The following is a 57206-nucleotide window of genomic DNA, read 5'->3' as shown; positions in this document are numbered from 1 at the left end:
AGCGCAGCTACCCACCCTGACCTACGCCGGCCGGCAGCTTAGCACCGAGAATTCTTACCAGTACGGCCCCGTCTGCCTCGACAAAGCGTACCGGGGTAGCGGCCTGCTGGAACGGATTTTTGATTTCTCGCGGGAGCAGATGGCGGCCCGCTACCCGGTGCTGGTCACCTTTATCAACCGCATCAACACCCGTTCCTACGCCGCCCACACCCAGAAGCTCGGCCTGGAAGTTATCCGGGAGTTTGCGTTCAACGGCAACCACTACTTGGAGCTAGCCTGCCCTACGGCAAAGCAGGTAGCGCCTCCATTAAAGTAGGGCGCAGGGCCGGCATTTTCCGTCCCTATCTTTGAAGCCACGGCCGGGTTTCTGCTCGGCGGCTTCCCCTACCCCGCTTTTTTCGCCCACCCATGAGTTTAGTAACCGTTGCCGGAATAAGCCTCCAGGAAAAAGACGCCGTGGTGCTCCACGACATCAGCTTCACCCAGGAGCCGCACCAGAAAGTGGCCATTGCGGGCGAAACCGGCGCGGGCAAGAGCAGCTTGCTGCAGAGTATAGCCGGGCTGGTGCAGCCCACCGGCGGCACGGTGCACGTGGACGGGCGGCGGGTTAAGGGGCCGTTTGAGCAGCTGGTGCCGGGCCACCCGGGCGTGGCCTACCTTTCGCAGCAGTTTGAACTGCCCAAGTTTCTGCGCGTGGAGCAGGTGCTGCGCTACGCCAGCAAGCGGCCGGCCGCCGAAGCCCAGCACCTCTACGAGGTGTGCCGGATCAGCCACCTGCTAGAGCGCCCCACCAACCAGCTCTCGGGCGGGGAGCGGCAGCGCATTGCCCTGGCCCGCCTGCTGCTGTCCTCGCCCCGGCTGCTGCTGCTCGATGAGCCCTATTCCAACCTCGATAGGGGGCACAAGCAGCTACTCAAAGTTGTGCTTCAGGACGTGAGCGAGCAGCTGGGCGTGACGTGCACCCTAATTTCCCATGACCCGCAGGATACGCTTTCCTGGGCCGATACCATCCTGGTGCTGCAGCAGGGCCGACTGGTGCAGCAGGGCCCGCCCCGCCAGATTTACCAGCAGCCCAGTTCCGAGTACGTGGCCGGCCTGTTCGGCGACTACCTCCTGCTCCGGGGGCAGCTGGCCGCCGCCCTGGCTACGCTGGCCGGCGTAAAGCCCCGCCGCAAGCCCCTGCTATTGCGCCCCGAGCAGCTTACCCTGCTCCCCCCCGGGGCCGGCGGCTTGCCCGGCACCGTAACGGACGTGCGGTTTTTCGGGAGCTACTCGGAGGTGGACGTGGCCCTGGCCGGCGGCCGCGTAACGGTAAAAGCTACCGCTCCGCCCGTGGCCCGGGGCGAGGCCGTGGCGGTGGCGGCCCTCTGGTATCTGTAAAGCCCAGCTATTTCCTACCCCACCCGTCCCGTCTAACCCTTCATGTCCCGCATTTTACCCACCATCGTGGGGGCGCAGTTTTTCTGCACCTCGCTGTGGTTTGCCGGCAATGCCGTAGCTCCGGATATAGCCGCGCAGCTCCACCTGCCGCCGGGCTTCGTGGCTACCCTCACCAGCGCCGTGCAGCTGGGTTTCATCACCGGCACGCTCACCTTCGCCCTGCTGGCCCTGGCCGACCGTTTCTCCCCTTCGCGGGTGTTTTTTGTCAGTGCCCTGCTGGCCGCTACCTGCAACCTGGGCGTCAACCTCGGTGGCCTTGGGGCTCCGCAGCTACTGACCCTGCGGTTTCTGACGGGGTTTTTCCTGGCAGGCATCTACCCGGTAGGCATGAAAATAGCCGCCGACTACTTTGAGGCCGGACTGGGCCGGTCACTGGGATTTCTAGTGGGGGCGCTGGTGCTGGGCACGGCCTTTCCGCACCTGCTCCGGGCTGCTGCCGCCCGGCTGCCGTGGCAGTACGTGACGCTGGCCACCTCGGGGTTGGCGGTGCTGGGTGGGGTAGGGCTGGTGCTGCTGGTGCCCGATGGCCCCTACCGCCGCGCCGGGCAGCAGCTACGGCTCACGGCGTTTCTGACGGGTTTCCGGGAGCCCGAGTTTCGGGCGGCGGCGTTTGGCTACTTCGGGCACATGTGGGAGCTGTACACCTTCTGGGCCTTCGTGCCGGTGCTGCTGGCAGCCTACAACCACCGCCACCCCGGCGCGGAGCTGGCGGTGCCGCTGCTGTCCTTTCTCATTATCGGGGTAGGTAGCCTGGCTTGTGTGGGCAGTGGGCTGCTTTCCCAGCGGCTGGGGCCGCGCCCGGTAGCTACGGCGGCGCTGGCCTTATCGGGGCTGTGCTGCGTGGTGTCGCCGTTGGTGCTGGGGAGCGGCTCGGTGGCGATGTTGCTAGGGTTTCTGGTGTTTTGGGGGGTAGTGGTGGTAGCCGATTCGCCGCTGTTTTCTACGCTGGTAGCGCAAAATGCACCGGCGGCCTCGCGGGGCACGGCTCTTACCATCGTCAATTGCCTGGGTTTTGCCCTGACCGTTGGCAGCATTCAGCTCACCGGCCTGCTGGCCCGCCACCTGGAACCGCCGTTTCTGCTGCTGCCCCTGGCCATTGGGCCGGCGCTGGGGTTGGTGGCTCTGCTTAGGGGCAGGGATACGGGAGAGAATGGTAGTAGCTAGCCAGGGCATCTAGCGGAGTAAGAAAATCCGGTTTGTCATTCCGAGCGGCGCGAGGAATCTGATTTCCGATAAAGAGGTTACTCCAGATTCCTCGCGCCGCTCGGAATGACGGGTGAAAATGGCTTCTTTGCACGGCGTATCATACGCCACTAGCACGTCATGCTGAGCTTGTCGAAGCATCTCTCCCGCTTCGGCCTCACGATTAAGTTAGTCAGAGGTAGAGATGCTTCGACAAGCTCAGCATGACACGTTTTTGTTGGTTTCCATGCTGTTCTTACAGGCTGAGCCAACTACGTGCCGCATAATCGCCTCTCTACCCTATACTTCCTATCCTATTCCTGATGAAACACTATCTCGCTATCCTATTCCTCTGCCTGCCGCTGCTGGCCCTACCCGGACGTGCCCAAACCGTTGACACGCTGGTAGATGTGGGTGGCTACCGGCTGCACTTCCACATCATCAAAGGCAAAGGCACCCCGATTCTGCTGGAAGCCGGGGGCGGCGACGATGCCCGGGTGTGGGAGCCCCTGCTCAGGCCCCTGGCCCAAGCCACCGGCACCACCCTAATAACCTACGACCGGGCCGGGTTCGGGAAAAGCGAGGTTTCCCGGGAAGCCGACGACACCCAGCACGGCATCCTGAGCGGCATGCAGGGCCTGGAAACGGGCCTTAAAAAGCTCGGCTACGGCAAGGAGCTGCTGCTGGTGGCCCACTCCTACGGCGGCTTCTACAGCTCCCTCTACGCCGCCCGCCACCCCAAGCAGGTGAAAGCCGTGGTGCTCCTAGATGCCATGCTACCCTCTTTCGCTACTGATGACTTTCTCGCGGGCATGATGCGCGACATGCAGACCGACATTGCCAAAAATAAAACCGAGCACCGGGGCCGCTACTTCCAAACCCTCAACTACCCTGCCACGGTACAGGCCGTGCGCAACGCCCCGTTTCCGGCCAGCATTCCGGTTATTGACGTGGTAGCGGAGCAGTTCTTTATGCCCAATCCCGCCGAAGCCGCCCGCTGGAAAGCCTGCCACCAACAGTTCGTGGCGGCCCAGCCCAACCGGGAAAGCCTCACGGCCTATGGCTGCGGCCACTACCTCTTCCACGAGAACCCCGCCTTGGCGGTCAGTGCCATTGCCAAAGCCCACGCCGCCACCCGCGGCCCCCAGCAAAGCGCCGACTTACTCCAGCGCAGCCTCCGCTACTCCGTGGAGGCCACCAACGAACTAAAAAAGCGCGAAACCGACTACCGCCACTCCGAAAGCGACCTGAACAGCTGGGGCTACACTCTGCTGCGCCAGGGCGAAACCCAGAAAGCCCTGGAAATCTTCAAGCTCAACACCGTGCTCCATCCCCAAAGCGGCAACGCCTTCGACAGCCTCGCCGAAGCCTACCTCACCTCCGGCAACAAAGAGCTAGCAAAAGCCAACTACAAAAGGTCCGTAGAGCTTAACCCGAAGAATACGAATGCGGTGGAGGTGCTAAAGACATTGTAGCTATATTTATTAATCTACTTTAGACAGGGCGTTATACCATGGTGCTTAAGAATGACACAATATGAAAGAAATTGACACTCACAAAGTACTTGCCATATTAGAGGAATTAGAGACTTCCAATAAGCTAATACGATTAGGCTTTGGAGAACTACAGAATATAGGCCAAGGAAATGATTTTTACTTTCTTCCGTTTCAGCTTCTTTCACAAGGCATTGAGAGATTCATGAAATCATACATATGCTTAGCGTATTCTAACAAAAACAAAAAATTGCCGGATGCTAGGTATTTAAAAAAATTTGGCCATGATTTAGAATTACTACTAAATGAAATAAATCAATTTTATTACTTAGACTATAATAGACCTCAGTTTAATATTGACAGAACTTTCATTCTTAGTAATGAAGACTTAAAAGAATTGTTACATATAATTTCTGAATTTGGAAAATTTGCTAGATACTATAATTTTGACGTTATAACAGACAGCGACAAAAAAAGCATAGACGCTATATCTAGTTGGCAGGAATTTGAGAATAAAATTCTATCCACTAATAAAGCTAATTATGCAAAGCTAATTGACTATGATTCTAGCTATGAAGTAGGACAAAGCATAACAAATTATATTATAGTTGTTTTTGAAAAATTCATATCTAGCCTATCAAGGCAATTTATTTTTGACCAAGTAGGTGAGCTAGGTAAACAACTTACAGTCAATTCATACCTCGACTTTGGCATGTTATATGGGAATGATTACGGAAAGACTGACTATAGAAAATCTACAACTAAATATATTGAAACACCTAAAAGAGTGCACAAGAGAAACTTTATAGATGAAGTGGAGAGAAAGTGTAATCCCAACTATAAGCATCTTAAAATTTCTAAAAGCGAATATAATAAAGAGTGGCCATTCTATTCTGATAATGTAATCGTTGAGTGTAGGTACAACCATTGGTGTATTGTAACAATAGATGGACACGACTATTCTTTAAATGGAGCAGCAAAAGGAAAATACAAGTTGGAGAATCCACATGACGCTGGAATGGCTATCTTAGGAAAAAGCCTCAATGATTTCATCAATATTGCTCGAAACCTATGATTCTTGTGGTTCAGTAGAAATAACCCACCAAAAAAGCCCCGGCACCTTACGGCACCGGGGCTTTTCTGTGTTACGGCAAGCCAGATTACAGCAGCTTGTCCAGGTAAATGGGCAGGTCGCGGACGCGCTTGCCGGTGGCGTGGTACACGGCGTTGGTGATGGCGGCGGCTACGCCCAGCAGGCCGATTTCGCCCACTCCCTTCACCCCGAGCGGGTTTACTACGTCGTCTTCCTCCTCCACGAACAGCACCTCGATATCGTTGATATCGGCCTGCACGGGGATGTGGTACTCCGAGTAGTTGTGGTTCATGTAGCGCCCAAACTGGTGGTCCATGATGGTTTCCTCCATCAGAGCCATGCTGATGCCCCACACAATGGAGCCCAGCACCTGCGAGCGGGCGGTTTTGGGGTTGAGGATGCGGCCGGCGGCCACGGCGTTGAGCACGCGCGTAACGTGCACGGTGCCAAACTCCTCATCTACCTCCACCTCCACAAACACGGCGTTGTGCGAGTGCATGGAGTGGGTGGCCTGCTTGAGCAAGTTGGGGGTAGCCGAGGTGTCGGTTTCCAGCCTGGTTTCGCCGCTGGCCTGCAGCACGTCGCGGATGACAACCGCCTCGTTCGGGTTGTTGCTCAGCCGAATCTGGCCGTTCACGAACTCCACCTCGTCCGGGCTGGCGCCTTTCAGGGGCGAGCCTTCCATCTTCTGGGCCAGCTTGAGCAGCTTCTCGCCGATGGCTTCGCAGACGCTCTTCACGGCCGAGCCCACCGAGGCGGCCGTCCAGGAGCCGCCCTGCACGGGGGCTTCGGGCATGTCGGTGTCGCCGAGCTTGAAGGTTACGGCCTCCAGGGGCAAGCCCAGGGTTTCGGCCGCAATCTGGGTCATGATGGTGTAGGTACCCGTCCCGATGTCGGCGGTGGCGCTGCTTACTTGCAGTTTGCCGTCGGCGGTGAGGGTAGCCTTGGCGGCGGCTTTCTTCTGGGTGGCATCCCACACGCCGCCGGCCATGCCATAGCCCACCAGACGGTTGCCCTTGCGCATGGAGCGGGGCTGAGGATTACGTTTCTCCCACCCGAACTTGGCCGCGCCCTGGTGGTAACAGTCGCGCAGGCGCTTGCTGGAGAAGGGCTTGCCAGCGTTCTGGTCTTCTTCGGCGTAGTTGCGGATGCGGAAGTCGATGGGGTCAATTCCGGCAGCAGCGGCCATTTCGTCCATGGCTACTTCCAGGGCGAAAGAGCCGGTAGCGGCGCCGGGCGCGCGCATGTCCTGGGGCGTAAACACATCCAGCTTGGCCAGCTGGTAGCCCAGCTTCACGTTTTCGCACTGGTAGAGCATGCCGCTCCAGTTCACCACGTTTTCAGTATACTCCTCAAACTGCGAGGTTTCGTGGAGGGCGTGGTGCTGAATAGCGGCCAGGGTGCCATCGGGATTGGTACCCAGCTTCACGTATTGCAGCGTGTGCGGGCGGTGGCCAAAGCTGAACATCTGCTGGCGCGTGAGCGTGACGCGCACCGAACGCTTCAGCTCCAGGGAAGCCAGCACAGCCAGAAACACCGAGTACTGCGGCCGCAGCCCCGAGCCGAATCCGCCGCCCATGTACTGGTTAATTACCCGGCAGTCGTCCTTGCTCAGCCCGAAGATTTTGGTGAGGTAGTTCTGCACGTTTACTACCCCCTGGGTCTTGTCATAGACCGTCAGCTTCTTGTCGCCGCGCCACTCTACGGTGGCCCCGTACATTTCCATGGGGTTGTGGTGCTGAGCGCCGTGCACGTACTCGTGCTCGATGTGGTGCTCGGCCTCTTCCCAGGCTTTGTCGGGGTTGCCGCGGGGCGGGGGTGGCGGCATCCAGCCCGATTTGCCGCGGCCTGGCTCAAAGCCTTCGTCGCGCTTGGCTTCGATGTCGGTTTCGTGGGCTTCTTCCTCGTAGTCGATGCGCAGCACCGAGGAAGCGTAGCGGGCCAGTTCCAGCGTTTCGGCCACTACCAGGGCAATGGGCTGCTGGTTGAACTTGATTTTGTCTTCGTGCAGGGGCCGGAAGGGCGAGCCGCCAGGAGCTACGTCGTCCTTGTAGTTACGGTCGAACCAGGCCAGGCCGGGCACGTTTTCGTGCGAAAACACCTCCAGCACGCCCGGAATAGCCAGCACTTCATCAGCGTGAACTTTGGTAATGCGGCCTTTGGCAATGGGGCTGCTCACCACCCAGCCGTACGCCATATTAGGCACATGGAACTCGGCGGCGTAGGTAGCGGCGCCCGTTACCTTGGCCGGGCCGTCAACCCGACTCGTGGGCTTGCCGATATAGTTGGTCGTGCTCATGGATTCGAGTTTAAAAAGACGTCGGATGCGTGCTGGCTGCCTTCGGCGGCTTGCTTGAGGGCGCGCACAATGGCGCGGCGGGCCAGCTCAATCTTGAAGTTGTTGGAGCCGTAGCCTTTGGCGCTTTCTACCACTTTGGCGGCAGCACGGGCAAAGGTTTCGGGGGTAGCGGGCTGGCCTTTCAGCAGGTTTTCGGCTTCCTGGTCGCGCCAGGGCTTGTGGGCTACGCCGCCCAGGGCCAGGCGGGCATCTTTGATGGTGTCGCCGTCCAGCTCCAGGGCCGCCGCCACCGATACCAGGGCGAAGGCGTAGGAGTTCCGGTCGCGCAGCTTGAGGTAGCTGAAGTTTTTCTCGAAGCCTTTGGCGGGCAAATCGAGGCCGGTAATCAGCTCGCCGGGCTCCAGGTTGTTGTCGCGCTCCGGGGTGTTGCCGGGCAGGCGGTGGAAGTCCTCAAACGGAATAGTCCGCTCGCCGTTCGGCCCGCTCACGCGCACCGTAGCGGCCAGGGCGGCCAGGGCAATACACATATCGGAGGGGTGCGTGGCAATGCACTGCTCACTGGCCCCCAGAATGGCATGAATGCGGTTGAAACCCCCAATGGCCCCGCAGCCCGAACCCGGTTCGCGCTTGTTGCAGGGGGTAGCCGTGTCGTAGAAATAGTAGCAGCGGGTGCGCTGCATGAGGTTGCCGCCGTTGGTGGCCATATTGCGCAGTTGCGGCGAGGCCCCGGCCAAAATGGCCTGGTTCAGCAGCGGGTAGCGGCGCTTTACTTCCTCGTTCCAGGCCGTATCGGCGTTGGTAGCCAGGGCGCCCAGGCGCAGGCCACCCTCGGGGGTAGGCTCAATGGCAGTAAGTGGCAGCTTGTTCAGCCCCACCAGGTGGGTAGGGCGCGCCACATTTTCCTTCATCAGGTCGAGGATGTTGGTGCCACCCCCGATGTAAGCCGCGCCCTCGTGGCTGGCATTGTCGCGCACGGCGTCCTCGACGGCCGTAGCGCTGGAGTAAGTGAATGGATTCATGGTTGAGAGCTTAGAACTGAGAGGTGAGAACTTAGAATTAGGCGAGACGCAGATGGCAGGGCCATCTACGCTCTATCTTCTAGGCTCTGAGCTCTTGGCATCCACTACCTCCTTTACCGCATTCAGAATGCCAGCGTAGGCACCGCAGCGGCAGAGGTTCCCGCTCATATGCTCCTTGATTTCTTCCTCGGTGTGGGCCCGGCCTTCGTTGATGAGGCCCTGAGCCGAGCAGATTTGGCCCGGCGTGCAGTAGCCGCACTGGAAAGCGTCGTGGTCGATGAAGGCCTGCTGCAGGGGGTGCAGATTTTCCTGGCTGCCCAGCCCTTCAATGGTGGTAATGTCGTGGTCTTCGTGCATCACGGCCAGCGAGAGGCAGCTGTTGATGCGCTTGCCGTTTACCAGCACGGTGCAGGCCCCGCACTGGCCATGGTCGCAGCCTTTTTTGGTGCCCGTGAGGTGGACGTATTCGCGCAGGGCGTCGAGCAGGGTCGTCCAGGGCGCAATCTGCAGCGTGTGCTGCTGGCCGTTGATGGTGAGACGCACCGTGCCCGTGGGCGGCGGAGCAGCCACCCCACCCGCTTGGGCTGCGGAGGTTGAGGACTGTTGTATCATGAGAGAAAGAATAGTTAGGTGAGGGTGCGAGCGGAAAGCAGCTACCCGGCCTACTGCACCCAGAGGGAGCGAACCGGACAGTGCGTTTCCTTTACGCCGGACTTCGGCCCCACGTTATTCTTTTGCTCGTATTTCCTCTCTTTAAAATCCTATATACCAGAAAACCCAGCAGTGAGCTATTAATCCTCAGGCAGTTAATCGGTTATGCATACAGATTCTAAATATTCACCTACTATCTATTCCTCAAGTCTACACCTCTGATATTGCCTACGTTATATACTAGAGAACATAACGGAAGGCACCTGTTTACGTCCTCCCCACGCGCTCCGCTTAGCCGGCCTGATGCAGCACTTGTACCCTACCCATTCCGGGTCAGTTCGCCCCGAATGCGACTTAGAGACTCAGGCGTGATGCCGAGGTAGGCGGCAATGTGGCGCTGGGGTAGCCGCCGGGCCAGCGTGGGATAGAGCTGCAGAAACTCCTGGTAGCGCACCTCCGCCGGGGCGCTGAGCACGCCAATCAAGCGACGCTGCAGGGCCACCAGGCTGTTTTGCAGCAACTGATAAAACAACATCTGAAACTCTGGCCCGAAGGACTGTAGCCGGGCGTAGAACTCGGCTCCGAACACCAGCACCTCGGAGTCTTCCAGGGCATCGATGGAGAACAGGGCCGGCTGTTGCCGCGCCAGGCTGTGCTGATCAGAAATCCACCAGTTTTCAGGCGCGAACTGCAGGATGTGCTCCTTCTGCCGCTCGTCGGTCACGAAGCTGCGCAGGCAGCCCCGCACCACAAAGGCCCCGTAACGCCCTACCTCCCCCTGGCGCACCAACACTTCGTGCCGAGCCAGCTGGCGCGGCGTGAGCAAGCTTTCCAGCTCGGTGAGTTGGGCTTCGGAAAGTGGGAGCCTATCAGAGAAGTAAGTGCGCAGGGCGTCGAGCATAACAAGCTGAAGAGGTGGCAGTCAAAAATCAGAAGGAATACGGTAGTATTACGCCAACTCTATACTCCTGCTCACTTATTCTATTGTTGCTATGCGCAACTCACTGCTATTGTTGCTATGCGCAACTCACTGCATTTTCTTCGCTTCATTCTGGTTTGGCTCCTGTTGCTTGGAGGGTCTAACCTAACTTACGCTACTACCTGGAATGAACCTTGGCATGACCGGGTGGTAAAGGAAGCGGATTATTTTGTGCTGGCCACCGTCGCGGCGGCGGCTGAGAACAGCGCTACGCTTACTGTACTTGCTACCCTGGGAGCGGTAGGCAGTCCTCTTACCGGCACCGTTAAACTCACCAATTTCTACTCACTTGATTTGTGTAGTACTTCGGGCGGGCACGGACCAGAGTTTCACCTCAGTCCCCGGGATACAGCTTACTTTTTCCTCAAGAAAAATCAGGCCGATACCTATAGTCTCGCTACTCCTACCACTGGCTTTGCTTTAGTGAAGGGCCAGCGTGTTTCCGCTACCTACCGCCATAGTTATCATCAAGCTTTACTGGAGCGACCAGCCTACGAGCTAACCATGACGGCTATTTTTCAACACTACCATCAGCAGCCTTACGCGGCCGAAGCAGTGCGTACCTTTATTGGGCAACAGCTGGCCCAAAAGCCCGCTGCGCTGAATGAGGAAGAACTACCCATCTTTTTTAGGCAGCACGCCGCCCTCGAAACTATCTATCATCTGGGGCTAACTGAGTTTTACGCCGCTACCCTACCCTTCCTGCGCGACAATCGAAACTTCCACTCCCAAATATCTGCTGCTCGGGCGCTGACAGCCGTTAACACCCCGGAAGCAAATCAGCAGTTACTCGCTCTGCTGGCAGACGCCAAGACGCCAGATTTCCCCAAAATAGTTGCCATTTGGACTCTGGGTGCCCATCAGCCTAAAGCATTAAAGGCAAACCTGCAAAGGTTGACCAGTAAAGTGTCCGAAGATAGAGCAGGTTTCGGAGGTAATTTGATGGACCCGAGAATCTGTACTCATCTGCCCACAGTAAAAGCGGCTCTGACTGATTTGATTGCCAGCCTGTAAAGTAAAAAGGCTATTCTCCTACTGGCTAGGGCTAAGCGGCTTTAGGCAGGTGGCCGATGCTGAACAGGCTTTCACCTTTGCTGATGGGCGGCGCAGCCGTCGTGTAAACTACTACCCCATCCACGGGTGACAGCACATCGGCGGAGTGGTTTCGCACTTTTTCGAGTCAGGTTGCCGTAGCTGGGTTTTATATATTCACGCCTCTATTCGTTAGCTACCTGTATGCCCAAATCCTTATTGCCGCTTTGTGCCCTGGTGGGCCTGCTCGCGGCTTGCCAGACCCAACCCAACGAAACACCAGCCGCTGCCTCCACTCCCGCAACAGGCGCAACCCAAACTCCTGATCAACCTACAGCACCCGAGGCTGCCGCTGATGATGTAGCTGGCGCCCGGCAATGGTTGATGAGCAGCGTGGAAGACTACTACCATACGGACAGCCCCGGAGCCGATGCCAAGGCCGATACTGATACTACTGCTGGTATTTATACCCGGCGCTACAAAGCCTACAAGCTCGAATCCATCAACCTGGAATTCGCGGAGGATCAGGATAAGGCCGTGGCGGATTTCGAGAAGAAATGGGCGGGCCAGTACAACCCCAAGTACGTGGGCACGGGTGGCTTCCTGTTCACCGCTCAGGATTATGGCAACCTGAAAGTCACGCGCTGCACGTTCAAAGAGCGCACCCAGGACAATGGGTACCTCTTCAACGTCACCATCCGGGACCTGACCTACAAAATGGATAACCAGGGCGACATCAAGGTGCTCCAAACGGACCAGGGCTATAAGATTGACGACGTGCTAGAGTACTAGCCTTACTATAGCCGCCATGCCCCCACGCTCCTACGGGTTGCCATTAGCCGAGCAGGTAGCCGATGCCTTAGCCGCAGGCCGGACGCTGGTGCCCTACCACCGCGACTATTGTGGCCTCGGGCTGGCCTGCGTAGAGGGCACATTTATCTACGCCGAGGTCTGGGATGGGCAGCTGCAGGGCTTGAACACTATCGATGAGCGCCCACCCTACGCCCTACCCTTTCCCGACCGGGCCGCCTTCGTCAGTTGGCTCAGCCAACAGTCAGATGCCACGCTGAGCCGAAGGGAAATGGCCGATTCATTCTACTGGAACAACCAGACCATCACCCGTCGGCGCCTGCGTCAATTCGTAGAGGAAGGCCATTAGCTGCTGTGGCTGTGTCCTTCTGCTCCCGCGGCCAAGCCCTAGCGCGGATTGATGGGCCGCGCCCGGAGCAGCAGTAGTCCGGCCGCAAACACTACCCCCACGCTCAATAGTAACTTGACCAGGCCGCGCAGAGCGGTGCTCAGCTCGGGTTGGCTGGTGAAGGTGTGGGTCGGCTCCTGGGCGTAGTCTTTGTGGGTGAATTCGACTTTGCGGAACAGGAAGGGGTAGTAAAAGGCCCGGAGCGCATCGTGGTAGGCGGTGGCGCTACGCTGAAACTTCAGGTGAGTTGGCAAATCGGTGCCGGCCAGGGCGTTGAGGCTGCCTTGGGCGTTGATGGCCGGGGAGAGTAGGTTCAGCTTCTCCACCAAGTCATAGCGCTGCTGGAGGCCGTTGGCGTAGGCGGCGGCTTGCTTGGCCACGGCCAGGTCGCCGAGGTGCTGGAAGGCGTAATACCAGCGCCATACAAACCGCTCCCGGATGGTGGCCGTGTCGCGCCACTGCGGATACAGGGCAAAGAACCGGTTCATGGTCTGGGTCTTCGGCCGGTCCCAGCCGGCATGGATTTCCTCGCGCTGCTTGATGGTCAGTTCGATGCCCTGCGGCACGGGGTGCGCCGCCGCCACGCCCAGGTTCAGCAGGCTGGGCACCAGCACTACCAGCAGCAGCCACACGCCCAGCAGGGTTACGGCATTAAAGGCCGAGGTGCGCTGCAAGGCCGTGATGATCAGTGCTACCCCAAACCAGAATAGGCAGTACAGCGTGCTCAGCCCCAACCACGTAAGTACGCGGCCATCCAGCGGCACCTGGGCCCAAAGCATGCCCACGGCGGAGAGCAGCCAGGCCAGCCCTAGCACCACGGCCAGACGGAAAGCCAGCTTGGCGCCTACTACCACGCCGGGGCTCACGGGCTGGGCCAGCAGCAAGGTCAGGATGCCTTCTTCCCGCTCACTGGACAGCAGGTTGAAGCTCAGGGCAATGATGAGCAACGGAAACAGGTACACCAGCACAAACGCCAGGTCGAAGTTGCCGCTGAGCACCTTCATGGGGTTGGTATTGTCGGTGGCGTAGAGCTGGTTTTGCAGGCCCAGCAGGCGCAGCTTCACGTAGTAGGGGTTTATATCACGCTGGCCCAGGGAGAGGGCGGCCCAGGCGTCGGGGTGGTGCACGGCATAGGTGGTGTGGTAATAGCCAATGTCGCCGGCATCGGTGGGGCCAGGAAACTTCACCTTAAGTTCCTCCACGTTGCGGCGCGTGAGCTCGGGCAGGGTGGTAAGGTGCTGGCGCTGGCGCTCAATTTCGGTGGTGCCGTAGTAGATGCCGTAGAGGCCTGTGAGCAGCAGCAAGGCGCACAGCAGCACCAGCCCTTTAGCGGCCCGGAAGTGTCGCCACTCGTAGGAAAACAGAAGCCAGAATAATCTCATCAGGTCAGGCAAGTCGGGAGTTGGAAATCAGCCGCAGCCCCAGCCAGCTCAGGCCCACAGCCCAAAGCAACAGGGCCGCCACGGGCAGCAGCAGGCGGGGTAAGGCCCAGCCGAGGGGGGGAGCCTGGTAAGCAAAGAGGGGTAGCTGCTGCCAGGTGTGGGCATCGAGCTTGCGCTCCTTGTCGCCGTAGCCCATGCTGGTTTGCAGGGCATTCAGGCGCTGCACCAGGGCGTAGCGGTAAGTTTCGGCGGCCTGCTGAAAGTGCACGTAGTGGGCGAAATCGGAACCAGCCAGGCCCATGGACAGGGGCCGGATGGCTTGGTAGGGGTTCAGCAGTCCTACCCAATCAGAAAGGCGGTTCTGCCGCTCGTAGGTGGCGTTCAGGTCGGCGAAGTGCTGCTGGTACACCTTGGCCGAATAGGCTTCGCTCTCACTCATCACGATACCGCCCACGCTCACCGGCAGCTTTTCCTCCGAATCGACGCCGTACTTTTTGAGCAGCCCCGCCTTCAGGGCGGCCGAGCGTTGGTCTTGCGGGTCGTGGCCGTTGATGCCGTGCTGGGCTTCCTCGTGCACATCGGCGTCCATCTGAGCCTTGGTCACGGCCGGGTACAGGGTAGCACCCAGGTTGGCGGTGGCTTTGGGCAGAATGATGCAACCGAGAATCCAGAGGCCCAGCAGCGTAACCAGCGCCGCCCGGGAACTGGCCTGCACCGCCGACACCACCACGGCCCCCACAATGAACAGGAAAAAGTACACCGCGTAGCTCAGCACAAACAGCCCCAGCCGCCCTACCAAGTCAGTGCCGGAAGTAAACTCCTCCGTCCCAAACAGCAACGCGGCAGCCAGGGCCAGGGCCGGCGCTACCACCAACGCCACGGCGCGGCTGTAGCCCAAAATCTTGCCCCAGGCCACTTGCCGCAACGATACGCCCTGGCTCAGCAGCAGCTTCAGCGTACCCGTTTCGCGCTCCTGGGTGAAGGCCCCGAAGCACAGAAAAATAATGAGCAAAGGAACCAGCATTTGCAGCACAAAGGCCACCGTCATTTCTCCAAACCGAATCAGGGAGCCCGACTGCTGGGCTTGGCTGAAGTTGACGCTGTTCTGCTGGTGCGCCTCCAGGAACACCGAGGTGCCCGTGAACGAGTCCACGCCCGAGTCGAGTAGGCTGAGACCGGAGCGGGGCCGGAAGGCAAAGGAGCCGTAGTGGGCCACGCGGTGCGGATGCCGCGCGGGCTGGTGGCGGAACTGGTCGTTGACGGTTTGCTGGGCTAGTTGCCGCTCCTGCTGCAGGGTCTGGTAGCTGGCGCGCCCCACCAGGGTAGCGGCCAGCAGCAAGGCCAGCACCAGCACGCTCAGCACCAGAAAACGCTTGTCGCGCAGGGTGCTGACGAATTCTTTTTGCGCAATACTATGCATCATCGGGGGCGGACTAGTTGTGCATGTAGGTGAGGTAGAGCTGCTCCAGCTCCTGGGCGTTCAGGGCCGCCGTGGGGCGCACATCCACCAGCTCGCCCTCCCGCATGATGCCCACGCGGGTGCCTACCTCCTTGGCCCGGAAGATGTCGTGGGTGGCCATGAGCACGGCCGTGCCCTCGGTGCTCAGCTGGGTCAGCAGCTGCGAAAACTCGTTGGAGGCTTTGGGGTCGAGGCCGGAGGTAGGCTCGTCGAGCAGCAGCACCTTGGCATGCTTGGCTACGGCAATGGCAATACCCACCTTCTGGCGCATGCCTTTGGAGTAGGTGCCCACGCGCCGGCGCACTGCCTCGGCGGGCAGGCCGGCGTGGTGCAGGTAGTCGAGCAACTCTGCCTCTTTGTATTTGAAACCCGCCAGACTGCTGAACAAAGCCAGGTTTTCCAGGCCCGTCAGGTGGGGGTAGAGCATCACGTTTTCCGGAATGTAAGCCAGGTGCTCCTTGATTTTGAGCGGATTGGCGGCTACCTCCATACCGTTCACAAAAGCCGCCCCCGACGTTGGCGCAATGAAGCCCAGAAACAGGTTGATGGTCGTGGATTTGCCGGCGCCGTTCTGGCCCAACAGGCAAAACACCTCCCCCGGCTCAATTTGCAGGTTCAGCCCCTGTAGGGCCAGCTTGTTAGGGTACTCCTTGCGAAGCTCCTTGGCTTCCAGAATGTAGTTCATATGCAAACAGGTAGTGTATCGTGACATTCGCTCCTTCTGAACTGTCAGGCTGAACGCAGTCGAAGCATCTCTACTGCTTCGTTGCGGTTCAATAGCCCAGGGTTTAAACCCTGGGCTACGGAGCGGTTGCTTATGGTTAGCCAGCGGTAGAGATGCTTCGGCTCCGCTCCGCATGACACGGCCAAGAGGGCTTTTATACAAGCAGCTTTTTAGAAGGTGTAGCCCACGGTAGCCATGAAGTTGCGCGGGGCGCCGGGGCTGGTGCGGAAGTAGTCGTACCCGCCCACGAAGTAGTACCGGTCGAGCAGGTTGTTCACGTTCAGGTGGAAGTTGAACTTGTCCACGGTATAGAACAGGGCGGCATCGAGCACCGTGTAAGAGGGCCAGTGCCCCCAGTATTCCTCCCCCGTCGTGGTATTGGTCACCCGGTTTTCGGTGCGGCGAGCAGCTACGTAGTTGCCTCCGAGGGCCACGCCAAACCCACGCAACGCCGGGGTTACGAACGTGTACTTGGTCCAGAGGCCCGCCGAATGCTTGGGCGCATTGGCCAGCGGCTGCCCATTTTCGGCGTCTAGCTGGGCATTCCGGACTTCGGAGTGATTGAAGGCATAGCTGGCGTTTAGGCTTAGGTTGGAAACGATGTTACCAGTCAGCTCCAACTCCGCCCCGCGGGAACGGGCCTCGCCGTTCTGACGATACACCGGTGCCCCGTCGGGTGTAAGCGAGCCGGTGCTCACCAGTTGGTTGCGCTTCACAATCTGGTACACGGCCACGGTCCCGAACAATGCTTTATTGAAGAACTCGCCCTTCAAACCGGTTTCCAGCTGATAGCTGGTTTCAGGGTCGAAGGATGAGCTGCGGCCGTAGCGCTCCGGAAACCGAACATACTCGGGCTTGAGGGGCCGGAACCCAGCGCTGTAGGAGGCAAAGTAGTTCAGGTTGCCCAGCAGAGCGAAGGTGAGGCCGGCGCGCGGCAGCAGCTTGCGCTGCTTGATGTTGTCTGAGCCGTCGCCGTAGTCCCGCTCATCGGCAAACAGCTCGTAGCGAGCCCCCAGCAGCAGGCCCAGGCGCGGCGTCACGGCTATCTGATCCTGCACATAAAGGCCGGTGGTGTGATACACCGAGTTGATGTAGTCGATGAAGAACTGGGGCAGCGGCCGGCGGACGTATTTGGTGGGGTCCTGAATTTCGTACACCGGATTTTTCAGGTCGAAGGTCAGCGGCGTGGCTACCCCATTCACCAGCTTCTGCCGTGCCTCAAACATGGTGCTTTGCTTGTCGGTAGTGAAGCGGATGTAATCCAGGCCCGCTACCACCTTGTGCGTAATGGAACCCGTGGAGCGGTTGAGGGCAAAGTAGGCGGCCAGGTTTTTGGTGTACTCTTCGGCGCGCCGGTCGAAATAGCGCAGGTTCATGACCGTGTTGGCGGGCGCGTCGGCGTAGGTGTTCAGGGTGCGGTGCTCGCTCAGGTTCTCGTTGTAGGTGAAGTCGAGGTAGGAAGCATTGAACGACAGCCAATCGGTGAATTTGTGGTTGAGCGAGGCGTTGAGGTAGTAGGTGCTGGTGCGGAAATAGTCGCTCGGCTGGCTTAGGGTAAACGAGCGGGGTAGGGCGTACAAATCACCACCCCGAATGGGCAGGCCGCGGTCCAGAAACCCATCTACGTGGGTATACACCAGCTCGGCGTTGATGGTGGTTTTGTCGGTAGGCAGGAAGGTGACGGTGGGGGCCACCATCACGGAGCGGGTGTCGTTCACGTCGCGGAAGGTGTTCGACTTCTCGAAGCCCGCATTCAAGCGGTAGAGCACGTTTTTGCGCTCGTTCAGGGGGCCCGTGAAGTCGGCCGTGGCGCGGGTGGTGTTGAAGCTGCCACTAGAGAAGCTCACCGCTTTGCGGGCCACGTCCAGCGGCTTTTTGGTTACCATGTTCACCGTGCCGCCGGGGTTGATGTCGCCGTAGAGAGCTGCGCCGGGACCTTTCAGCACTTCCACGCGCTCCAGGTTCACCGTTAGGGGAGCTTGCGTAAACGAGTTGCCGTAGCTGAAGCCCGAGCGCAGCCCGTTGAGGAGGCGGAAGCCGCTTTCGTAGCCGTTGCGGAAGCCCCGGATGGTCAGGTCGTCGTAATGCGAATACTGCGTAACGCCGGCTATGTTTTTTACCACATCAGGCAGGCGTAGGGCCTGGCGGTCTTCCATCAGCTCCTTGGTCACGGTGGAAATCGACTGGGGCACGTCTTTCAGCGCCGTGGCCGTTTTGGTGCCCACAAAGCTGTAGTCGCTCTTGTAGGTGGTTTCCTTGCGGCCCAGCACTTCCACTTCCTGGAGGGCATTGGTGCTGGCGCGCAGGGTAAAATCGACCACTAGGGCAGGTGTTTCGGCGCTCAGAATAACCGTGCGCTGCTCCTGCTGGTGGCTCAGACTGCGGGTGATGAGCGTGTACTCGGCCAGGGGCAGCTGATCCAGGGAGAAGTGCCCTTCGGCGTCGGAAAGGGCCGAAAACCGCCCGGATTTTTCCACCACGGTAACGCCTTCGAGGGCCTGGCCGGTGGGGCTGATGAGGTGGCCGCTGATGCGGCCAGACAAGGTTTGGCCGGCTGCCAGGCTCGGGGCCAGCAGCAGTAAAAACAAAAGTAGTCGTAGCATGAAAAAAGGCGCACCTGTTCCCTGGCCGGGTTGTGGCCCAGGGCGGTTATAGTCAAGAAGAAGGAGGAATGCCGCCGGGTATCCGACTACCGCACGGCCGTAGCGGCCCGGCAATCCGCGGGAGCCTCTACAGGAAAATCAGCTTGTTGGCACTACCCCAGAAACCTTGCTGGCCTGGTTGCTGGAGCCCTCGCGGGGTAGCACACGCCTACACGCAGCCTGGCAGAGGTCTGATACTCCGAGCAACTACCTAGTCATTAGGCAGCCAGAGTTTGATAGGCCGACGGAGTACAGCATCCAGCCAATGGCCGTATTGGCGGCTGAAATACAGCTGATTCTAGCTACAGGAAACTGGCGGCCCCCGCAGGCAGGCACCCTCTAGCAGGTGCGAGGCCCGGCACACGGGCGCTTGAGGCCGGTATACCGCGTAGGCCAACAGGCGCACGGGCTCCGGCAACTTTATTGGCACCGCCGGCTGGAAGGGGGCGTTATACAGCTGCTCCGTGTAGCAGTGCTGGTGCTTGCCCGAAAGCACCTCCTTCTGTTGTCCCGACTTTACACTGATACTGGTCAGAGGCGTGTCCTGGGTGTGCTGGTGGAAGTGCAGGCGCAGCACGGCCGCCTCGGGAGCTACTACCCGAAGCAACAGGCCCAACAGCCACCATGCCACAACTTTACGCCTACTATGCACTATGCCCAGCTAGATTCATGAAGAATACATGAAAGGCAAAGGTAGAACAATTGCGCATCATGCATCATTGATGCATCTATTTCAGGCTAGAAATTTACAGAGTCACCATCTGCAAAAGTCTACACTTGCCACCTCCCGTACTTGCGGTTGGCGGGTCCGCTTACAGCCCGTAGGCTACCTGCAGGTAGTACAGCCCGCCCACGCTCGGGCCGCCCAGGTAGCTCACGTAGTAGTGGTTCAGCAGATTGCTGGCGCCCAGCTTCAGGCGTAAGTTGGGGGTAGGCAGACGGTAGCTGACCTGAGCATCGAGGGTACTGTAGGCGGGCACGTAGCCGTTAACCAGGAAGGTTTGGGAGTAATAGCGGGCCTGCCAGCGGAAGTTGAGGCCGAAACCGACGTTCTTTACTACATCCTCATTACCCAGGCTCAGGTTATAGGACCAGCGCGGGGTATTGAAGCCGTCTTCCAATCCATCGGCAGACTCGGTGCGGTCGAGGCGGGCATAGGTGACGCTGGCGCCGGCCAAGTAGCCGCCAGCAACGTCGTAGCGCAGACCCAGGGAGCCGCCGTAGTTGTACACCTGGCTTTGGGAGTTGGTCCAGAGGCGGTAGCGGGCCTGCCCGGCGCGGGCGCTCAGGGCCGTAGCCACTGTGCTTAGGTCGGCGTCGGCAGACAGGGGCTGGCCGGCGGCATTCACGGGCACGTAGGCTTCTACCTGGGCAATAAAGTCGCGGTAGGTGTTGTAGTAGAAATCCACATCGGTTAGCAGGCGGCCACCGGGCAGCAGGGCCGCCTTGTAGCCCAGCTCCAGAGACTTGATGTGCTCGGGCCGCAGGTAAGTGTAGGTGTTCTTCACCAGCAGCCCTTGGTTGCGGGCAATGGCTTGACTGCGCGAGAGGCCGTTGGTGTTCACATCGCGCGTCACGGCCGCGCCAAAGGCATCAATGGAGCTGCGCAGGTAGCTGTTTTCGAATACCCCATCCGACATTACCCTCAGCCCCCCGATGCGCTTTACCTGTCCGCTGTTCACGTTGGAAAAGCCCTCAAACAAGCTCGGAAAACGGTAGCCGCTCTGGTAGCTTACCCGGAAGTTGTGGCGCTGGGTAGGCGAGTACACCGCTGTCAGGCGCGGATTGAAGCGGGTAGCGAAGTAGTCGTTCTTGTCGGCACGCAGGGTAGCCGTGAGCCGGATTTTCTCTTGTAGCAGCCGCGCCCCGGCCTGCACAAAGCCCCCGGTTTTGCCGTAAGTGAGCGTGCTGTATGGGTCTTCGCCCTCCTCAGGGTTGATAAAGTAGTTGCCGTCGGGCTGAATGAGGTAGGTGCGGTGGTCAAGGCCCACCAGCAGGTCGGCCCAGGCGGGCAGGGCTTTGCTGCCTCGGCGTAGGGCCTCCCCTATGTTCACTTGGCCCTCGGCATGGAGCAGTTCAGCCTGCACACGTAGGGCCGCGCCCTGGTCCCAGTTATTGATGCCCGCCAGCTCCCGCAGACGCTGCTTGAACGCGGGCGTGCCGGGCTGTAAGCGGCCGGTGTCAGCGGCAGTGCGGGCCGCGGCGTGGGCCTGGGCTACGGTTTGGCCGTCTTGCGTGGCTCTGTTCCAAGCGGAGGTGTAGTCGTCGTTCCACTGCTTATCGGGCTTGAAGCTGCGGTCCAGGTTTTCGGCCATACTGCGCAGATTGTAGCTGCGGCCGGTATTTTCCTGGGTGAAGTAGGCGCGGGCCTGCACCACGGGGGTAGTCAGCTGCAGGGCGTGCTGCTGCAGATGATAATTACTGAGTTGAAACCGGTTGCTGCGCTGGTACACGTTATCGAAGTTGGCACCCCGGTAGGTGTAAGCCAGTTCGGCGTTCGGGGTAAGCTTGTAGTGCAGGGCGGCATCGTAGCGGAAAGTTTGCAGATGGTAATCCACCACGTCCTGTTCCTGGTAGCCGGTGCGGGCCACCTGGTAGGTCTTTCCCCCTAGCGTCAGGTTCGAGCGGTTGGAAGACTCATTGCCGTAGCTGCTTACTGGGTCGCGGGCGGGGTTGTCAGCCCCCAGCAGGCCGGTGGTGGCGTTGCCGTTCGGGTTGATGTCGGTGGGGTCGGTAGCCATCCAGTCGTAGCCACGCAGGTAGGTACCATTCACCTTGAACGCCAGCTTGGGGCTCAAGGCCTTGGCGTAGCGCACACTGGTTTCGGAAAAGACATGCGCGCCGGTGTTGGCGTCGTTTACATGGTTCACCCCTATCTTCTGCTGCACGCTTAACCCCTCGCTGCGGAATGGGTTGCGGGTACTGAAGTTGGCCAGCCCGTTGATGGCGTTCAGCCCATACAGCGCGGCGGCGGTGCCCGGCACAATTTCCACGGCCTGAATATCCAGGTCGCTCGGGCCCAGCACGTTGCCGATGGGCCCGCCGATGTGGGGTGCTTGGTTATCAATACCATCTACCAGCTGCACGAAGCGCACGTTGGTGGTATTGGTGAAGCCCCGGGCGTTTATCACCTTGAATCCCAGGCTGGGCGTAATCACCTGCACGCCCTTTACGTGCTCAATGGCATCGAAAAACGAGGGGGCCGGCGTGAGCCGCAACTGCCTCGCCGTCAGCTTCTCCACCGTCACCGGCGACTGTAAGATGCTCTCCTCCACCTTCGAAGCGGCTACCACTACCTCCCCCAGCCGCGTCGTATCCGCTAGCGCTGGCTGGCTCTGGGCCAAACTGGTCAGGGGCGTGGCGCAGAGTAGCGTTAGGAGTTGGATCAGAAATCGAGGGTAGGGAGTAGCGTCGGGCATGCGTTATATTTTGCTAAACATAACGCTGGATTCGGGAAATGGTTTTTACTTTCCTAGGCTTAGGTGGTAGTGCTTACCAGCTCAGCGCTTTTTACTACCCCTTACTTTATTTGTAAGTCCCTAAGAGTAATAGAGCCTTCTCTACTCGGGCTTTCCCGGTGCCCTCTCCCTTTTCAGCTTGCCTTCCCCCGGCACCTTGTTCCCTCCTGTGCTGATAGCTACATGAAATACCTCTTCTTACTGGCTAGCTTAGGTGTAGCAACTACCGGCCCCGCCTGGTCGCAACGACTCGCCTACACAGTTGAGCCCGCTGGTCAGGCTACCGATAAGTTACGGGTGACGCTAACTTACCAAACAGCCGATACCACGCAGACGACCTTTCACTACCCGACTAACTTCTGGGGTGAGACGAACTTAGAAAACTGCCTCACCGAGTTGCAAGCCAACATGCCCCTGCAGCGCGAAACAACGGGCGACTGGGTAGTAGTCACGGTGCGGCACCGCCCTGGGCAGCGGGTGCGCCTGCGCTACACCATCCGGCCCGACCAACACGATACGTTGCGCAACGAGCGGACTTTCCGCCCCATCATCGAACAGGGGTACTTCCATGTATATGGCTTTGCCCTCTTCATGAAGCCACTCCGTTATTGGGCCTCGGAGCAAGACCAGCAGAAAGTGCGGGTGCAGTGGCGGCTGCCCAAAAGCATGCCTTTCCTTTCCAGCCTGCAGCCCCAAACGGCTTCACGGGTGCAGGTAACCGGGCGGCGCAGTTTATTGGAAAGCAGCATGTTTCTGGGCGGGAAGCTACAGCTACAGGCCTTGCCCGTCGGCCAAACGCAGGTATGGTTTGCTACTCGCCCCTTTCGGCATTTTCAGGTAGATAGTGCGGCTCGCCACCTGCAGCTGGCGGTGCAGGCACAACGCGCCTTCTGGCAGGATCCGGGTCCGCCCTCGTTTCTGGTTTCTCTCCTACCCACTTACGACCCCTGGACCGAGCGTAAGCACCGCCAGAGCGTGTCCGGCACTGCCTTAGCTGACTCTTTTTCTGCCTTTGCCACCGATAACAAAGGGCCAGCTATTGCGAGCCGCGTTGACTACCTGCTTTTCCATGAACTGATGCACACCTGGATTGGCCACCAGATTCGGATCCGGAAGGAGGAGCGACAGTACTGGTTTAGCGAAGGCTTTACCGAGTACTTCCAGACGCAGTTGCGCCTGCGCACCCACCTGCTGACGCCCGCCCAGTATGTAGCCGAGCTCAATACGGAAGTGGTGCGCCCCCTCTACCTGTCGCCGGTGCGCAACGTCCCGAACGACTCCCTGAACTACCAGCGCTTCTGGACCAGCCGCGACTACGAGAAGCTGCCCTACCGGCGTGGCTTCCTGTTTGCGCTCTACCTTGATAATCAATTAAAAAACACAACGCCGCATAGCCTGGCAGACTGCATGCGCGCCATTCTGGCCCGGTCGTACACCACCAACCGGGAAGGCTTCACCGATGCCGAGCTGCTGGCCATCATTCGGGAAACTACCGGTTTCGACCCTACCCCTGCCTACCACCGCTACATTCAGCAAGGCCAGCTTATCGACTTTGTTACTCTGTCGCTACCGCCGGGCCTTCGGGTGCAGCCTGCTGCTACGGACTCCGTGCCGGTGTTCGAGGTAAGCGGCCCTCCATCCGAAGCGCTATACCAATTTCTTATTCGATAAGACGGGTAGAAACCGGTGTGGACACCTGCTGCCTGTTACAGCAACCGCGTCGCTTCTACCCTTAAAAACTCCTGAAACCGCTCCTGCAGGGCCCGGAACTCCTGAATTAGCTGCTGGCCTTCGGGGGTTACCTCGGCCCCACCGCCGCGCTTGCCGCCGGTTTGGGTCTGCACCAAGGGGGTAGCACTCTGGGCATTCAGGGACGAAACCAGGTCCCAGGCCCGCTTGTACGACATACCCATTTCCTGCGCTGCCTTCGAGATGGAGCCGTGTTCCTGAATGAGCGTGAGCAGCTCCAGCCGCCCAATGCCCATAAACCGGTCGTCGGGGGTTTCTACCCAGAGGCGGCCGTTGAGGCGAAAGTTCAGGTCGGGGCGGAGCAGGTTTTTCATGCTGTAAAGATGGGGCTACGGAAGGTTTGAAATCGTAGCAGGGGTAGCAACTTTCTGGCAGACGCGGCGCGGCAGCGCCCGGCTAGCAGGCTATTTGGAGGGATTGAGGAGGTTTCGGGGGGTAGGCTGCCAGAAGTTAGAAACCGGAAAATGAGGCGCGGGCGGGTCATGAGGTTTGCTGGCAGTGAATAGGTTGCTATTTCGGACCTGCTGCCGGGGGTCACCTTTCCACGCTCGAACCACGACACCTTTCTCCGATGGAGCACCACGCGCCCCAGGGCCTCTACCGCCCCGAGTTTGAACACGACGCCTGCGGCACCGGCTTTATTGCGTACGTCGATGGCCGTAAATCGCATCAGATTGTCGCCGATGCCCTCACCATTCTGGAAAACATGGAGCACCGCGGCGCCTGTGGCTGCGACTCCGACTCCGGCGATGGGGCCGGGCTGCTGCTGCAATTGCCGCACTGGTTTCTACTGGAAGAATGCACCACGCTGGGCATTCGGCTGCCTGAGCCCGGCGAGTATGGGGTAGGCATGGCCTTTCTGCCCAAAGAAACTACCCAACGCGAAGCCTGCCGTAGCATTATCAACGCCGCCGCGGCCCGGCTGGGAATACCGGTGCTGGGCTACCGGCCCGTACCGGTGAACCCGGCGGGCATTGGCCCCACGGCCTTGTCGGGGGAGCCGGCCATTGAGCAGGTATTTGTGGGTAGGCCGAGTGGGGTAAGTACTTCCGAGGATTTCGAGCGTAAGCTCTACGTGCTGCGCCGGTTGATTAGCCGCGAGGTGGCGGCCCAGCTGCCCGCCGAGGCGGTGTACTTTACCTCCCTCTCCTGCCGCGTTATCGTGTACAAGGGGCAGCTGACTACCTACCAGGTGCGCGGCTACTTCCCGGAGCTGTCGGATGAGCGGGTAACCTCGGGCATCGGCATGGTGCACTCGCGCTTTTCCACCAATACCTTCCCGAGCTGGCGGCTGGCCCAGCCGTTTCGGCTGCTGGCCCACAATGGCGAAATCAACACGCTGCGCGGCAACCTGAACTGGTTTTACGCCGGCCTTCCCTCCTACCTCTCGCCTTTCTTCTCGGCGGAGGAAATGGAGATTCTACTACCAGTTATTATTCCCAATCAATCGGACTCGGCCTGTCTCGATAACATTGTAGAGTTGCTCCTGCACTGCGGCCGCTCCCTGTCCCACGTCATGATGATGCTGGTGCCCGAGGCCTGGGACGGCAACGAGCAGATGGACCCACTGAAAAAGGCCTTCTACGAGTTCCATGCCACCTTTATGGCCCCCTGGGACGGCCCGGCGGCTCTGCTCTTCACCGATGGCCGCATGATAGGCGCCATGCTGGACCGCAACGGCCTGCGCCCCCTGCGTTACGCCGTTACGAACGACGGGCGGGTGCTCGTGGCCTCCGAAGCGGGCGTGCTGGGCGCGGGCCTGCCCGAAGCGGCCGTGGTGCGCAAGGGCCGCCTGCAGCCCGGCAAAATGCTGCTCATTGACACCGTGGCCGGCCAGATCATTACCGATGAGGAGCTGAAAACCCAGGCCGCTACCCGCCAGCCCTACGGCCAGTGGCTCCGCGACTACCAGATTCGGCTGGAGGAGCTGCCTGAGCCGCGCCTGGTGTTCACCGACCTCTCGGCCGACTCCGTGTTTAAGTACCACCAGGTGTTCGGCTACACCCGCGAGGATATCGACTCCATTCTGACGCCTATGGCCTTGGACGGCAAGGAGCCGATTGGGTCCATGGGCGTAGATACACCGCTGGCGGTGCTTTCCGATCAGCCTCAGCACCTGAGCAGCTACTTCAAGCAGTTCTTTGCTCAGGTTACCAACCCGCCCATCGACCCCATCCGGGAGCGACTGGTGATGAGCCTGGCCACCTTCATCGGCAACAACGGTAACATTCTCGATGAGGACAAAATGCACTGCCACTGCGTGGCCCTGCACCACCCTATCCTGACCAACCACGAGCTGGAAAAGCTGCGCAGCATTGATACGGGCCTGTTCAACGCCAAAACCATCAACACCTACTTCCGGGCCGATGGCAAGCCGGGCGCGCTAAAGGCTGGCCTGGAACGCCTGTGCCGCTACGCCGAAGATGCTGTGGACGACGGGTTTGAGGTGCTGATTCTCTCGGACCGCTACCTCGATTCGGAGCACGCGGCCATTCCCTCGCTGCTGGCCGTGTCGGCCGTGCATCACCACCTGATCCGGAAGGGCTATCGGGGCTCGGTGGGGCTGGTAGTAGAAGCCGGCGACGCCTGGGAAGTGCACCATTTCGCCTGTTTGCTGGCCTTCGGGGCCACGGCCATCAATCCTTACCTGGCCCTCAGCACCATCCAGACCCTGCATGCCACCGGACGGTTGGGGCCCGCGCAGGAGGTAGGGAAGCTGCAAGCCAACTACAGCAAGGCGGTGTGCGACGGGCTGCTGAAGATTTTCTCCAAAATGGGCATCAGCACCTTGCAGTCATACCATGGCGCGCAGGTGTTTGAAATTCTAGGTATTAATCGGGAGGTAGTGGACGCCTACTTTACCGGGGCCGTGACGCGCATTGGCGGGCTGGGCCTCGATGAAATTGCCCGCGAAACCTTATTCAAACACTACCAGGGCTTCCGGAGCAGCACCCTGGAAGAACAGTCCCTGCTGCCCGAAGGCGGTGTGTACCAGTGGCGCCGCCGGGGCGAAGCCCACCAGTTCAACCCCGAAACCGTGCACCTGCTCCAGCACGCTACCCGCACGGGCAACTACGAAACCTACCAGCGCTACGCTCAGCTCGTCAATGCGCCCGGCAAAGGCACCTTTAGTTTGCGCGGCCTGCTCGATTTTGCCCACCACCGCCCGGCCGTGCCCCTTGCAGAAGTAGAGTCCGCCGAAAGCATTATGCGGCGGTTTGCTACCGGAGCTATGTCGTTTGGCTCGATTTCGCACGAGGCGCACAGCACCCTGGCCATTGCCATGAATCGCATCGGGGGCAAGAGCAACACCGGTGAGGGCGGCGAGGACCCGCTGCGCTACGAAGTCATGGAAAACGGCGACTCCATGCGCTCGGCCATCAAGCAAGTGGCCTCGGCCCGCTTCGGCGTCACGGCCCACTACCTCACCAACGCCGACGAACTCCAGATCAAGATGGCCCAGGGTGCCAAGCCCGGCGAGGGGGGCCAGCTGCCCGGCCACAAGGTAGATGAGTGGATTGCGAAGGTGCGCCACGCTACCCCCGGTGTGGGCCTCATATCGCCCCCACCCCACCACGACATCTATTCCATTGAGGACCTGGCCCAGCTCATCTTCGACTTGAAAAACGCCAACCGCCAGGCCCGCATCAACGTGAAGCTGGTGAGCAAGGCGGGGGTAGGAACCATTGCCGCGGGCGTTGCCAAAGCCCATGCCGACGTGATTCTGGTAGCCGGCTACGATGGCGGCACCGGCGCCTCGCCCATGAGCAGCATCCGTCACGCCGGGCTGCCCTGGGAGCTGGGCCTGGCCGAAGCGCACCAGACCTTGGTGCGCAACCAGCTCCGCAGCCGCGTGGTGCTCCAGACCGACGGGCAGCTGAAAACCGGCCGCGACCTGGCCATTGCTACCCTGCTGGGGGCCGAAGAGTGGGGCGTGGCTACGGCGGCGCTGGTAGCGGGCGGCTGCGTGATGATGCGCAAGTGCCACCTCAACACCTGCCCCGTAGGCGTAGCCACCCAAGACCCAGAGTTGCGCCGCCTGTTCAGCGGTAAGCCCGAGCACATTGTGAACCTGTTCCGGTTTATGGCCGAGGAGTTGCGCGAAATCATGGCTGCGCTGGGTTTCCGGACGGTAAATGAGATGGTAGGTCGGGCTCAGTTCCTGAAGCCGCGCCCGAATATTCAGCACTGGAAAGCCCGCCACCTCGATCTGCGCGACCTGCTTTACCTCACCTCGCCCGAGGCGGGCAGCACCCTGCACCACAGCGAAGAACAAGACCACGGCCTCAGCCATATCCTCGACTGGCAGTTGCTCCAACACGCCCAGCCGGCCCTGGACTACCAGCAGCCGGTTCAGGCAGAGTTTGCCGTGCAGAACACCGACCGTACCGTGGGCACCTTGCTTTCCAATGAAATAACCAAGCGCTACCACGCCGCGGGTCTGCCCGCACACACCATTAAGTACACGTTCCGGGGGGCCGCGGGCCAGAGCTTCGGGGCGTTTAGCGTGCGGGGCTTGTCGTTTCGGCTGGAAGGCGAGGCCAACGACTACGTGGGCAAAGGCCTCAGCGGGGCCCGCCTCATCATCTACCCTACCCCCGACGGCAACTTCGTACCCGAGCAGAACATCATCATCGGCAACGTGGCCCTGTACGGGGCTACCTCCGGCGAGCTGTTTGTGCGGGGGCAGGCCGGGGAGCGGTTTGCGGTGCGCAACTCCGGCGCTACGGCCGTGGTGGAAGGGGTAGGCGACCATGGCTGCGAGTACATGACCGGCGGCCGCGCCCTGATCCTGGGTCGCACCGGCCGCAACTTTGCCGCTGGCATGAGCGGGGGCATTGCCTGGGTGTACGACGCCGATGGCTCCTTCCCCGCCAACTGTAACCCCGAAATGGTGGAGCTGGACCCACTCGACGCCGAGGATGAAGCCCAGATTCAGGACCTGCTCCGCCAACACGCCGAGCTAACCGGCAGCCAATTAGCCGCCTTCCTGCTCAGCAACTGGCCCGAAGAAGCCGGAAAATTCGTGAAGGTCTTTCCTTCGGAATACAAGAAGGTGCTGCAAAAGGCCCGCTACGAAACAGTGCAGTAAACCGAAACACTAGAGCTACATACATACTCGCAACGCCTCATGGGTAACGCAATAGGTTTCAAGGAATTTCAGCGGGAAATGCCGCCCAAGGCGCACCCACAGGAGCGCGTGACGCACAACCAGGAGTTTGTGGGCAACTACTCCGAGGAGCAGCTGCACCGGCAGTCGGGGCGGTGTATGGAGTGCGGTATTCCGTTCTGCCACTCGGGCTGTCCGCTGGGCAACATCATTCCGGAGTTCAATGACGCTGTGTACCGCGAGGACTGGGCGCAGGCCTACCAGATTCTGAGCTCCACCAACAACTTCCCGGAGTTTACGGGCCGCATCTGTCCGGCTCCCTGTGAGTCGGCCTGCGTGCTGGGCATCCATAGCGCGCCAGTGGCCATTGAGGAAATCGAGAAACACATCATCGAAATTGCCTTTGCCAAAGGCTACGTGCAGCCCACAGCGCCAGTGCTGAAAACAGGCAAAAAGGTGGCGGTAGTGGGCTCCGGTCCGGCCGGACTGGCTGCCGCAGCCCAACTGGTGCGGGCGGGCCACGCCGTGACGGTGTTTGAGCGCGACGACCAGCCCGGCGGTCTGCTCCGCTACGGCATTCCCGATTTCAAACTTGATAAATGGGTAATTGACCGTCGTCTGCGGCTCATGGAAGAAGATGGGGTAGTGTTTCGCTGCAACACCGAGGTAGGCCGGGACGTCTCGGCGCAGGAGCTGACTAGCCAGTTCGATGCCGTGGTGCTGGCCGGCGGCGCCCTCGTCCCGCGCGACCTGCCCATTCCGGGCCGAGAGCTGACGGGCATTCACTTTGCCATGGACTACCTCACCCAGCACAACCGGCGCGTCAGCAGCCTGCCCATTGAGGCGCAGGAACTGTTGGCCACCGGGAAGGAGGTAGTGGTGATTGGCAGCGGCGACACAGGTTCCGACTGCGTAGGCACGGCCAACCGGCAGCAGGCCCGTTCAGTGGCGCAGTTTGCCCTCATGCAACAACCCTCGCCGGATCGGCCGGCGCACACACCCTGGCCCCACTACCCTACTACCCTCTTCCGAACCAGTACTTCTCACGAAGAAGGCTGCCACCGCTATTGGGGCATCAACACCAAAGCTTTTCTGGGCGATGAGCACAACCACCTGCGCGCCCTGCTCGTGACGGATGTAACCTGGGAAACCGATGTGCTGGGCCGACGCATGGGCTTCACCGAAATCGAAGGTTCAGAACGTGAGATTCCCTGCCAGCTGGCATTGCTGGCCTTGGGCTTCACTTCGCCCCGCTACGAAGGATTGCTGGAGCAACTGGGGGTAGCCCTGGATGAACGCGGCAACGTGCACACTACCAGCGAGGCCAACTACCTTACGTCGCGGCCCAATGTGTTTGTGGCCGGTGATATGCGCCGAGGGCAGTCATTGGTAGTGTGGGCCATTTCGGAGGGTAGGGAGGCGGCCCGTCAGGTCGACGTGTTCCTCACAGGCAGAACGGCCTTGCCCAGCAAAGACGCCGTGGGCATGTTCGGGTAGGCAGTGGCTAGGCCAAAGTACCGGGCCAGCGCGAGCACTACTCCACCTTACTGGCCTAAGCGGTTGGGGTGTGGGCGGCTGGAGTTTACTATTTCCCTCCGTTGCCTGGTTTTTTCTTCAAGGGGTAGCCAGAAAAATAGGCTATAAACCAGAAAAAACATTACCTCATCCGCAACCCATTGGTTGGTTTTTGCGCATAGGGTAGCTAACAGCCACGTAGGCTGTGCTTATCTGTATACCCTTAACGCAACTCAACTGCATGGAACCCAATCAATCTGCCACTCCTACTAATGAGGCGGCCGGCTCGTCCGCAGCTGATCAGCCCCAGAATGCGCAACAAAACGCCGGTGATCAGCAAAAGTCCGGTGCCGATTCTTCTAGCAACCCTTTGAACCAACTACCTTCTGGCGTTAAAAACTGGTTGGAACAGGCTGGCATTCAAAAAATTGTAGATCAACTTCCCCAAGGTGTTCGGCAGTTCCTGCCCAACTCCTGGGAGCAAATCAACAAGCTCACTACTACCCAGAAAGTAGCCGGCGCCGTGGCACTGGCGGGCCTGGGCTACTTGGCAACTCGCTCGGGCAAATCGGGCGGCAAGTCGTCAAAGAAAAAAGGCAACTACTACAGCGACAGCACCGAGTCGCAGCGGCCCAACCAGAACTACCGTTCCGGTAGCCAGGTACATCCTTCCAACTACTCGACCAGCTCCCATGTAGATGAGAGCCGCCGCATGGACAAAGGTCCTAACCGCGATGCTGGCGCTTCCAGCGCTTATGGCGTGGGTGGCTTTGACCGCCAGAACGAGAACCGTGTCGGCAGCTATAACTCGGGGGCTTCTGATTACTCTTCCGGCTTCTCCTCCGGCTATGATTCCGACAACAGCTCAGCCGGCTCGTCGTCAAAGGCAGGCCGCAGCCAAGGCTACCGCGGCACCTCTAGTAGCTCCGACGATACAGATTTCGCCAGCGGCGTGTAATAAAGAAATAGCTTCGGGCTACGTACTACCTAGCTACAAAGCAAAAAGCCTCCTGAGCATGTGCACAGGAGGCTTTTTTACGTCGTGCCTTGCTTGGCAAATTAAAACGGCGGGGGCCCATCATCAAAAGTGCTGCGCGGGAAGGGCTGCGCGGGAGGCGGCCCGTCGTTGTTGATGCGGGAGCCCAAGCGGATGGTGTTCGGGGCGAACCCGCTCTGGTCGTCGTCGAAGGTGCTGGTGGGGAAGGCGCCGGGGTTGAAGCCCGCGTCGCTGAAGCCACCAGCACCATCCAAGTCGGCAAACTTGGTAAAGCGGCCGATGAACTTAAGCTGCACGGTTTCCAGGGAGCCGTTTCGGTGCTTGGCAATAATTACTTCGCCGGTTCCCTGGGTGGGGTTGCCCATTTCATCTTCGGTAATCTTATAGTACTCTGGGCGATACAGGAAGATTACCATGTCGGCGTCCTGCTCGATAGAGCCCGATTCACGAAGGTCACTGAGCTGGGGCTTCTTGTCGCCGCCGCGGGTTTCCACCGAACGGGAAAGCTGCGACAAAGCCAGCACCGGCACGTTCAGTTCCTTGGCAATACCTTTCAGGGCCCGCGAAATTGAGGCAATTTCCTGTTCGCGGTTGCCCCCGCCCTTACCATCGGTGTTCCCTGTCATCAGCTGCAGGTAGTCGATGATAATCATCTGGATGTCGTGGTGGGCCTTGAGGCGGCGGCACTTGGTACGCAGCTCCCGGATGCTGAGACCCGGCGTATCGTCGATGTAAATCGGGGCCGACGACAGGGCCGAAATCTTATGGTTCAGCTGGGCCCACTCATAGTCGGCCAGGTTGCCCTTTTTGATTTTCTCCGAATCCAGCTCCGCCTCCGCCGAAATCAGACGATTCACAAGCTGCAGCGACGACATTTCCAGCGAGAAAATAGCCACCGGCTTCTTGAACTCCACCGCCGCATTGCGCATCGCCGATACTACGAAGGCTGTATTGTGCGTCACAGTCATGTCCTGAAGCAGGAACAGGCGGTTGCCGTCAATTTCGAAGCCGTAGTAGTCATCTTCGCCATCGGCTTCCACCGAAATACCGGTCATGCGCCAGTCCACGGTGCTAGCCCAGGGCTGGGCCTGCTTGCGCGCCACCCGCACCGGCACCCGGTTTATGTCGCCGTAAATCCGCACCCGGTACACTTCGCTCTCGTACCCAATGGCGCTGATGGCGGCCCGCTTCTTTTTCAAAGACGTGCGGAAGCCCAGTGAGTCGGCCAGGAACTTGATCTGCCGGGCCAGGCGGTGGTTTTTCTGCGTGATTTCGTAGCCATTGGACGCCGGGTCCAGATGGCCGTCGGCGTCAATCAGGCCGGCCAGCAGGCGCAGGCGGCTTTCGGTGCTATTGATGAGGTAGGCCTGTGGAATGTGTTTGTCACCAAGCACGCCTAGCTGCCGCAGTTCATCTTGCAGAGAATACTGCGTGAGGCTACCCCCCTGCCGACCACGGGTGATGCCGTAGCTGTTGCAGCGGTTTTCTACTACCCCCACCGTCACCTGCATGTCCAGCTCAGCGGCGTATTCGTACAGGTAATCAATAACTTCCGGGTCTTGTCCCGTAATTCGGCAGTTGTCCGATGAGCCGTCGCCGAGCCACACCCCAAGGAAGTACGGATCAACCTGCACTGGTTGCGCAGCAAACTCCACAGGCACTTTGTAGCCCTTGTAGTTGGAGCGGAACTTGGCCGACTTGCTGAGCCAGTCTTTTACCGTGATGTTGAGCACGTCGCCGTGGCGGTGCTTGCCCTCGGTGCGGCTGCGCTTCAGGGACAGGATGTGGCTTTCGTTGACGCGGTAATCTTCCGCCTTGTTCTGACGCACCCAGTACATCTGCTCCCGGCCGCGGGCAATGCTCAACACCCGGCGCGGGGTCGAGTCGTCGCCCATCAGCAGCTCCCCGGCCTGTACGTCCTCTACATTACGCAGCGTGCCGTCATACATCAGCACCTTGGTTCCTTTTCCAAGACACTTACCCATGCCGGGGCGGGCGGCAATAATCACCAAGTCAGATGGTTGCCAGCCTGAAGTTACACGGTCGAGGGCCGAGAAGCCGCTGGGCACGCCGGTCAGTCCGTCTTTCTGGTCTTTCTTTTCTTCCAGTTCCTTGATGGCCTTGCCCATTAGGCTCCGCATGTCGTCGAAGTTCTTGCGAATGTTCGACTCCGACACTTCAAACAAGGACTGCTCCGTGCTGTCCAGCAGGTTAAACACGTCGGTAGTGTCCTCGAAGGCGTCGCGTTGAATGTTGCTGGCAATGTTGATCAGCTCCCGCTTGATGGCGTTTTCGGTGATAATACGGGCGTGGTACTCGATGTTGGCCGCCGAGTTCACCTTGAAGGTCAGGTTGGCTACGTAGTGCGCGCCGCCGGCTGCTTCCAGCTCGCCCATTTCGCGCAACTCGTGCGTAACCGTCAGAATATCAATGGGCTCCGATTTATCGAACAGATTCAGGATAGCCTTGAAAATGCGCTGGTGGCCATCTTTATAGAAGCTCTGCGGCTTCAAAATATCAATTACGGTGGTAAGGGCGTCCTTCTCCAGCATGAGCGCGCCTAGTACGGCAGCCTCCAGCTCCAGAGCCTGGGGGGGCAGCTTGCCCGCTGGGCCACCCACAGGAACTACCGCAGGGCGGCTGTTCCAGGCAGCTTTGGCGCGCGAGGCCGATAGTTTCAGGCGGTCATCCATCCGGTCGTTCATCACTAGGTAAGCACTACAAGGTAAGCAGGTTGGGCGGTTTGTGGTTGAGACCAGCGAAATTTCCTGGCCCTTTCCGCCCCGTTTTTTGCAAAGGGGTACAAAGCTAATGGCTGAGTGTTACAATCTGGAAGTGGCAGGAAAGGTTTCTTTTTAACGGAAGGTAGCAAGTGCCAGGTGAACGGGAAGAGGTGCGCGCCGAAAGAAGCGAAAGACCATTCTGCGGGCGCTGCCCCTGCGCCCAATGTCCATCTTACCGCCTCTTGCTGGTCACTTCATCGGCGTCTCACCCTTCACCTCTTCACCCGAAACCTTACCTTTGCCGCCTGCTTACCTCACATCTTACATGGCCGCTACCCCTTCTTCGCTTCAACGCCTGCACCTGATTGCTACCGGGGGCAGTATCATGCATAACCTGGCCCTGGCCCTGCACCGCCGTGGCGCCCAGGTTACCGGCTCCGACGACGAGATTTTTGAACCAGCTAAAAGCCGGCTGGCGGCCGCCGGGCTTCTTCCGGCCGAGGAAGGGTGGTTTCCGGAAAAGATTACCCCGGCGCTGGACGCCGTGATTGTGGGCATGCACGCCCGCCCCGATAATCCTGAGCTGCTCAGGGCACAGGAGTTGGGCCTGCGGGTGTACTCGTTTCCTGAGTTTATCTACGAGGCTTCAAAGAATAAGCAACGGGTAGTCATTGGCGGCTCGCACGGCAAAACCAGCATTACCTCCCTTATTCTGCACGTACTACGCTACCACGGCCGCCAGTTCGACTACGCCGTGGGCGCTCAGCTGGAAGGCTTTGATTTGATGGTGCAGCTGACGGAGGATGCCCCCATCATTATCATTGAGGGCGACGAGTACCTGTCCTCCCCCATCGACCGGCGGCCCAAGTTTCACCTCTACCAGCACCACATTGGGGTTATTTCCGGCATCAGCTGGGACCACATCAATGTGTTTCCTACCGAAGAAATCTACCGCGAGCAGTTCAAGGTTTTCGCGGAAATGACGCCCAAAGCCGGGGTGCTTATCTACGACCAGGACGACGAGCAGGTGCAGCTGGTAACCGTGCCCAGCAACCCCGATGTTACCTACATCGGCTACCGTCCGCACGAGCATGTTATCCGGGATGGTAAAACCTTTCTTATCACCAAGAAAGATGATGAAGTGCCGGTGAAAGTGTTTGGCGAACACAACCTGCGCAATATTTCGGCGGCCAAGGAAGTGTGCAAGCAGCTGGGCATCAAGGGCAAGGATTTCTATGAGGCCCTGGGCTCGTTTAAAGGCGCCGCCCGCCGCCTGGAACTCGTGCGCGAGGGCCAGAACTCGGTGGTGTACAAGGATTTCGCCCACGCTCCCAGCAAGCTGAAAGCCACCGCTACGGCCTTCAAAAAACAGTACCCGCAGCGCAAGCTCGTAGCCTGCCTGGAGCTGCACACCTTCAGCTCCCTGAACCCGGCCTTTCTGCCCCAGTACGCCCACACCTTCGACACGCCGGACGTGGCCGTGGTGTACTTCAATCCGCATGTGCTGGAGCACAAGCGCCTACCCCCGCTGCCCGCTGAAGCCGTACAGCAGGCCTTCCAGCGCTCCGATTTGCAGGTGTTTACCAACAGCAAGGAACTAGCGGCCTTTCTGCATGCCCAAAACTGGCAAAACGCCAACCTGCTGATGATGTCGTCGGGAACATTTGACGGGCTGGATTTGGCCCAGCTAGCAACCGAGGTGACCAAGTAATCTGGAGCGAAGGGGGCTTGGCTGAATATCCTTGGCTGCCCCGGCTGCTTCTGCCAGAATAAGACATGCAACATACCCTCCTACTTCTGCACGGGGCTCTGGCATCGGAGGCTCAGCTGAAGTTTCTGGTGCGCGAGCTGCCGCCTTTTTATCAGGTACACTCGTTTTCGTTTAGCGGACACGGGGGCCGGCCGCTGGTGAGCACCGAGTTTTCCATGAAAAGTTTTGCCCGCGAGGTACAGCACTTCATTCAGGAGCGCGGCCTGCCACCGGTGCACGTAGTTGGCTATAGCATGGGCGGCTACGCAGCTCTGGCGGCAGCGGTGGCGGCCCCGGAGCTGTTTTGCAGTATTACTACCCTGGGCACTAAGCTCGACTGGTCGCCGGCTACGGCCATGCTGGAAATCCGGCAGCTAGATTTGGCGAAGATGCAAGAGAAGGTGCCGCACTTCGTGGCGCAGCTTACTCAGGCGCACGCCCCTACCCCCCTGCCGGAGCTACTGGCGGCTACCAGTGCCATGATGCGTAGCCTGGGGGAAGCCCCTTTGCTTACTCCCGCCAAGCTAGCCGAGCTGGAAGTACCCGTACAGGTGCTGGTAGGTGAGCTGGACAAAACCGCCGGCGTGGATGCCTCCCGCTACTTCGCCGACCACATGCCCCGCGCTACCTTCGAAATCATCATGAACACTCCGCACGCGCTGGAAAAAGTAAACCCCGATCTGCTGGTGAACCGCATTGCCCGCTTCGTCGAGACTGTGCAGGAAGGGCTGATATAGGCGCCCCGCCACTCATAAAAAAGGCCCGCCAATTGGCGGGCCTTTTTTATGAGTGGCGGGGCTCCTCTGGCCCATCATCCGGCTTTTTGGGCGGGGGCGGGGTAGGCGGCGTGGGCCGCCGCCGGTCTGTGGTAACCAGCAAGGCCAAAGCCGTGAGCGAGAGGCGCAGAATCCATTTGCGGCTAAGCATACTTACCGGCGCTGAAAGAATCCGTTTTGCTCCTCCACGCGCAGGTCGCAACGGCTGCCGCCGGTGTTTTCCTCGCAGGTAGTGCCCACAATTTCGTTTTTCTCGAAGTTGAAAAAGCAGAACGTGCAGCCTACTCCCGTAATGATGTACCGGGCCGCGTTGGAGCTAAGGTACAGGCTGTTATCCGATGAAGTTTGCAAGGGCAGAGCCATGGCCCGGAACATGCCGTTGCGCAGGCCCATGCCCACCAGGTAGTACACGGCTTTGTCCTTGGAGGTCTCCTGCACCTTCCGGATTACCGTTTTATCGATGGCCGTACCATCGTTGAACTCCCGGGTAAAGGCCCCCGACAGCTGTTCCCGCGGCACGATATAGCGGATTTTACCTTCCGCCACTTCGGCCACCTGCTTGCTGGTAGCCTCCATTTTGCGCCGGTTAAGCACATCCTGGTCGGTAGTGGGCGAGCTGACCTCGGGAAAGCCGCGCTTGGTGGTTTCGCAGGCACTCAGCCCACCTACCAGCAATGCGGCACCTGCCAGCGGAGAAAATAGATAACGCAGGAAAGAATTCATTCGAGTACAGCAAGCCAGCCGCTGTTAGCGGCCTTTATAATAGGTACGAGCCTCGGGCAGCTCTTTCTGAATGGCCGCTATGCGCGTACCATTGGAGGGGTGAGTAGACAGGAACTCGGGCGGTGAGGCAGCATTTTCGCGGGCATCCATGCGTTGCCAGAACGCTACGGCTCCGTCCGGATTGTAGCCAGCCATAGCCATAAAGATAAGCCCCAGGTGGTCAGCTTCCGATTCCTGGCTGCGGCCGTACTTCAGCAGCCCCAGCTGGGAGCCTACCCCTACCGCCTGCAGGAACACGTTTTGGGTGGCCGTAGGGTTCTGCCCTGCCGACGCGGAAAGCACACTGCCCAGGCCCTGAGCGGCCATCTGCTGGCTCATGCGCTCCGAGCTGTGGCGGGCTACGGCGTGGGCAATTTCGTGGCCCATTACCACGGCCAGGCCGTTTTCATCCTGGGTAATAGGAAGAATGCCGCTGTACACGGCTACTTTACCGCCCGGCATGCACCAGGCATTTTCCTGCTTGTCGTTCAGAAGGTTAAACTCCCAAGCGTAGCCTTCCAGCTGGGCTTGGGCATTTTGCTGACGGAAGTACTGCTCTACCGCCTGCTGAATACGCTGCCCTACCCGTTTTACCATTTCAGCCTGCGCCCCGCTAGTGATAACCTGGCTGGAGGCCAGCACTTTCTGGTATTCCTGGGCCGACATGGTATTCATTTCGGTATCCGAAACCAGGCTCAGCTGCCGGCGTCCGGTGATGGGAACAGTGGAGCAGGCCGCTGCGAAAAACAGGCACCCGGCCAGGGCAAATCGGTGGAGTTTCATAGACGAGGGAAAGAGAAGGGAGTAGGTAGGTCGAACTGACGGCCGGGCAACTAGCGCCCAGCAGTAGTGAAAGGCTATACGTGAAGCGCCGGGCAAAATGTTTGGCAGGGGGCTGCCCGTTGCCTTGCTGGCAAGAATTTTACCTTTTTGGCGCCGCGAATTAAGGCTACTTTTGGGGACTTCGGTGGTGCCCACGAAGCAAGGCAGCTATTTTTCACTTATTAAAAAGCCAGCTGCCGGTTAACGTCGCCACGCTCAAGCTCCTACCTTTCTGTTGCCTTCTACCCTTCTGCCTTATGAAAATCCTCTGCATCGGCCGCAACTACGCTGAACATATTGCTGAACTTCAGAACGAAACGCCCGACGCGCCCGTCATCTTCGCCAAGCCCGACACGGCCCTGCTCCAGCGCAACCAGCCGTTTTTCATGCCCGATTTCTCCCAGGATATTCACCACGAAATTGAGCTGGTGCTGCGCATCTGCAAAAACGGCAAGAACATCGACGAGAAGTTTGCCCCTACCTATTTCGACGCCATCGGCCTGGGCATCGACTTTACGGCCCGCGACCTGCAGAGCAAACTCAAGGGCAAAGGCCTACCCTGGGAGCTGGCCAAAGGCTTCGACGGCTCGGCCCCGATTTCGCAGGAGTTCAAGCCCGTTGCGGATTTCCCCGACCTCAAAAACATCGATTTCCGCCTGGAAGTAAACGGCGAGGTGCGCCAGCAGGGCAACTCCAGCCTCATGCTCCACGACTTCAATAAAATCATCAGCTACATCTCCCAGTTCATCACCCTGAAAATGGGCGACCTGATTTTCACGGGTACTCCCAGCGGCGTAGGTCCGGTGAAAATCGGGGACCAGCTGACCGGCTACCTGGCCGGCGAAAAGCTGCTGGACTTGGCCGTGAAATAAGCCGCGTTCGGCCCGCTTATGCGTTGCTACGGGCGGTTGAAATTGCTCAGCTGCTTTGTTGCACACGCTTGGAAGCCAGCCGGGGGTAGGAAAGCTTCATGAAGCTCGCGTGGAACACGTTGGCTTTTCGTGCGGCTTCAGCGCAGCCCTTCGGCCTTGTACTTTCTTTCTACCATGTAACCCTGCCCGGCGGCTGCCCGTCCGGGAAGGCACGATAATGGCTTGCCCAGGCCTGTTGGCGCCGGCGCCACCTTTTTCCGCTGCTGATTTCCTTTCCTGAATGCCTGATTTGTTGACTACCCGGCCGCGGCGCTTGTGTAGCGTAGCCATGCCGTTTTTACTGTTGCTGGGGCTGCAGCCTGCTTCGTGCGGCGGTCAGGAACCCGACTCGACCACCGAGCCGAAAGCGGCCCCTACTGCAACAGCTACTCCCCCTGGTAAGCGCCCCGAAGTGCCGCAAGGCTATTTTCTGTTTCCTATTAAGCCCGGCCAGCAGAACTTTCTGGCGGCCAGCATGGGCGAGCTGCGCCCCAACCACTTTCACGGCGGCCTCGACATCAAGACCGATGGCCGGGTGGATTTGCCGGTGTATGCCGCCGCCGACGGCTACATCTCGCGCATGAAGCAGAGCAGCTTCGGCTACGGCAACGTGCTGTATATCACCCACCCCAACGGCCTGACGACGGTGTACGGCCACCTCAACCACTTCCGGGGGCCGGTGGCGGAAGAAATGCGCCGCCAGCAGTACGAAAAGAAAACCTACGAGCTGGAGCTGTTCTTCAAGCCCGACCAGTTTCCGGTGAAGCGCGGGGAGGTGGTGGCCCTCTCGGGGAATACGGGCGGGTCAGCGGGGCCGCACCTGCACTGGGAGGTGCGCACGGCCGAAGGCGGTCAGCTCAACCCCCTGCAGTGGGGCGGCTTCCAGGAAATTCAGGACCACGTAGCCCCCTCTTTGCAAGCCTTTGCAGTGGAGCCCCTCAGCATTGATGCCCGCGTGCAGGGCCGTTTCGGCAAGTCGGTATTCGTGCCCAAAGCGCCGCCCCTGCCCGACGGCGGCGGCTACGTATGGGCCGATACCATTGCGGCCAACGGCACGGTAGGGCTGCTGGTGCAGGGCTTCGATAGGTTCGACCAGGCCTGGAATAAGAACGGCTTTCAGAAGGTGGAGGTGCTGGTGAACGGCCAGCCGCACTACGCCCACGTCATCGACGATATTCCGTTTCCGGAGGGCTCCCGCCAGGTGAATCAGCACATGGACTACGAATGGCGCGCTACCCAGGGCCGGCAGCTGGAAAAACTGTTTGTGGACGATGGCAACGAGCTGAGCATCTACAAAACCGGCCCCGAGAAAGGAAAGCTGCGCGTAGTGCCCGGCCAGGTATACAGCGTGGAAGTCCGGATGAGCGACTCCTACGGCAACATGACGCCGCTACGGTTCGTGTTGCGCGGCACCGAACCCGCCTACCGCAAAACCCGCTCGGCAGCCGTAAAAACGCAGGCCCTGCGCTACGACATCAGCCGCAACCTGCTGGTGGCCGTAGCCGCCGACCCCGATACGGCTTCGGTGGGCGGCAACCTCACGCTGTTCAAAGGCAACCGCCGCCTCACGCTCAGGCCCAGCTACACCGAGCAAAGCCAGAACGTGTACCTCTACGACCTGCGCGCCGGCCGGCCCGATTCGCTGCAGTTTGGGCGCGTCACGAAGCGCTTCGACCGGCAGGCCCTGATTCCGGCGGGTCAGGAGTTTGGTTTTTCGACGGCCAATCTGAACCTAGGCTTTGGTGCCCGCACGTTGTTTGACACGCTCTTCGTGCAAACCAGCTACAAGCAGGGCCTCTGGACGGTGCAGCAGTTGCGCACGCCGCTCTATAGCACGCTGGCCCTGACCCTAAAACCCGAAACGCCTGTGCTCGACCAGCGCCGCTCGGCCATTTACAGCGTTACGCCCAAGGGCGGGCGCGCCTACGTGGGCGGCAAGTGGCAAGGCAACAGCATTACGGCGCCCATCAAAACCTTCGGGCAATTTCGCATTCTGACGGACACGATTCCGCCCTCGGCCCGCCTGATTAGCCGCGGCCCGGGCGGGGTAGTATTCAAAATTGGTGACGACCTCTCGGGCATTGCCAGCTACCAGTTAGAGGTGAACGGCCAGTTCCACCTGTTGCGCTTCGAGCACAAAAACGCTACCCTCTTCTCCGAACGCGACGACAAGCTGGGCCCGCCCCTGCGTGGCCCCGCTACCCTGCGCCTCACCGACCAGGCCGGCAATGAGAAGGTGATTCATCTGACACTGTAAGCTGATTCTTCAGGAGACAAAAAAAGCGGCTTTCCTCAGTAGGAAAGCCGCCTTTACTTTTGCCTGTCATGCTGAATGGCGCAGGGAGCCCAGCCTCTTCTTTGCGTTCAGCACGATACTTAATCCACCGTCTGCTGCCTGGCGAATTCTTCGCCCACTTTGTCGCCGGGCTGCACGTAGGGCTGAATGATGATGCGGGTACCGCGCTGGTAGGTAAAGAGGCGGTAGAGCCAGTTGGTCATCACAATCAGCTTGCTGCGGAAGCCAATGAGGTAGTAGATGTGCACAAACAGCCACGCTATCCAGGCAATAAAGCCTTTCAGGCTCTTGTTGCCGGGCAAATCGGCGACGGCGCGGGCGCGGCCCACAATGGCCAGGGAGCCTTTGTCGAAGTAGTCGAACGGTTCCCAGGTTTGCCCGCGCATCCGGCGCACCAGGTTTTTGCCTAGCAGGCGCCCTTGCTGCAATGCGGGCTGAGCTACCTGTGGGTGTCCTTTCGGCCACTTCTCGTTTTTCATCAGGGCAATGTCGCCGATGGCGAAGATGTCCTCGAAGCCCAGCACTTGGTTGAACTGGTTAACGAGGTAGCGGCCCCGCTCAATGGTTTCGGCGGGCAGGCCCTCCACCGTGGCCCCGGCTACCCCGGCGGCCCACACCAGGGTCTGGGTTTTGATTTGCTCCCCATCCTTGAAGGTCACCGTTTCGCCATCATACGACGACACCAGCTTGTTGAGCTTGATGTTGACGCCGAGCTTTTCCAGGTACTGGTGCGTGTTTTTACTTGACTCCGGCGACATCGGCGGCAGCACCCTATCCAGGCCATCAACGAGGTAGATGTTCATCAGGCGGAAGTCGAGGCCGGGGTAGTCGCGGGGCAGCACGTGCTGGCGCATTTCGGCCAGGGAGCCGGCCAGTTCCACGCCCGTGGGGCCCGCGCCGGCAATTACAATGTTAAGCAGGCTTTGGCGCAGCTCGGGGTCCTTGGAAATGTTGGCCTGCTCGAAGCTCTGCAGCAGTTGGCTGCGCAGGTTCACGGCATCCGTGAGGTTTTTCAGGCCGAAGGAGTTGTGCTTGATTTGCTCGTTGCCGAAGTAGTTCGACTTGGTGCCGGTAGCAATGACGAGGTAGTCGTAGCTAACGTCGCCGATAAGGGTCGTAACCGTTTTGGTGGCCGGGTTGATGCTGGTAACCCGCACGAAGCGAAAGTGGAAATCATTTCGGTCGTCGAACAGCTTGCGGATGGGCTCGGCAATAGACTCGGGCTCCAGGCCGGCGGTAGCCACCTGGTAGAGCAGCGGCCAGAAGCCGTAGTAGTGCTGTTTGCTGAGCATAACCACCTGAAACTGGTCGTCGGGCAGGTATTTGGTCAGGTTCACGGCCCCAAAGCCGCCCCCGATAATCACAACGCGCGGCTTCGTGGTTTCCGGGATATTGAGCGAGAGTTGTTCCAGATGCAACATAATCGGAAGGAAAGGGTAACCTGAAGCTATACGGCTACCTGTGTAAAGCGGCTGTTACGGTTGACCTCGGGGCTTAGTTGGGCGTAGGAAGCAGCGGGCAGCAGGCCGCCAGTCGGCACCTAACAACTACTCCGGCTTCGGTTCTTCGGCGTGCTCCTTCCCGGGTAATACGTCCGGCCGGCCAGCTGGTGCGTACAAAGGCTTTTCCTACCTTGCTTCTATGCCCAACAACCTGCTCAAACGTCGCCGCCCCGTCTTGTTTACCGTGCTTGGCGCCACAGTGGCCACCGGTGTGGCGGCGTATGCCTACGCGCGTCGGAAGCTGTATCCGCCCCTAGCCACCGTGGACCACGTAAATCTGCACAAGTACATGGGTCTGTGGTACGAGGTGGCTCGCCTTCCTACCCGTTTCGAGAAGGGGTGCCAGCACGTAACGGCCGAGTACAAGCTGCTGCCGGATGGTAAGGTGCGGGTAGTGAACACCTGCCACAAAGAAGGCATCAACGGCCCCGTGGAAAAGGCCACCGCTACGGCCCGGGCAGTCGACAGCACGAACAGCAAGCTAAAGGTGCAGTTTTTCTGGCCTTTCGAGGGCGACTACTGGATTCTGGACCTCGACCTTTCCGACTACCGCTACGCCCTGGTAGGCGAGCCAACCCGTAAGAACCTCTGGATTCTGAGCCGCACCCCGCACCTGGAGCGCAACCTCCGCGACCAACTGGTGGCGTACGCCCGCGGGCTGGGCTTCCCCGTCGAGAACCTCCAGTTCACGCCCCAGCCGGTAAGTGAGTAAGGGAGTGAATGAGTGAGTCGGTCTTTCGGCTGTCATGGCGAGGCAGCCGGACGAAGCCATCCGTCCGCTTAATTGTAATAAGCCTAGTAAATAGACAAACCCTTGGCGCTACCATACGCCAAGGGTTTGTCACATTTCAGGAGGTAGGACGTTGGTCAGGAAGGATGGCTTCGTCGTGCCTCCTCGCCATGACAGCCGAAAGACCGACTCACTCATTCACTCCCTTACTCATTCACTCTTATCTTCGTGCCATGGCACTACCTCAAGTGGGCGAACAGGCTCCGGCCTTTGAAGCCCAGGACCAAACCGGCACCCTCCACCGCCTCCAGGACTATGCGGGCCGCAAAGTGGCCCTCTACTTCTACCCCAAAGACGACACCTCGGGCTGCACCGCCCAGGCCTGCAACCTCCGCGACAACTACCAGAGCCTGCTCGGGGCCGGCATTCAGGTGCTGGGCGTGAGCATCGACTCGGAGAAGTCGCACCAGAAGTTCGCTACTAAGTACGAACTGCCCTTCCCCCTGCTGGTGGACGAGGACAAGAAGATAGTGGAGGCCTACGGCGTGTGGCAGGAAAAATCGATGTACGGCCGCAAGTACATGGGCACCATGCGTTACACCTTCCTGATTGACGAGCAGGGCCGCGTTGAGAAGGTCATTACCAAAGTCGATACCAAGAACCACGCGGCTCAGCTGCTGTAAAGTACCGGAAGCCTCGCCTGTTTCGGCGGGGCTTTTTTGTGAGGTTGAGGTGAGGAGGTAAGTGGTGACACGTGACAGGGCAGTAGCAGACGCGGCGACTTTACCGCCTACATCTGCGGCTAGTCCGCTCATGCTTTACCTAGCACTTATCCCCCTTCACTCCCTTCACCTCCCGCCCAACTTTCTACCTTTGTTTCCCATCAAACCCTAACTCAGCACATGGCTCAGGATTCCTCATTTGCCGCTTCCTCCGAAACGCACACGCCTACCCCCACCCGCTCGGTGGATGATTTGAAGCAGATTGCTGCCCAGGTTCGCCGCGACATCGTGCGCATGGTACACGCCGTTAACTCGGGTCACCCCGGCGGTTCGCTCGGCTGCACGGATCTGCTGGTGGCACTGTACTTCAAGGTAATGAAGCACACCCCCGAGCCCTTCGACATGAACGGCATCGGGCAAGACCTGTTTTTCCTTTCCAACGGCCACATTTCGCCGGTATTTTACTCAGTGCTGGCCCGCTCGGGCTATTTCCCCGTGGGTGAGCTGGCGACCTTCCGCAAGCTGAACTCGCGTTTGCAGGGCCACCCCGCTACCCACGAGCACTTGCCCGGCGTACGGGTAGCTTCGGGTTCTTTGGGCCAGGGCTTGAGCGTAGCCATCGGGGCTGCCCAGGCCAAAAAGCTCAACAACGACGACCGGAAGGTGTTCGTGCTGATGGGTGACGGGGAGCTGGAAGAAGGCCAGATTTGGGAGGCCGCTATGTATGCCCCCCACCACAAAGTAGATAACCTGATTGCCTTCGTGGACCGCAACGGCCAGCAGATTGACGGACCCACCGAAAAAATCGGTGGCCTCGGCGACCTGCGCGCCAAGTTCGAAGCCTTCAACTGGCGCGTACTCGAAACCGACGGCAACGACCTCGAAAAGCTGCTCCCCACCATCGAAGAAGCCGTGCAGCTCAGCGGCCAGGGCCAGCCGATTATGGTGTTGATGGATACCCAGATGGGCTACGGCGTTGACTTCATGATGGGCTCGCACAAGTGGCACGGGGTGGCCCCGAACGACGAGCAACTGGAAAAAGCCCTGCAGCAGCTGAGCGTAGAAAAAGCCGGCGACTACTAGCACCCTGCCCTCCTGGCAACAGTTCACAACCATGCGTCTGTCATGCTGAGCGGAGCCGAAGCATCTCTACCTCTGGCTAATCAATGAAGCCTCTAACGAAGCAGTAGAGATGCTTCGGCTCCGCGGACGCCAAATCAGGCATGACACGGTCTTTTCTCTGTCTTTTGTAATGCGCTACTTGGCTTTGGTTACGTGCTTGCTGCTGAGCCTGCTGGCTCCCTGGCGGAGCCGTGCCCAAAACGTAGCCCCCGAGAAGCCCCGGACTACCCGCATCCTGTTCGTGCTCGATGCGTCGGGCTCGATGCGGGCGCCCTGGGAAGGGCAGCAGCGCTGGGACGTAGCCAAAAACCTGCTCTCGAAGATGGTGGACTCGCTCAATGCCTACCCCAACCTGGAGCTGGCATTGCGCGCCTACGGGCACCAGCACGAGAACAAGGAAAATAACTGCGAGGACTCGAAGCTGGAAGTGGCCTTCGCGCCCAAAAACGCGGGGGCCATCAAGGCGCGGCTGAAAACCATCGACCCGAAAGGCAACACGCCCATCACCTACTCGCTGCTGCAGTCGGCCCAGGACTTTCCGGCGGACCGCACAGCCCGCAACGTGCTCATTCTGATTACCGACGGGCTGGAATCCTGCAAGGGCGACCCGTGCGCTACGGCCGTAGCGTTGCAGCGCAAGCATGTGTTCCTGAAGCCGTTCGTAATTGGCATTGGGGCCGAGCGAGAATTTGGCAAGCAGCTGGAATGCCTGGGGCAATATTACAACGCGGCCGATGTGAAGACCTTTCGGACCATCCTCAACGATGTAGTAGCCCAGACCCTGGCCAAAACCACGGTGGCCGTAAACCTGACCGACGAGGCGGGCCGGCCGGTGGAGTCGAACGTGAACATGACCTTTCTCAACAACGTCACGGAGCAGCCGGAGTACAACTACGTGCACTACCGCGACGCCCAGGGCAAACCCGACGTGCTCGACATCGATGCCCTGCAGAGCTACGATTTGGTCATTAACACGGTGCCGCCGGTGCGCCAGCAGAACCTGCCCATTCGGCCCGGCAAGGCCAATGTACTCACCTACAAAACGCCCCAGGGCACACTCTGGCTGCAGAGCCCCGGCCTCTCACCCAACCCCTACGGTACGGTGCAGGCGGTGGTACGGGCCCAGGGCAACCCGGCCACGGTGGTGGCCCTACCCTTCGGGAGCCGGCAAAAGCTGCTGGCCGGCAATTACGAGGTAGAGCTGTTGACCCTACCCCGCCAGATCCGGCGCATCTCGGTGAAGCAGGGTCAGGAAACCGCCGTGACCTACGAAGCGCCCGGCATCCTGAACATCGTGTCGGATCTGAAGGGCTACGGCAGCATCTACCGGCTCAACAACGACGAGTCGCAGACGTGGGTGTACAACCTGCCCGACGGGGGTAGCAGCAAAATCAACCTACCGATGCAGCCGGGGGCCTACCGCCTGGTGTTCCGGACCAAAACCGCCACCGGCAGCAAGTTCACCGATGTCCGCAATTTCACCATCCGGCCCGGCCAAACCACCTCAGTCAGCATTTTCGGACGATGAATTGGCAAAATAGTAATGCAACCGAAGTTGAGATTGAAATGCGTGTTCTGCTTCGTTAACGAGTTGAGCAAGCCGCACTTATAGTATTTATGTTTCCCTCATGCAACCGAAAGCCAGTTCTTTGAAGAAGCGACTGTTCCTGTTAATAGCAGGAGGTACAATCTTTTACTTCTCTTTTGATCCGCTAGGTAGTTTACTGGATAAGCAGATGCTAGGAGAACACCCCGAAGTTATTCTTGCTGCTAGGGATGGTGCCAAAAATTTTCCGAAAATACTCACCCGTACAGGAAAGATATTTTCAGAAGAATACAAGATGAATACACCTGACTCCAAGCAGGACTCGCTCGAACTTGACATAAAGCTGGAAGGTGAGAAGGCCACTGCAACCATCAATGCGCGTGCAGTGAAGCAGGTATCCGGGGTATGGAAAATTTATCAGAGCGACACTACATTCACCCAATAGCGCACTGTCACTTGTCTGATAAAACAGTAAAGATGCTTCTGCTAGTTAAGCATGACAGGTCTCTAAACAGCTAAAAACAAGAACCCTACAACTCCACATATGAAAGACTTTCCCTACACCGAATCGAAGGATACCCGCAGCGGCTTTGGCGCGGGCTTGCAAGAGCTGGGCAAAACCAACCCCAACGTGGTAGCCCTTTGCGCCGACCTCATTGGCTCGCTCAAGATGGATGCCTTTATCAAGGACAATCCTGAGCGTTTCTTCCAGGTAGGCATTGCCGAAGCCAACATGATGGGTCTGGCCGCCGGCCTTACCATTGGGGGCAAGATTCCCTTCACCGGTACCTTCGCTAACTTCAGCACGGGCCGCGTGTACGACCAGATCCGGCAGAGCATTGCCTACTCGGGCAAGAACGTGAAGATCTGCGCTTCGCACGCGGGCCTGACGTTGGGCGAAGACGGTGCTACCCACCAGATTCTGGAGGACATCGGGATGATGAAGATGCTACCCCACATGACGGTCATCAACCCCTGCGACTACAACCAAACCAAGGCCGCTACCATCGCAATTGCCGACTATGAAGGCCCGGTGTACCTGCGCTTCGGCCGCCCGGTAGTGCCCAACTTCACCCCCGCCGACCAGAAGTTTGAGGTAGGCAAAGGCATCGTGTTGAACGAGGGTACTGATGTGAGCATCTTCGCTACGGGCCACCTGGTATGGAAGGCCATCCTGGCGGGCAAGCTGCTGGCCGAGAAAGGCATCAACGCCGAAATCATCAACATCCACACCATCAAGCCCCTGGATGCCCAGCTGATTCTGGAATCGGCCCGCAAGACGCGCTGCGTAGTAACGGCCGAGGAGCACCAGATGAACGGCGGCCTCGGCGATTCCATCGCCCAGCTGCTCATCCGCGAGGAGCCCCTACCCCTGGAAATGGTAGCCGTAAACGATTCCTTCGGCGAATCGGGCACGCCCGACCAGCTGATGGAGAAGTACGGCCTCAACGAGCAAGCCATTGTCGCCGCCGTGGAGAAAGTAATGGCCCGCCGCAAGTAATTCCGGCTGACGGTTCATGATACAAAAAGCCCCTGTTGCCAACGTGCAGCAGGGGCTTTTCAGCTTAAAAACACGTGGTGTTCAGGTGCTGCTCTCGTAGCCTGACTGCTACCGCAAACCGGCCCACCGCTGGGGTAGCACGGCATCCAGGTATAGCCACTCGGCGCGGTTAGCTAAGGTGTAGTCGTGGTAGCAGGCCAGGAAGGCTTCGGTTTCGCGGTACACTTCCTGCAGGGCCTCGGCGGGGCCAGAGGCGGCGCGCTCATAGTCGGCGGCCAGGCCGTAAATCCAACCGACTTCTACCTCTGATTCTACCAGCGTCCGGAGGCGGTACAGAGCCCGGCTGATGCGGCCCAGCGGCCAGTTGCCGCCCGCCAGGCGCTGCTGCAGCCACGCCAGGGCAGGCCGCGCGGAGAAGCGGGCCGGTGGGAAGGCCGCGGCCAGGTAGGCCGAAACATCTGGCTGGCGCAGGCGCAGCAACCGATACAGCTCCACGAAAAAGCCGTTGGGCGCTTCTTCGCGGAGCAATACCGCATCCACCCACTCGCTTACATCCGCCAGCGTTACTACCTCCAGTTGCAGGCCCAACCGGAGGTAGTACGCCACTTCGCTTAAGGGCAAGCCGCTGAATTCCGCTTCCAGGTCCATAGGCGTTGGGCTGCCGTATGCGGGCAGCTCTTTTGCATACGGCCGCGCGGGCCGCCGGTAAGCCAGCACCTGGTTTTTTCGGCAATTGGGTTTCGGCTCTTGTTCGGGGGTAGGAAACCTGGGGCCCTACCCCTGCTTGCTGCCGCACTCGGCGCAGAACCGCTGCTCGGGCTTCACGGTGGCGCCACAGTCGCCGCAGAATTTGTCTTTAGCTTGGGCCGCTACGTTGGGCGTGCCGCAGGTGGGACAGAATTTCTGGCCGGGGGCCAGCTTGGTCTGGCAGCTCTGGCACTGCACCAGGCCGCTGGTGTTCAGGAAATCCAGACCTTTGGTGTAGTCCTGCTCCCGGGTTTTGGTGCGGATTTGCTCACTGGCGGCCTGGCGCTGCTGGGCGGCCAGTTCTTCGTGCTCGTCGGGGGCGCAGCTTTCGCAGAGGCTGGCCTGGTGGTTCCAGCACACGTCGGGGCATACCCAGTGGCCGCAGCGGGTGCACTGCTTGAAGTAGGTTTTGCCCTCCTGCACGGCTTTTTCCAGAGCGGCATCGTGGGCCTTGCCGCCAATGGCGCGCTGCACGTGGTAGGCGGCGCTGCCGGCGCTGGAGAAGCTGCCCCCAAACAGGCTACCAGCCGCCCGCATCAGCTCGCCGGCAATGCCAATGGCGTTGGGGTGGAAGCGCGACATGTGCCCATTGCGGCATTTGTCGCAGTAGAACTTGAACTGAAAGCCTTTGTCGGTGGATAAATCGTCGTGGTTGGCGACGAACTGAATCATGCTGCTCATGGCGGAAAGGACGAGTGGAGGGCTAAAAGTAGCATTTCTATATATTCCATTCGTAGCTTTTCCTTTCCCCTACCTCCGCTTCCGGGCTTATACTTGCAGACACTTTGGAGTTTCCTCTCCGCCGTCGGCATGCGCTTCCTGTATTTTCTGCTTCCCCTTCTGCTCCTGCTGGTCCGCCCCGCCCGCGCCCAGCGGGCCGATACCACCATTATCCGCTACACCGGCCAGCTAACGGGGCAGTATACCTCGGGCGGCGTCAACCGCACGCTGTTTGCTACCTCCCACTCCGTTACCCTGCTGCGCGGGCTACACTTTGGGGCCCCGGTTACGGGTAGCTTCACATTTGGCAAGCAGGAAGGTCTGCTCAAGGAACGTGAATTTCTGCTCAATACTACCCCCTACTACTGGAAAGGCCGGTTCCGCTTCTACGGCATTGGGGGCTACGAGCGGAGCAACCTGCGCGGCATTGATAACCGCTACCAGGTGGGCGCCGGCCCCGGCTGGGCTATTTATACTGATTCGCTGAACCGCGAGGTAGCCGTGAGCAACCTGCTTATTCGGGAGGCCACGTACTTTCAGGATGGCTCCAGCCGCACCGTGGTCCGTAACTCTACCCGCCTGAAAATTGCGTATTCCTACCGGGTCTTCAGCCTGAACTCCATTACCTTCTACCAGCCCAACCTGCAGAACTTCGCCGATTACCGCGTCACGCAGCAGTCGAGCCTGGCATTTCGCTTCACCCCGCGCTTTGCCATTACCAGCACCTACACCTACACCTTCGAAAACCGCATCCTGGAAGGCAAACCCACCGACAATACCAACGTGACGGTGGGCATCACTTACAGCACGAAGTAGCGCGGGCGGCGCGGCCGCGTATTGGTTTCCGCTGGCTCCGTTAAACCTTTCGACCCCTACCTCCTCTAAGCTCCTAAACTCGCCCTAACCCGCCCTGCCTGCGCCCCTTGGAAGACCAGGAGATACTCGTCAAGTTTCGTGACCCCGCCACCCGCAACGTGGCCTTTAATCAGCTGGTGCGCAAGTATCAGCAGAAGGTGTACTGGCACGTGCGCAAGATGGTGGTGGACCACGATGACGCCGACGACCTGACCCAGGATGTATTCGTGAAGGTGTGGAACCACCTGGAAAATTTCCGCCAGGATGCCTCCCTCTACACCTGGATTTACCGCATTGCTACCAACGAGTGCCTGAGTTTGCTGCAAAGCAAGCGCCGCAGGTTTTTCCTACCCCTCCATGATGTGGGAGCTGAGCTGTCGGCCAAGCTGGAGGCCGATGACAGCCTGGCCGGCGACGAGGTGGAGCTGAAATTGCAGAAAGCCATCCTGCGCCTTCCCGATAAGCAGCGCCTCGTGTTCAATTTGCGCTACTACGATGAGATGCCCTACGAGCAGATGGCCGAGGTAACGGGCACCTCCGTGGGTGCCCTGAAAGCTTCCTACCACCACGCCGTCAAGAAGATTGAGCAGTACGTAAATGAGCAAACCTAGCCCGGTAGCGGGCCACGTAAAAAACGCTGTGCAAACCCAGCACTCCATTAAACCTTGCTGGCCTAACCGCCTCTAACTGATATGAATACTCCTTTTCGTCTGGCTGAACGTCCGCGCCGGGTGCACCCACCCCTGGCCCCGCCCCCGGACCGCTACTTCGAGCAACTACCTCTGCGCATGATGCAGCGCGTACAGGCCGAGGCTCCGCGCGAAACGGCCTGGAGCTGGCTGGCTGGCCTTTCGGCGCCCGTACGCACGACCCTGGCTTCGGTGGCAGTGCTGGGTGGTTTCGTGGCCTCGTTTCTACTGAGTTCAGCGCCTGCCCCCGTAGCCTCGGCTTACGCAACCTTGGCCCAGGTGCCGCGCGAGGAGATGGTGCAGTACTTGCTGGCCAGTGACCAGCGCCTCACGCTTTCGGACCTGGCCGAGCTGCCCGCCGCTACCCAGAACCTATCCACCGAAGGCTACCTGCACGCCTCCGACCAGGAAGTGCAGGACCTCCTCGACGCCCAGCCCAGCGAGGAAACCTACCTCTAACTCCTAACTTTTGCCTATCCCTCGTTTTGCTCTCATGAAATACTTGCTTCGTAGCTTTCTGGTGCTGATGCTGCTGGCGGTAGCGCCGGTTTTTTCCTTTGCCCAGACCGGGCGGGCCGAACGGCTCAGTCAGCTGGAAAACGCCAAAATTGCCTACCTCACCGATAAGATTTCGCTGACCCAGGATCAGGCCCAGAAGTTCTGGCCCGTGTACAACGACTTCACGAATAAGCGCCGGGAATTAAATCGCCGCATGCGCCAGCTGCGCATAACCAACCCCGATGCTCTCACCGACCAACAGATTCGCGAAAACCTAACCCAAGCCATGGACTTGCGCCAGCAGGAAGTAAAGCTGGAAAAAGACTACCTCGATAAGTTCCAGAAGGTGCTGAGCATCCGGCAGGTAGGCAAGCTCTACGCCGCGGAGCGCGAATTTACGCGGGAGGTTATCAAGCGCGTTGCCGACCGGCCGGGCGGCCGGCGCGGCAACCCCACTGCTGGCCACGACAACTAAGCTTCGGCTCTTGCTTTGCCTTCGCGCGAAAAGCGGCTGCTCTGGCAGCCGCTTTCTTTTTTTTTATGGCTGCCCGCTCTCTGGCTCAACGCTTCCGACCAGGAATAAGGGCCAAGCCTGGGACAGGTCTTCCCTACCCCTGCTGGCCCCGCAAACCTCTGTTTCCGCCCTACCTTTGCGGGCTGAAGTTGTTATACCGCATATGCTTACTCCCCGCCAGCTTTTCCTGCGCCACCAGGCCCAAACCTCCGACTTTCCGCTGCTCCTGGAAATTGAGCGCGCCAAGGGCGTGTACATGTACGATACCCAGGGTCAGCCCTACCTCGATTTGATTTCCGGTATTGGCGTCAGCAACGTTGGTCACCGCCACCCACGGGTACTGCAGGCCATCCAGGATCAACTCGATAAATACCTGCACCTCATGGTGTACGGCGAGCTGGTGCAGGCCCCACCGGCCCAGCTCGCGGAGGCCCTGCACCAGACCCTACCCGCCCACCTCGACAATGTGTACTTCACCAATTCCGGCACCGAGGCCGTGGAGGGCGCCCTGAAGCTGGCCAAGCGCCACACCGGCCGCACGGGCCTGCTTTCCAGCTACAACGCCTACCACGGCTCCACCCACGGGGCCCTTAGCATCACGGGTTCCGAAGGCTTTAAGAACTCGTTCCGGCCCTTGCTGCCCGACGTGCGCCACTTCCGCCACAACAACTTCGAGGACCTGCAGCTGATTGACGAGCACACGGCCGCCGTGGTCATTGAAACGGTGCAGGGGGAGGCCGGCGTGCGGGTGCCCGCCCCGGGCTACCTGCCCGCTCTGCGTCGGCGCTGCACCGAGGTGGGCGCCCTGCTCATCCTCGATGAAATTCAGTGCGGCTTTGGGCGTACCGGCACGTTCTGGGCCTTCGAGCAGTTCGGCATCGAGCCCGATATTCTGCTCACGGCCAAGGGCATGGGGGGCGGTATGCCCATTGGGGCCTTTATTTCGTCCCAGGAAATTATGTCGGGCTTCAAAACCAACCCCATCCTGGGGCACTGCACCACGTTTGGGGGGCATCCGGTGTCGTGCGCGGCTTCCCTGGCTACGCTGCGCGTGATTCAGGAGGAAAATCTGCTGGCTGGGGTAGCCGAAAAGGCTGCTCGTTTTCGTCGGCAGCTGGTGCACCCGGCCATTCGGGAAGTGCGGGGCTGGGGGCTTTTGCTGGCCGTGGAGTTTGATTCCTTCGAGGTGCTCAAGCCCATCATCGACCACGCCCTCTGGCAGGAGCGCATCCTCACCGACTGGTTTCTGTTCTGCGACAATTCCTTGCGCATTGCCCCGCCCCTCACCATCACCGACGCCCAGATTGACGACGCCTGCGCCGCCCTCCTGCGGGCCATCGACGCCGTTAGTCAATAAGCAAAAAAGCGGAGCCGTTCCCGAACCCCTGAAGGGGACCAGAACGGCTCCGCAGTATGTATTCGTTATTAATTTCCCAGAAACGTCTGGGTATCTTCTTTGATTTGCTCGCGGGGGAAACCGTCCTTCACACCCTGCGAAATTCGGCGCACCAGCACGGCCACTACGTCTTTGCGGAAGCCCAGCTTCTCGGCCATATCTACGCAGAAGTCCATTTCCGTGTCGTCCACTACCCCGTCGGCCAGCATCATGTCCACGAGGTCGAAAATCTGGTCGAACCGTTCGGAGTCGTTGTCGGGAATGATGAGGCGGACGTTGCTGGAGTTGCCTACAATGGAGCGGACCTCATCGGGGCGCATCCCATTTTTGCGTCCTACGGCCACGATAAAACTCATTTCCCGCTCGTCGATGTGCCCATCGGCCTTAGCCAGCGCAACCAAGTTCATGATGTGGCTCTTGACTTTTTTGGTCTGCTCGTTTTCAAAAAAACCAAACATACGGGGCGGGCATTAGGTAGGGTAGGACAGCAGAGAGAGCGGCGGCTGGCAGCACCAGCAACTTCAGGAAGTTAGCCAGCCGCAGCACAACACGCAATACCCCGATACGATGGCGGTGAAAAAACAGCTGTCGGCCAAGGGTATTTTATCTTTTACAGAAGCAGAGGCTGTAGTTTCCCGCGGGATTTACCACCTTTGCCCGGCCCGACCCCGTCGGGCTTTTGTTTGAGTACGGAAGAGAGCATATGATGAAACGCATTGCAGTTTTCACCAGTGGGGGCGACGCGCCCGGTATGAATGCCTGCATTCGGGCCGTAGTGCGCACGGCCGTGTACCACGGTATTGAAGTATATGGCATCATGCGCGGCTACAGCGGCATGATTAAAGGCGAGTTCGTGAAGCTGGATTCGGCTTCCGTCGCCAACACCATTCAGAAGGGCGGCACCATTCTCAAATCGGCCCGCAGCCAGAAGTTCCTGACGAAAGAAGGGCGGCAGCAGGCCTTCGACCAGCTCGTAAACCACGGCATCGATGGTCTGGTAGCCATCGGGGGCAATGGCACCTTTACCGGCGCCATGATCTTCGAGCAGGAGTTTGGTATTCCGACGGTGGGCGCCCCCGGCACCATTGACAACGACCTCTACGGCACCGACTATACCATCGGCTACGACACGGCCGTGAACACCGCCCTGGAAGCCATCGACAAAATTCGCGACACGGCAGACTCGCACGACCGGTGCTTCTTCGTGGAGGTAATGGGCCGCGACTCGGGCTACATTGCCATTCCGTGCGCCATTGGCGGCGGGGCCGAAATTGTGATGGTGCCCGAAACCCAGATGTCGACGGAAGCCGTCATTGACAATCTTAAAACCAGCTGGCAGCGCTCCAAAACCTCGTTCCTGGTGGTTGTGGCCGAGGGCGAAGAAGAAGGCAACGTGCACGCCGTGGCCCAGCAGGTGAAAGCCGCCATTCCGGAGCTAGACACGCGGGTAACTATCATCGGTCACATTCAGCGTGGGGGCTCCCCTTCCGCGTCGGACCGTATGCTGGCCTCCCAGATTGGTATTGCGGCGGTAGAAGGCCTCATGAACGGTATGCGCAACGTGATGGCCGGCATCGTGGACCGCAAGCTGGTGTACACGCCCTTCGTAGATACTATCCACAAAAAGAAGATGATCAACCAGAGCTTTATGCGCATGGTAGAAATTCTCAGTGTGTAAGCCGTGACAGATAGCAGGTAGGTTACCCACAGGTTGAGGGCCCTTCTTATGGTAGCACGCGGGATGCTGAACACTTTCGTTCACTTCCCTCGTTCGGCCGCAAGAAGGGCCTTTGCGTGTAGAGCGCCGTGGGGCTACCTGCCATTCGCCTCATAACGTACGTGTCACATGTTACTTCATCACCTCGGCGGGGTGAAACCAGTGGTACTGCGGGTCGCGGCGGAGCCAGGTAAGTTGGCGTTTGGCGTAGCGGCGGGAGTTGCGCTTGAGTAGGCGCACAGCTTCGGGGTAGTCGTAGAGGCCGTCGAAGTAGTCGAATAGCTCCTGGTAGCCTACCGTCTGGAGGGCATTGTGGTGGCGGTGTGGCAACAGGCTGCGGGCTTCTTCTTCCAGGCCGGCAGCCAGCATGTGGTCCATGCGCTGGTCGATGCGCTGGTAGAGTTCTTCCCGCTCACGGGTCAGGGCTATTTTCACCACGTTGAAAGGGCGTGCGGCTGCTTTGCCACCGTGGAACGAGCTGAACGGCTGCCCGGTAGCCCGGCTGATTTCCAGAGCCCGTAGCACCCGCTGCGGATTCTGGCGGTCAATCCGCTCGTAGCTTATGGGGTCGAGGCGGGCCAGTTCGGCTACCAAGGGCGCTAGGCCATGCGCTTGCAGCTCCGTGCGCAGCTGCTGGCGCACTTCTGGCGGCGCGGCGGGCAGGTCGTCGAGGCCTTCCGTAACGGCTTGCAGGTAGAGGCCCGAGCCTCCGGTCAGGACGACTACCCGGTGGCGCTGAAACAACTCCGCTAATAAGGCCAGCGCATCCTGCTCGAAGCGGCCCGCGTTGTACTCTTCGGTAATGCTGTGCGAATTGATGAAATGGTGCGGCACACCCTGCATTTCCGCGGGGGTAGGCTTAGCCGTACCGATGTTCAGCTCCCGAAAAAACTGCCGCGAATCGGCCGATACTATTTCGGTGCCGAGCTGCTGGGCCAGGTGCACACACAAATCCGTTTTGCCCACGGCCGTTGGTCCGGTTACAACCAGCAAAGTAGGTTCGGTAGCGGCGGCAAGTTCAGTGAGCATGTTGGCGGGTAAAAAGCATGAGGTGAGGGACTACAAAGATACGTTCATCCTTCGCCACACACCGGATTCACCTCATTTCCTGGTTTCTGCTTGTTGCGTCACCTCTTTATACAAGGCCAGCAGCTTGGCCTCCTCGTGCTGCCAGCTTAGCTCCAGGCGGGCGCGCCGACAATTGGCGGCCAGACGCTGGTAGTGCGCGTCGTCGCCGCCGGGCAGCAGGCGGTTCAGGGCGGCGGTGAGGGTAGCGGGGTGCAGGTCGGGCACTAAGTCGGCTACCTCATAGTGCTCATTCAGGGCGCGGTACTCCGGAAAATCAATGGCTACCTGCGGTACTCCGGCGTGGAGGTAGTCAAAGAACTTGTTGGCCAGCGAATAGTAGTAGCTCAGGCCCTGGTTTTCGAGTAGCATTACGCCCACCGTGGCCTGCTGCGTCAGCAACTGCAAATCAGAGGGCAG

General features: G+C 59.5%; 50 protein-coding genes (2 of these 50 cut by a window edge). 28 read left to right on the top strand and 22 right to left on the bottom strand.

Annotated features, from left to right (window positions below; translation table 11 throughout):
- From K3G63_RS01965 to K3G63_RS01945, 5 genes are all read left to right on the top strand, one after another.
- Nucleotides 1–316 carry the 3' portion of a GNAT family N-acetyltransferase gene (locus K3G63_RS01965; protein WP_220612412.1) on the top strand. It extends 257 nt beyond the left edge of the window, so 316 of the gene's 573 nt are visible here — the last part of the coding sequence; the start codon falls outside the window, past its left edge; its stop codon occupies nt 314–316.
- Nucleotides 317–408: 92 nt separating this feature from the next.
- Entirely contained in the window at nt 409–1380 is a 972-nt protein-coding gene (locus K3G63_RS01960) for an ABC transporter ATP-binding protein (protein WP_220612411.1), read from the top strand.
- 42 nt (nt 1381–1422) lie between these two features.
- Nucleotides 1423–2604, top strand: coding sequence for a nitrate/nitrite transporter (locus K3G63_RS01955; RefSeq protein ID WP_220612410.1), 1182 nt, complete (start codon nt 1423–1425; stop codon nt 2602–2604).
- Between the two features lie 341 nt (nt 2605–2945).
- Nucleotides 2946–4097: an alpha/beta fold hydrolase gene (locus K3G63_RS01950; RefSeq protein ID WP_220612409.1), complete on the top strand. Its 1152-nt coding sequence runs from the start codon at nt 2946–2948 to the stop codon at nt 4095–4097.
- Nucleotides 4098–4158: 61 nt separating this feature from the next.
- A complete protein-coding gene (locus tag K3G63_RS01945) occupies nt 4159–5190 on the top strand; it encodes a DUF2511 domain-containing protein (RefSeq protein WP_220612408.1) in 1032 nt (343 codons plus the stop codon).
- An 85-nt stretch (nt 5191–5275) separates the two neighbouring features.
- Here the strand turns inward: K3G63_RS01945 and K3G63_RS01940 are convergent, their stop codons facing one another.
- From K3G63_RS01940 to K3G63_RS01925, 4 genes are all read right to left on the bottom strand, one after another.
- Nucleotides 5276–7507, bottom strand: coding sequence for a xanthine dehydrogenase family protein molybdopterin-binding subunit (locus K3G63_RS01940; RefSeq protein WP_220612407.1), 2232 nt, complete (start codon nt 7505–7507; stop codon nt 5276–5278).
- Nucleotides 7504–8526 carry a xanthine dehydrogenase family protein subunit M gene (locus K3G63_RS01935; protein WP_220612406.1) on the bottom strand — a complete coding sequence of 341 codons (1023 nt, stop codon included), beginning with the start codon at nt 8524–8526 and terminating at the stop codon, nt 7504–7506. The genes K3G63_RS01940 and K3G63_RS01935 overlap by 4 nt, the downstream gene beginning before the upstream one ends.
- Before the next feature lie 72 nt (nt 8527–8598).
- Complete coding sequence (locus K3G63_RS01930; protein ID WP_220612405.1) at nt 8599–9138, bottom strand: (2Fe-2S)-binding protein; 540 nt, start codon at nt 9136–9138, stop codon at nt 8599–8601.
- Nucleotides 9139–9496: 358 nt separating this feature from the next.
- Nucleotides 9497–10078, bottom strand: coding sequence for a Crp/Fnr family transcriptional regulator (locus K3G63_RS01925; protein ID WP_220612404.1), 582 nt, complete (start codon nt 10076–10078; stop codon nt 9497–9499).
- A gap of 117 nt (nt 10079–10195) precedes the next feature.
- Between K3G63_RS01925 and K3G63_RS01920 the strand changes: the two genes are divergently transcribed.
- The gene (locus K3G63_RS01920; protein WP_220612403.1) at nt 10196–11170 is read left to right on the top strand and encodes a hypothetical protein; all 975 of its coding nucleotides are present in this window, start codon (nt 10196–10198) and stop codon (nt 11168–11170) included.
- A 31-nt stretch (nt 11171–11201) separates the two neighbouring features.
- Here K3G63_RS01920 and K3G63_RS22680 read toward each other — a convergent pair whose 3' ends face one another.
- Nucleotides 11202–11327 (bottom strand): hypothetical protein, encoded by a 126-nt coding sequence (locus tag K3G63_RS22680; RefSeq protein WP_259404233.1) that lies wholly within the window; start codon nt 11325–11327, stop codon nt 11202–11204.
- Between the two features lie 65 nt (nt 11328–11392).
- On the opposite strand from K3G63_RS22680, the gene K3G63_RS01915 reads away from it, so the two are divergent.
- Together K3G63_RS01915 and K3G63_RS01910 are read left to right on the top strand one after the other, a co-directional pair.
- Nucleotides 11393–11980 carry a hypothetical protein gene (locus tag K3G63_RS01915; protein WP_220612402.1) on the top strand — a complete coding sequence of 196 codons (588 nt, stop codon included), beginning with the start codon at nt 11393–11395 and terminating at the stop codon, nt 11978–11980.
- Between the two features lie 16 nt (nt 11981–11996).
- Complete coding sequence (locus K3G63_RS01910; protein ID WP_220612401.1) at nt 11997–12347, top strand: hypothetical protein; 351 nt, start codon at nt 11997–11999, stop codon at nt 12345–12347.
- Between the two features lie 38 nt (nt 12348–12385).
- Here the strand turns inward: K3G63_RS01910 and K3G63_RS01905 are convergent, their stop codons facing one another.
- The 6 genes from K3G63_RS01905 to K3G63_RS01880 all read right to left on the bottom strand — a co-directional run bounded on the left by K3G63_RS01905 (nt 12386) and on the right by K3G63_RS01880 (nt 22012).
- Nucleotides 12386–13768, bottom strand: a complete 1383-nt coding sequence (locus K3G63_RS01905; protein WP_220612400.1) for a DUF3526 domain-containing protein — start codon at nt 13766–13768, stop codon at nt 12386–12388.
- A gap of 4 nt (nt 13769–13772) precedes the next feature.
- The gene (locus K3G63_RS01900) at nt 13773–15191 is read right to left on the bottom strand and encodes a DUF3526 domain-containing protein (RefSeq protein ID WP_220612399.1); all 1419 of its coding nucleotides are present in this window, start codon (nt 15189–15191) and stop codon (nt 13773–13775) included.
- A 10-nt stretch (nt 15192–15201) separates the two neighbouring features.
- Complete coding sequence (locus tag K3G63_RS01895; protein WP_259404232.1) at nt 15202–15912, bottom strand: ABC transporter ATP-binding protein; 711 nt, start codon at nt 15910–15912, stop codon at nt 15202–15204.
- A 209-nt stretch (nt 15913–16121) separates the two neighbouring features.
- On the bottom strand, nt 16122–18554 hold the full coding sequence (locus tag K3G63_RS01890) for a TonB-dependent receptor (RefSeq protein WP_220612398.1): 2433 nt from the start codon (nt 18552–18554) through the stop codon (nt 16122–16124).
- A gap of 337 nt (nt 18555–18891) precedes the next feature.
- Nucleotides 18892–19224, bottom strand: a complete 333-nt coding sequence (locus K3G63_RS01885) for a hypothetical protein (RefSeq protein WP_220612397.1) — start codon at nt 19222–19224, stop codon at nt 18892–18894.
- 181 nt (nt 19225–19405) lie between these two features.
- Nucleotides 19406–22012 carry a TonB-dependent receptor gene (locus K3G63_RS01880; protein ID WP_220612396.1) on the bottom strand — a complete coding sequence of 869 codons (2607 nt, stop codon included), beginning with the start codon at nt 22010–22012 and terminating at the stop codon, nt 19406–19408.
- A gap of 222 nt (nt 22013–22234) precedes the next feature.
- On the opposite strand from K3G63_RS01880, the gene K3G63_RS01875 reads away from it, so the two are divergent.
- Nucleotides 22235–23722: a hypothetical protein gene (locus K3G63_RS01875; RefSeq protein ID WP_220612395.1), complete on the top strand. Its 1488-nt coding sequence runs from the start codon at nt 22235–22237 to the stop codon at nt 23720–23722.
- A 35-nt stretch (nt 23723–23757) separates the two neighbouring features.
- Here the strand turns inward: K3G63_RS01875 and K3G63_RS01870 are convergent, their stop codons facing one another.
- The gene (locus K3G63_RS01870; RefSeq protein WP_259404231.1) at nt 23758–24114 is read right to left on the bottom strand and encodes a winged helix-turn-helix domain-containing protein; all 357 of its coding nucleotides are present in this window, start codon (nt 24112–24114) and stop codon (nt 23758–23760) included.
- A gap of 257 nt (nt 24115–24371) precedes the next feature.
- On the opposite strand from K3G63_RS01870, the gene gltB reads away from it, so the two are divergent.
- From gltB to K3G63_RS01855, 3 genes are all read left to right on the top strand, one after another.
- Entirely contained in the window at nt 24372–28892 is a 4521-nt protein-coding gene (gltB, locus tag K3G63_RS01865; RefSeq protein WP_220612394.1) for a glutamate synthase large subunit, read from the top strand.
- A 39-nt stretch (nt 28893–28931) separates the two neighbouring features.
- A complete protein-coding gene (locus K3G63_RS01860; protein WP_220612393.1) occupies nt 28932–30407 on the top strand; it encodes a glutamate synthase subunit beta in 1476 nt (491 codons plus the stop codon).
- 388 nt (nt 30408–30795) lie between these two features.
- Nucleotides 30796–31383, top strand: a complete 588-nt coding sequence (locus K3G63_RS01855; RefSeq protein WP_220612392.1) for a hypothetical protein — start codon at nt 30796–30798, stop codon at nt 31381–31383.
- 101 nt (nt 31384–31484) lie between these two features.
- Here the strand turns inward: K3G63_RS01855 and dnaB are convergent, their stop codons facing one another.
- Entirely contained in the window at nt 31485–34127 is a 2643-nt protein-coding gene (gene dnaB, locus K3G63_RS01850) for a replicative DNA helicase (RefSeq protein WP_220612391.1), read from the bottom strand.
- A gap of 343 nt (nt 34128–34470) precedes the next feature.
- Here dnaB and murC point away from each other — a divergent pair, with 343 nt between their 5' ends.
- Nucleotides 34471–35856, top strand: coding sequence for a UDP-N-acetylmuramate--L-alanine ligase (gene murC / locus K3G63_RS01845; RefSeq protein ID WP_220613848.1), 1386 nt, complete (start codon nt 34471–34473; stop codon nt 35854–35856).
- 65 nt (nt 35857–35921) lie between these two features.
- On the top strand, nt 35922–36632 hold the full coding sequence (locus K3G63_RS01840; protein ID WP_220612390.1) for an alpha/beta fold hydrolase: 711 nt from the start codon (nt 35922–35924) through the stop codon (nt 36630–36632).
- A gap of 46 nt (nt 36633–36678) precedes the next feature.
- Here the strand turns inward: K3G63_RS01840 and K3G63_RS01835 are convergent, their stop codons facing one another.
- Genes K3G63_RS01835 through K3G63_RS01825 form a run of 3 tightly spaced genes read right to left on the bottom strand, consistent with a single transcriptional unit; the run spans nt 36679 to nt 38216 of the window.
- Complete coding sequence (locus K3G63_RS01835) at nt 36679–36822, bottom strand: hypothetical protein (RefSeq protein ID WP_220612389.1); 144 nt, start codon at nt 36820–36822, stop codon at nt 36679–36681.
- A 2-nt stretch (nt 36823–36824) separates the two neighbouring features.
- Nucleotides 36825–37394 (bottom strand): hypothetical protein, encoded by a 570-nt coding sequence (locus tag K3G63_RS01830; protein WP_220612388.1) that lies wholly within the window; start codon nt 37392–37394, stop codon nt 36825–36827.
- A 24-nt stretch (nt 37395–37418) separates the two neighbouring features.
- Entirely contained in the window at nt 37419–38216 is a 798-nt protein-coding gene (locus K3G63_RS01825; protein WP_220612387.1) for a M48 family metallopeptidase, read from the bottom strand.
- Between the two features lie 296 nt (nt 38217–38512).
- Here K3G63_RS01825 and K3G63_RS01820 point away from each other — a divergent pair, with 296 nt between their 5' ends.
- Both K3G63_RS01820 and K3G63_RS01815 read left to right on the top strand, forming a co-directional pair.
- Entirely contained in the window at nt 38513–39127 is a 615-nt protein-coding gene (locus K3G63_RS01820) for a fumarylacetoacetate hydrolase family protein (RefSeq protein WP_220612386.1), read from the top strand.
- Between the two features lie 280 nt (nt 39128–39407).
- On the top strand, nt 39408–41423 hold the full coding sequence (locus K3G63_RS01815; RefSeq protein ID WP_220612385.1) for a M23 family metallopeptidase: 2016 nt from the start codon (nt 39408–39410) through the stop codon (nt 41421–41423).
- 119 nt (nt 41424–41542) lie between these two features.
- Here the strand turns inward: K3G63_RS01815 and K3G63_RS01810 are convergent, their stop codons facing one another.
- Nucleotides 41543–42883 (bottom strand): NAD(P)/FAD-dependent oxidoreductase, encoded by a 1341-nt coding sequence (locus K3G63_RS01810; protein ID WP_220612384.1) that lies wholly within the window; start codon nt 42881–42883, stop codon nt 41543–41545.
- A 220-nt stretch (nt 42884–43103) separates the two neighbouring features.
- Here K3G63_RS01810 and K3G63_RS01805 point away from each other — a divergent pair, with 220 nt between their 5' ends.
- The 6 genes from K3G63_RS01805 (at nt 43104) to K3G63_RS01780 (ending at nt 48585) form a co-directional block, all read left to right on the top strand.
- Entirely contained in the window at nt 43104–43676 is a 573-nt protein-coding gene (locus K3G63_RS01805) for a lipocalin family protein (RefSeq protein ID WP_220612383.1), read from the top strand.
- 251 nt (nt 43677–43927) lie between these two features.
- Nucleotides 43928–44377: a thioredoxin-dependent thiol peroxidase gene (gene bcp, locus K3G63_RS01800; RefSeq protein ID WP_220612382.1), complete on the top strand. Its 450-nt coding sequence runs from the start codon at nt 43928–43930 to the stop codon at nt 44375–44377.
- A 219-nt stretch (nt 44378–44596) separates the two neighbouring features.
- Entirely contained in the window at nt 44597–45499 is a 903-nt protein-coding gene (locus tag K3G63_RS01795; protein ID WP_110978157.1) for a transketolase, read from the top strand.
- 169 nt (nt 45500–45668) lie between these two features.
- Nucleotides 45669–47066, top strand: a complete 1398-nt coding sequence (locus K3G63_RS01790; protein WP_259404230.1) for a VWA domain-containing protein — start codon at nt 45669–45671, stop codon at nt 47064–47066.
- Between the two features lie 100 nt (nt 47067–47166).
- Nucleotides 47167–47529, top strand: coding sequence for a hypothetical protein (locus K3G63_RS01785; protein WP_220612381.1), 363 nt, complete (start codon nt 47167–47169; stop codon nt 47527–47529).
- 99 nt (nt 47530–47628) lie between these two features.
- Nucleotides 47629–48585, top strand: a complete 957-nt coding sequence (locus K3G63_RS01780; RefSeq protein ID WP_110978154.1) for a transketolase family protein — start codon at nt 47629–47631, stop codon at nt 48583–48585.
- 108 nt (nt 48586–48693) lie between these two features.
- Here K3G63_RS01780 and K3G63_RS01775 read toward each other — a convergent pair whose 3' ends face one another.
- Together K3G63_RS01775 and K3G63_RS01770 are read right to left on the bottom strand one after the other, a co-directional pair.
- A complete protein-coding gene (locus tag K3G63_RS01775) occupies nt 48694–49233 on the bottom strand; it encodes a hypothetical protein (RefSeq protein WP_220612380.1) in 540 nt (179 codons plus the stop codon).
- 126 nt (nt 49234–49359) lie between these two features.
- Nucleotides 49360–50013 carry a zinc ribbon domain-containing protein gene (locus K3G63_RS01770; RefSeq protein WP_220612379.1) on the bottom strand — a complete coding sequence of 218 codons (654 nt, stop codon included), beginning with the start codon at nt 50011–50013 and terminating at the stop codon, nt 49360–49362.
- Between the two features lie 129 nt (nt 50014–50142).
- Here K3G63_RS01770 and K3G63_RS01765 point away from each other — a divergent pair, with 129 nt between their 5' ends.
- The 5 genes from K3G63_RS01765 (at nt 50143) to K3G63_RS01745 (ending at nt 53965) form a co-directional block, all read left to right on the top strand.
- Nucleotides 50143–50868, top strand: coding sequence for a DUF481 domain-containing protein (locus K3G63_RS01765; RefSeq protein WP_220612378.1), 726 nt, complete (start codon nt 50143–50145; stop codon nt 50866–50868).
- Nucleotides 50869–50975: 107 nt separating this feature from the next.
- The gene (locus K3G63_RS01760; RefSeq protein WP_220612377.1) at nt 50976–51518 is read left to right on the top strand and encodes an RNA polymerase sigma factor; all 543 of its coding nucleotides are present in this window, start codon (nt 50976–50978) and stop codon (nt 51516–51518) included.
- Nucleotides 51519–51599: 81 nt separating this feature from the next.
- Nucleotides 51600–52055 (top strand): hypothetical protein, encoded by a 456-nt coding sequence (locus K3G63_RS01755; protein ID WP_220612376.1) that lies wholly within the window; start codon nt 51600–51602, stop codon nt 52053–52055.
- A gap of 34 nt (nt 52056–52089) precedes the next feature.
- Nucleotides 52090–52569, top strand: coding sequence for a Spy/CpxP family protein refolding chaperone (locus tag K3G63_RS01750; RefSeq protein ID WP_220612375.1), 480 nt, complete (start codon nt 52090–52092; stop codon nt 52567–52569).
- A 202-nt stretch (nt 52570–52771) separates the two neighbouring features.
- Nucleotides 52772–53965, top strand: a complete 1194-nt coding sequence (locus tag K3G63_RS01745; RefSeq protein WP_220612374.1) for an aspartate aminotransferase family protein — start codon at nt 52772–52774, stop codon at nt 53963–53965.
- Between the two features lie 68 nt (nt 53966–54033).
- Here K3G63_RS01745 and K3G63_RS01740 read toward each other — a convergent pair whose 3' ends face one another.
- Entirely contained in the window at nt 54034–54462 is a 429-nt protein-coding gene (locus K3G63_RS01740) for a TerB family tellurite resistance protein (RefSeq protein WP_220612373.1), read from the bottom strand.
- Between the two features lie 248 nt (nt 54463–54710).
- Between K3G63_RS01740 and pfkA the strand changes: the two genes are divergently transcribed.
- Nucleotides 54711–55682, top strand: a complete 972-nt coding sequence (pfkA, locus tag K3G63_RS01735) for a 6-phosphofructokinase (protein ID WP_220613846.1) — start codon at nt 54711–54713, stop codon at nt 55680–55682.
- A gap of 171 nt (nt 55683–55853) precedes the next feature.
- Here pfkA and miaA read toward each other — a convergent pair whose 3' ends face one another.
- Complete coding sequence (miaA, locus tag K3G63_RS01730; RefSeq protein WP_220612372.1) at nt 55854–56750, bottom strand: tRNA (adenosine(37)-N6)-dimethylallyltransferase MiaA; 897 nt, start codon at nt 56748–56750, stop codon at nt 55854–55856.
- Nucleotides 56751–56822: 72 nt separating this feature from the next.
- Nucleotides 56823–57206, bottom strand: partial view of a glycosyltransferase gene (locus K3G63_RS01725; RefSeq protein WP_220612371.1) — the final stretch only. The gene runs 765 nt beyond the window's last position; 384 of the gene's 1149 nt are visible here — the last part of the coding sequence; its start codon lies beyond the right edge, outside the window; the stop codon is at nt 56823–56825.

The sequence above is a fragment of the Hymenobacter sp. HSC-4F20 genome, assembly GCF_019599275.1.
Lineage (GTDB): Bacteria > Bacteroidota > Bacteroidia > Cytophagales > Hymenobacteraceae > Hymenobacter.
This window is presented reverse-complemented; position numbering and strand designations above follow the sequence as displayed.

Bases quoted from the DNA above. Each gene is read 5' to 3' on its own strand.
- K3G63_RS01960 (WP_220612411.1), top strand. From the start codon at position 409: ATGAGTTTAGTAACCGTTGCCGGAATAAGCCTCCAGGAAAAAGACGCC.
- K3G63_RS01955 (WP_220612410.1), top strand. From the start codon at position 1,423: ATGTCCCGCATTTTACCCACCATCGTGGGGGCGCAGTTTTTCTGCACC.
- K3G63_RS01950 (WP_220612409.1), top strand. From the start codon at position 2,946: ATGAAACACTATCTCGCTATCCTATTCCTCTGCCTGCCGCTGCTGGCC.
- K3G63_RS01945 (WP_220612408.1), top strand. From the start codon at position 4,159: ATGAAAGAAATTGACACTCACAAAGTACTTGCCATATTAGAGGAATTA.
- K3G63_RS01940 (WP_220612407.1), bottom strand. From the start codon at position 7,507: ATGAGCACGACCAACTATATCGGCAAGCCCACGAGTCGGGTTGACGGC.
- K3G63_RS01935 (WP_220612406.1), bottom strand. From the start codon at position 8,526: ATGAATCCATTCACTTACTCCAGCGCTACGGCCGTCGAGGACGCCGTG.
- K3G63_RS01930 (WP_220612405.1), bottom strand. From the start codon at position 9,138: ATGATACAACAGTCCTCAACCTCCGCAGCCCAAGCGGGTGGGGTGGCT.
- K3G63_RS01925 (WP_220612404.1), bottom strand. From the start codon at position 10,078: ATGCTCGACGCCCTGCGCACTTACTTCTCTGATAGGCTCCCACTTTCC.
- K3G63_RS01920 (WP_220612403.1), top strand. From the start codon at position 10,196: ATGCGCAACTCACTGCATTTTCTTCGCTTCATTCTGGTTTGGCTCCTG.
- K3G63_RS01915 (WP_220612402.1), top strand. From the start codon at position 11,393: ATGCCCAAATCCTTATTGCCGCTTTGTGCCCTGGTGGGCCTGCTCGCG.
- K3G63_RS01910 (WP_220612401.1), top strand. From the start codon at position 11,997: ATGCCCCCACGCTCCTACGGGTTGCCATTAGCCGAGCAGGTAGCCGAT.
- K3G63_RS01905 (WP_220612400.1), bottom strand. From the start codon at position 13,768: ATGAGATTATTCTGGCTTCTGTTTTCCTACGAGTGGCGACACTTCCGG.
- K3G63_RS01900 (WP_220612399.1), bottom strand. From the start codon at position 15,191: ATGATGCATAGTATTGCGCAAAAAGAATTCGTCAGCACCCTGCGCGAC.
- K3G63_RS01895 (WP_259404232.1), bottom strand. From the start codon at position 15,912: ATGAACTACATTCTGGAAGCCAAGGAGCTTCGCAAGGAGTACCCTAAC.
- K3G63_RS01890 (WP_220612398.1), bottom strand. From the start codon at position 18,554: ATGCTACGACTACTTTTGTTTTTACTGCTGCTGGCCCCGAGCCTGGCA.
- K3G63_RS01880 (WP_220612396.1), bottom strand. From the start codon at position 22,012: ATGCCCGACGCTACTCCCTACCCTCGATTTCTGATCCAACTCCTAACG.
- K3G63_RS01875 (WP_220612395.1), top strand. From the start codon at position 22,235: ATGAAATACCTCTTCTTACTGGCTAGCTTAGGTGTAGCAACTACCGGC.
- K3G63_RS01870 (WP_259404231.1), bottom strand. From the start codon at position 24,114: ATGAAAAACCTGCTCCGCCCCGACCTGAACTTTCGCCTCAACGGCCGC.
- gltB (WP_220612394.1), top strand. From the start codon at position 24,372: ATGGAGCACCACGCGCCCCAGGGCCTCTACCGCCCCGAGTTTGAACAC.
- K3G63_RS01860 (WP_220612393.1), top strand. From the start codon at position 28,932: ATGGGTAACGCAATAGGTTTCAAGGAATTTCAGCGGGAAATGCCGCCC.
- dnaB (WP_220612391.1), bottom strand. From the start codon at position 34,127: ATGAACGACCGGATGGATGACCGCCTGAAACTATCGGCCTCGCGCGCC.
- murC (WP_220613848.1), top strand. From the start codon at position 34,471: ATGGCCGCTACCCCTTCTTCGCTTCAACGCCTGCACCTGATTGCTACC.
- K3G63_RS01840 (WP_220612390.1), top strand. From the start codon at position 35,922: ATGCAACATACCCTCCTACTTCTGCACGGGGCTCTGGCATCGGAGGCT.
- K3G63_RS01835 (WP_220612389.1), bottom strand. From the start codon at position 36,822: ATGCTTAGCCGCAAATGGATTCTGCGCCTCTCGCTCACGGCTTTGGCC.
- K3G63_RS01830 (WP_220612388.1), bottom strand. From the start codon at position 37,394: ATGAATTCTTTCCTGCGTTATCTATTTTCTCCGCTGGCAGGTGCCGCA.
- K3G63_RS01825 (WP_220612387.1), bottom strand. From the start codon at position 38,216: ATGAAACTCCACCGATTTGCCCTGGCCGGGTGCCTGTTTTTCGCAGCG.
- K3G63_RS01820 (WP_220612386.1), top strand. From the start codon at position 38,513: ATGAAAATCCTCTGCATCGGCCGCAACTACGCTGAACATATTGCTGAA.
- K3G63_RS01815 (WP_220612385.1), top strand. From the start codon at position 39,408: ATGCCTGATTTGTTGACTACCCGGCCGCGGCGCTTGTGTAGCGTAGCC.
- K3G63_RS01810 (WP_220612384.1), bottom strand. From the start codon at position 42,883: ATGTTGCATCTGGAACAACTCTCGCTCAATATCCCGGAAACCACGAAG.
- K3G63_RS01805 (WP_220612383.1), top strand. From the start codon at position 43,104: ATGCCCAACAACCTGCTCAAACGTCGCCGCCCCGTCTTGTTTACCGTG.
- bcp (WP_220612382.1), top strand. From the start codon at position 43,928: ATGGCACTACCTCAAGTGGGCGAACAGGCTCCGGCCTTTGAAGCCCAG.
- K3G63_RS01795 (WP_110978157.1), top strand. From the start codon at position 44,597: ATGGCTCAGGATTCCTCATTTGCCGCTTCCTCCGAAACGCACACGCCT.
- K3G63_RS01790 (WP_259404230.1), top strand. From the start codon at position 45,669: ATGCGCTACTTGGCTTTGGTTACGTGCTTGCTGCTGAGCCTGCTGGCT.
- K3G63_RS01785 (WP_220612381.1), top strand. From the start codon at position 47,167: ATGCAACCGAAAGCCAGTTCTTTGAAGAAGCGACTGTTCCTGTTAATA.
- K3G63_RS01780 (WP_110978154.1), top strand. From the start codon at position 47,629: ATGAAAGACTTTCCCTACACCGAATCGAAGGATACCCGCAGCGGCTTT.
- K3G63_RS01775 (WP_220612380.1), bottom strand. From the start codon at position 49,233: ATGGACCTGGAAGCGGAATTCAGCGGCTTGCCCTTAAGCGAAGTGGCG.
- K3G63_RS01770 (WP_220612379.1), bottom strand. From the start codon at position 50,013: ATGAGCAGCATGATTCAGTTCGTCGCCAACCACGACGATTTATCCACC.
- K3G63_RS01765 (WP_220612378.1), top strand. From the start codon at position 50,143: ATGCGCTTCCTGTATTTTCTGCTTCCCCTTCTGCTCCTGCTGGTCCGC.
- K3G63_RS01755 (WP_220612376.1), top strand. From the start codon at position 51,600: ATGAATACTCCTTTTCGTCTGGCTGAACGTCCGCGCCGGGTGCACCCA.
- K3G63_RS01750 (WP_220612375.1), top strand. From the start codon at position 52,090: ATGAAATACTTGCTTCGTAGCTTTCTGGTGCTGATGCTGCTGGCGGTA.
- K3G63_RS01745 (WP_220612374.1), top strand. From the start codon at position 52,772: ATGCTTACTCCCCGCCAGCTTTTCCTGCGCCACCAGGCCCAAACCTCC.
- K3G63_RS01740 (WP_220612373.1), bottom strand. From the start codon at position 54,462: ATGTTTGGTTTTTTTGAAAACGAGCAGACCAAAAAAGTCAAGAGCCAC.
- pfkA (WP_220613846.1), top strand. From the start codon at position 54,711: ATGAAACGCATTGCAGTTTTCACCAGTGGGGGCGACGCGCCCGGTATG.
- miaA (WP_220612372.1), bottom strand. From the start codon at position 56,750: ATGCTCACTGAACTTGCCGCCGCTACCGAACCTACTTTGCTGGTTGTA.